Consider the following 57,671-nt stretch of genomic DNA (forward strand, 5'->3'; position numbering starts at 1 on the left):
AGAACAAGATGTTCTGCATTTCTTATTAAAAGGAAGTCAACCCATCATTCTCGTAATAGCGAGAAGGATGTATAAAACGATTCCTACACATCTACAAACAGCCTTGAAGCAAAACCGTCTGTTAATTATCTCTATCAGTAATTCTACTCGACAATCAAAGGCAACAGCATTGGAAAGGAATAAATATATTTGTCACCTTGCAGAAAAGATTTTATTTGCTGGCGTAACAGAGCAAAGCAGCCTTTACGCACTTCAAAATACAGAAAATAATAAAGCGAAACTCATTACGCTATAGATTCTGTCTGCCAAAGAGAAAATGTCTATCAGTAAACATTGATTACATAAAATAGAATTCTTCCGTTAAAAGCTTAGACTTTCTTCGTATAGATTTAACCCAATGAGAGTATAAACATAAGTTCCTGTCACTACTGTCACTACCTAAAGAGCCACAAGTTATTCATTATCAAAGCCTTTACAAACAATGTTAAAATGACAGGAAATAAATTTTAAACTTAATAGTATGATTAAAGATAAAAGTGAGTTCTGAATAAAGTTTTGAGTGAGTTCTGATTTTATCCATTAATCGCAAAGTACACTTTAAGTACCCCTAAAAAGAAAAATCCCTTGCAAATCATCGATTCACAAGGGATTTGTTGTACCCAGACCCGGGCTCGAACCGGGATGGGTTGCCCCACTGGTGTTTGAGACCAGCGCGTCTACCTATTCCGCCATCTGGGCATGGCTGTTGTTTGAACAACGAGTGCAAAGGTAGAGAGAAAATCTGGATTTGGCAAATTTTTGAGGAATTATTTAATGACAATACTTTGAATAATGCATATTTGTAGTATTTTACAATAAAAGATTTGGAGGTATGAGTTATAAAAGGTATCTTTGGAGAAACAAATTCGGTTAGCTTAAATAGATAATGACTACGAAACAGAACAACTATTGCGTAATTCTTGCCGGTGGCAAGGGACGAAGACTATGGCCCTGCAGTAGAGATAAGTATCCAAAGCAATTTATAGACTTCTTTGGTGTGGGTCGTACTCAGCTTCAACAAACATTTGACCGCTTTGCAAATATTCTTCCAAAAGAGAACATTTATATTAATACCAGCTGCGATTATCTTGACCTTGTCAGAGAGCAGTTGCCTGAAGTGGCAGCCGATCATATCATGGCTGAACCAATCCACAGAAACACTGCACCAAGTGTTGCATGGGCAGTGCATCGTATTATGATGTTCGACCCTAAAGCTAACATTATAATATCTCCTTCTGATCATAACATTGTTAATGACGAGGCTTTCTTCCGTAATATCAAAGAGGGATTATCGTTCGTTGAGAAGAATGATGCTATACTGACTATGGGAGTTAGCCCTACCCGACCAGAACCTGGATACGGATATATACAGAAGGGCGTCTACACTGGTAATGGTGATATATATAAGGTACAAGCCTTTACTGAAAAGCCAGACCGAGAATTTGCACAAATGTTCATGGATAGTAAGGAGTGGTGTTGGAATACAGGACTCTTCCTCTCTAACGTCAATTACCTTCGTCAAAGCCTCTATGGCTTCCTTCCTTCTGTTTTACGTGAAGGTGAAATGGGCAGTAAGATAACAACGATAGAAGACGAAGAAGCTTTCATACATGATAATTTCCCACGCTATCCTAACATTTCATTAGATTATGGCATCTTAGAGAAGTCGGAGAATGTTTATGTGATGAGGTGCGACTTTGGTTGGGCAGACCTTGGAACGTGGCATGGAGTCTATGAGTCACTAAGCAAGCGAGATGGCGACAATGTTGTCATAGACTCTGATGTTATCCTTGAAGATGCAGCTAATAATATTATAAAGCTCTCCAAAGGCAAATTAGGTGTCATCAACGGACTTGATGGCTATATCATTGCAGAAAAGGACAATGTATTACTTATCTGTAAGAAAGAAGATTCTTCTGCATTGGTAAGGAAATATGTGAATGAAGTACAGATAAAGAAGGGAGAAGAGTTTGTATAAATAAAAACCTCCCCCAACCCCTCCTAAGGAGGGGAGTAGCAAGTTTGGGTAAAGGTGGGTAGTTATTCATCATTCAGCAACAAGTGTTGTTGAATAATACTGATTTTCTTTATACACCGCACTGTCTACAACATACATTCCAAAATAACCTTTATGCAGATAGATATCACAAGCGGTCTTATCTTTCCAGTCATAATCGAACCCACTACTAATCACGACATTTCGATTCATGTTGGGAAGATAAAAGCTATAACAAAAAACACTATTGCTCCTTGACACTCTTCTAACTTTCCCTGTGAATATAGCCCTCTGATTTATCGTTTCCTTTTCTCCGTAAGAAGAGTTGGGATAAAGAATGGTAAAGAACAAAATTCCTAAGATAAAATAAGAAGGGAGCAAATTGAAGACCATTAACAAGAAGAAGTTAAAAATCCGATTCGAATCATTTCTCAAACTTTTTTTTGATATAAATACTATAACACTTAGAATTACATTCAAAACAAACCAAATTGTTATATAATTTATCTCCCCACTATCAAAAGGAAGCATAGTGTTGTCGTAAAGTTTATTACCTTTCTTAATAAGGAGAAAAGCTACAACAAGGATAGCAGTGAACAAGAGACAACCCAATACTATTCCCGTCCACATGCTTACACGTTCTTTCCTACCAAAGAAGGTAAATCTCTCCCAGCGGAGCTTGTCATTAATCAACCAATCTGACCAATTATCATCTTTCGTTTCCTTCATAGAGTTTCTTTATAAGCAAAAACGGAGATATATTCCTTATGATATATCTCCGCTCTGTTCGTTTTCTGTGTCAGCAGCTATCACTTAATCCAATTCCTGGAAAGCCTTGAAAATCTTTTCAGCAATCTCCTTCTGCTCCTCAGCATCAACCGGTACGTGATGTTTGAAATCAACATCAGCCTCACTGTTCATTGGCAAGAGATGAATATGTGCATGGTTAACCTCTAATCCCAAGACGACCTGAGCTACCTTCTTACATGGAAAGACTGCCTTTATTGCACGTGCAACCTTCTTTGCAAAAACCTCAAAGGCTGCAAGTTCCTCATCTTCCATATCAAAGATGTAGTCAACTTCCTTACGAGGAATGACAAGTGTATGTCCCTTTGTTACTGGATCAATGTCGAGAAAAGCATAGAACTGTTCGTTCTCTGCACACTTGTAGCTGGGTATCTCACCCGCTGCAATCTTACTGAATATTGTCATACAAACCTCCTTGTTTTATAGTTATGCATCAATTGAAATCTTATCAATGCGCAGAGTGATAGTACCACGAGGGATAGTGATTTCAACCTCATCGCCCACCTTCTTATTCAACAAGCCCTGTGCAATAGGAGTCTTGATTGAAATCTTATTCTGCTTCAGGTTAGCCTCTGTCTCACTAACAATCGTATACTTCATCTTAGCATTTGTCTTTACGTTTGTCATCTCAACAGTAGACATAATCTGTACAGCATCAGTGCTCAAACGTGACACATCAACAATCTTTGCTTGTGCCACGGTCATCTTCAATTCAGCAATACGTGCTTCAAGATGACGCTGTGCCTCCTTAGCAGCATCATACTCAGAATTCTCACTCAAGTCGCCCTTATCGGCAGCTTCGGCAATAGCAGCAGATGCCTTGGGACGTTCAACAGATTCTAAATACTGCAAATCGGCTACGAGTTTGTCGTAACCTTCCTGTGACATATAAGCCATAATATCTTGTTTTAAAAATTAATCGTTTTTCAATAGACATAAAAAAGATAGAATTCCAACATCAATCTCACTGAATGTCGGAATCCCATATCCTTAAACGTCTTAATCCTCTTATTTTTTGCAAAGATAGGCTTAAAAAATGACATAACAAAGTTTTAACGGATAAAAATGCTTTTTTATAAGCTATATTTCAACTTTTCTTTCAGACTTTAGTCTTTCTTTCAGGTTATATTCAACTTTCTTTATATAAATCCTCTTTACATTACATCCGCTATTGCCAAACAAGTAATGAACTGGTTATGTCAACTATCTCGACTCTGGAGAAACCATTAACCCAAACTGGTCATTAAAGGTTAAACTATCATTTTGTCATATAAATTACTTGATATAAATCAATAACACATCATATACTAAAAAAAGACATTGAAAAAGTTGCAAATATAAAAAATACTCTTTATCTTTGCAACGTGTTTTTCATAGTATTAGATTTAAGGTTAACAAAGGTTGGACTACAGCGGTAGTCCTTTTTTTATGTCTTTAAGTCTGGTACCACAAACATTTTATCGGTAAATACTGGCTTACAGAACTTATCAATATTAACCGATAAGCATACTCCCAACAAGCTACATATTCTTATCTTATTATAAGAATAACAACCAGTAAAACCCTATTCAACCATACCCAACAACACTTTTAACATCCAACACATCTCGTGCTGGTGCTTAGCACCTATTGTGCGGAGGGTAAGCACCAATGGTGCAGAGCTCTTAACACATTGTAAGATGTAGCCAAGCTGAGAACAACTTATTGTTAGCTAAGAGCTATGATATTAACTCTTTAGAAGATAACAAAAACATATATAGGCTGCTACAGACACCAATGAGCATCTGTAACAGCCTATATTCATTATTTAGTTGTACTTTCCTTTAAGGTATCATCTACCCTTCACCATTTCCAAGAAGTATTCATGCACACGCATATCACTATCCAATTCTGGATGAAAGGCAGTAACAAGTTGGTTTCCTTGGCGAGCAGCTACGATATGACCTTCAACCTCTGAAAGGGTTTCTACCTCATCAGCAGACTCCTTTATATAAGGTGCACGGATGAAAGTCATTGGGATATCGCCATCAACCCCCTTAAAAGGAGCCTCCGTATGGAAACTACCCAACTGACGACCATAGGCGTTACGAGCAGCTGTCATACGCATTGTGCCCAATCGGGGAGGAACTGGAGCAGACGGACTATTCCCCTCTACCTCACGAGCAAGGAGTATTAAACCCGCACAAGTACCAAAGACCGGCAATCCTGCTTCGATAGCTTCACGGATAGGATCAAGCAAACTGAGGTCACGAAGGAGCTTTCCTTGCGTGGTACTCTCACCACCTGGGATTATCAAACCATCTTTCTCCTGTTGCCAATCCTCCAATCGGCGCACCTCAAAGCAATCAATCCCCAGTTTACGGAGCATCATTTCATGCTCTAAGAATGCTCCCTGCAGGGCAAGAACGGCAATTCTCATTGTCCACGCTCAGCCATGAGCACTTCAATTTCATGCTCGTTGATACCAACCATAGCCTCACCCAAGTCTTCTGACAATGCTGCCAACTCCTTAGGGTTATTATAGTTTGTAACTGCCTTAACGATAGCTGCAGCACGCTTAGCTGGGTCACCACTCTTGAAGATACCAGAACCAACAAACACACCCTCAGCACCTAACTGCATCATCAACGCAGCATCAGCAGGAGTTGCCACACCACCCGCAGCGAAATTCACTACAGGAAGCTTACCATTCTCATGTACATACTTCACGAGGTCGTATGGAGCCTGCAACTGCTTAGCAGCCTCAAAGAGTTCGTCCTCACGCTTACTAACGAGTTCACGAATCTGACTCTGCATCAAACGCATATGGCTAACAGCCTGCACAACATCACCTGTACCAGGCTCACCCTTCGTACGAATCATCGTTGCACCCTCTGCAATACGGCGCAATGCTTCGCTCAAATTACGTGCACCACAAACGAATGGCACTTCAAATTGTGTTTTGTCAATATGATAGATATTATCAGCAGGAGATAGAACTTCACTTTCATCAATGTAATCAATCTCAATCGCCTGCAAAATCTGAGCTTCAGCGATATGACCAATACGGCACTTTGCCATTACAGGAATCGTCACAGCCTCCTGAATGCCTTTAATCATCTTTGGGTCACTCATGCGCGAAACGCCACCAGCAGCACGAATATCAGCTGGGATACGTTCCAATGCCATTACAGCACAAGCACCTGCAGCCTCAGCGATACGCGCCTGCTCTGGTGTTGTTACGTCCATGATTACACCGCCCTTTAACATCTGAGCGAGGTTGCGGTTTAGTTCTTGTCTATTTGCCATATTACTTTAATTTTTTAGATTTCTACCATGTTTCACTCACGAATGAGTGTACATGAAGATGTTATATGTGTTAGTTTATATTAGAAATTCCTTTTAAAACGATGAGAAAAGCGTAAGAACAAAAGCGTTTAATATTGCCCCCTACTTTATCCCATTAGGCTCTCCCCTACCTGATGTTGCAACCATGGGGAATTATAGAGTTGTCCCCTACTTTATCCCGTTAGGCTCTCCCCTCCTTTGGAGGGGCTGGGGGAGGTCCCCCTACGACCTTCGCCACTCACTCGGAGTCTGTCCCATCTGCTTCTTAAAGAACTTAGAGAACTGAGCTTGTGAGGCAAAACCATGCTCATATCCAATCTCTTGAATGGTCTTCTGTGTCGTTCGAAGCTGACAGGCAAGTGCCTCTGCCAATGTATGATCAATGATACATTTGGGAGATTTACCAGATATTCTATGCGCCACCTGCGACAGATAACGTGGAGAAACATTCAGACAGTCAGCATAAAAGGCAACATCACGATTCGTATGATAATGCAACTGAACAGCTTCTAAGAATTCATTATACAGCTGACTACTCCGTCCACTGATATCACTCTTCCTTGCTACAAGCGTTCTGACATACTCCCGAGCATGTTGTAACGCTTCATTCATCGGCTCTTCTTGGCTAAGATAGACCGCAAGCGCTGATGAAAAGCTATTGGCAAGACCATGCTGTAAAGGATCGTCCAACACAAATGAGCGTACAGTTCGACGTCCTTCTCCTATCAACGAAGAACAATCAAAGATTCTTTCAGCCTCTCCTTCACGCAGAATGACAAGCGAACAAAGTGGCAGCAAACGACAACGTATCTGTGTTATCACGTCATCTGTCATCAATCTGTCACCATTACTTGCCGTCACAATTGGGTCATATATAATATGGTGAGGACGATACTTCAACAGTGCATCCACCACGACAGCCAAGGTCTCTATGGTTCTAATCATTCCCACCTTTACCGTGTCAGGCTGCATATCATTGATAATCGCCTCAATCTGTCCTCTAACAATCTCCGCAGGAAGGTCATAGAACGCCTGAATGCCCAAGGTATTCTGCACCGTGACAGACGTTACAGCCGACACAGCATAGCCTCCTAAGGTTGCTATCGTTCTGATATCAGCCTGCACACCAGAGCCACCAGTGCTATCTGAACCTGTTATTGTGAGAATTGTCTTCAACAGTTTAGGTTTATTGTTTTGCATACAAAGTAAATTGAAAATATTGAAACCTGCAAGAGTTATTCCTAAATTGACAAGAAAAACTACATTTCTGACTTTTATTAGGCTTATCTGTCTGATTAACCTTATTAGCCTCACAGCAATCAAAAAGCTTATAGACTCACCTACATCAAAGGAATCTATCTACCCTATTATCACCCACTTTCAATGAAAACCTTTTCATTTTAAGACTTCGAAAACATGTAGACAAGGAATTGAAAAATCATTACATAATTTCAATTAAAACATCTATAACTAACGGCAAAAACACATATAAGAAGCAGGTTTGCAACCAACAGTAAGTCAATTAGTTATAAAACGGTGTAAGAAAAGGTGCTTAATTGGACTTCAAAAGGGCGTTAATAAGGGTCTTAAAGGGCACCTTTTGCAAGCCAAAAGGGCGTCTTTTAGAAGCCCAAAGAGCATGTATTGGTTTTGAACTACACGAAAATAGTTTACAAACTTCAAGTAATAAGGGAATAAGTTGTTTGTGAAGACAGATAGACTTCGTACCTAATGACATTTATCATGTAGTTTATTCCCCTTTATAAAACCATCTTATTGGAGCTAATTATACCGGTGTTGGGTGATGGTTGTTGGGTGTTGAGGGATGGTTATTGGGTGTTGAGCCTTTATAAAACAATCTTATTGGAGGAAATCATACCATGTATGTGGATGAATCTCATTCTATAAACAATCTACGTATTTAACGGAAGAACCTTCACAATACCTACTATTCGGTATTGACACGTTTATAAAAATAACATAACTTTGCAAAGTTATTTACAAACCATATAATAACATAATGAAGAAATATTTACTTATCTTGACCGCCATGTTATGCTCTCTTGTATCCATGGCACAAAACACCGACGCAATGCTCTTCGGTGATGTGAAGGCAAAAGAAGGTGGAAAACACCTTTCTCATGCTGTAATCCAAGTAAAAGGTACAAACCTTAAAACTCAATGCGATGCTTCGGGTCACTTTAAATTAAGTAATCTTCCTGTAGGAAAGCAAGTTATCATAGCTACACTCGCTGGTTATCAGCAGCAGGAAAAAGAGGTAGACATGGTTAATAATAAAGGTTCTGAAGTCTACTTTGAACTGGAAAAAGACCCATTAGAGTTAAGCCAGGTCGTTGTAACTGGTACTCGTACCAGCCACTTTGTAAAGGATGTACCTATCCGTACAGAGGTTCTTACATCACAAGCTATCACCAAGAAGAATGCCCAGAACTTATACGAAGCACTTGAAGGTGTACCAGGCATCCGCGTAGAACAGCAGTGCCAGTTCTGTAATTTCTCTGAAGTACGTATGCAAGGCTTGGGTGCTGAGCACACACAGGTACTTATTGATGGTGAGCCTATCTACTCTGGTCTTGCTGGTGTTTACGGTTTGCAGCAGATTGGAACCAATGACATCGACCGCCTTGAGGTGGTTAAGGGTGCAGGTTCTGCCCTCTATGGAAGTAGTGCCGTTGCTGGTGCTATCAATATTATCTCAAAGGAACCAACCTTTGAGCCATCTGTTAATGGTGACATTCAGTTCGGAAACTTTGGCTTCAAGAGCTATAAGGGTTCTGGTTCTATGCGTTATAACAACATTGGTCTGAGTGTATTCGCACAGCGTACACAGATGGATGCTATCGACCGCACACAGAATGGTCTTACACGTAAGGAAGTAAAGAACAAGGATGGTATCTCTGACCGTGTAGATGAGACGGTGAACAACCTTGGATTCAGTCTTTACTTCTACCAGCCTTTTGCTAAGAACGATAAACTCGTACTGCGTGGTAAGGCAATTGATGAGCATCGTTTCGGTGGTGTCATGACAAATGATCAATACCTGAACCCATACACTGACGGTACAGAAGACATCCGCACCAACCGTCTTTCAGCTGACCTTGCTTACACCTTGCCTATCGGTAAGCACTCAGAATTAAACCTCACAACAGCTTATGTATATCATAAGCGTCAGGCAACAAACGATACCTTCCTCCATGACTACATGGATTCTCACAAGGATCCAGCACATCCAGACCAAGATGGTGCGGAACCTGACGTTTCTATGATGCGTCCATACATTGCTAAGGAGAATACGGTGACACCATCGCTCACCTTCACTTCAATCCTTGGCAACCATACATTGCTTGGTGGTGTACAGGGTTATTTCACTCGTTTGCGTGAGACTGGACTCTATGTCATCTCTGCTGAGGACGAGAAGACAAGTCCTTACTATGGCGTTCCATACACTTCTATTGGTAAGAAGCATGCCAACGAACTTGGCTTCTTCGTACAGGATGAGTGGAACGTTACACCAAAGTTGACCGTTGTACCAGGTATCCGCATTGATTCTCATAGCTCTGGCGAAGAATACGCTACCAGCGTAAAGGTTTCAGACAGCGCCTTCCCAACAACAAAGTTCAGCAAAACAACAGTCAATCCACGTATTGCTATCAAATATGAATTGACTCCTTCACTCGTACTTCGTGCTAATGTAGGTACAGGTTTCCGTGCACCTTACGGATTCTCTGAGGACCTCCACCTCTGTAGTGGTTCACCACGTGTGTGGAAATCATCTAACCTCAAGGGTGAGCGTGCTATCAGCTACAACCTCTCAGCAGACTATTATGCTAAGAAGTATCAGTTCAGCATCAACATCTTCCGCACCAACTTGAAGGATAAGATTCAGTTCTCTCCTGCAGACGATGAGGTTAAGAAGTTCGGTTACTCTTACCAGTGGGAGAATGTTGACGATGCCTACGTACAAGGTGTAGAATTAGGTGCAAAGGCAAACCTCTTCCGCAACTTCAATGCTGGTATTAACTGGACCTTCAATCAAGGTAAGTTTAAGCACGAGCGTGCAGACTGGTCAGACCCTAACGATGAGACTGTAAAAGAGTTCCCACAGCGTTTGCAGTATGCTAAAGACAGTCGTAACATCTCTCGTTTCCCAGCAATGACTGGCGATATCGACCTCGATTATACCCCTGGCACTTGGACTTTCTCTCTCACAAGCTCATTGCAGGGAAGAATGTACATCGACTACAACTCTGAGGACGATGGTGCAACATCAAAGATTAAGAAGACTAACACCTTCATGATCTTCAACTGCCGTGCCGCAAAACGTTTCGGTACATGTACTGTTTATGCAGGTGCTAAGAACATCTTCAGCTATATTCAGGACGAGAAACACACAGACGACGCAGCCTTCATGTATGCTCCAGTATACGGTGCAACATGGTATGTAGGTCTCAGCGTTAAACTATAAGATACTCTCTGAATTATTTAATGGGTGGTTCAACATCCCATCCTTGACGTTCCTTTTTCTTTCTGGTAAGCGACACCAGCACTCTTCTCGGAACACAATGCTGTATGACATTATCAGAAGAAGCGAACGAACCATGCGGCTCCCGAATCTTTTATAAAGGTTTGGGAGCTGTTTTTCGTATTCATACAACATTCGTGGAATAGCATTTGAGGATATCTACCCCAAGAATAGTATATTGTATGAATGTCATGATAAGATAAATAGAATCAAGATATAAGATGATTGAATTGTATTCTTAAGATGTTAGAAGGCTTGTATATTCGTATTTTTTAACTCAAATCGCTCATTAGAGCCTAACCATATTTTGTTTTATTATCCAGCAGATTGTATGGTTTTGAGCGCAGGCGTAGCGAGTTACGTCAAGTTACAAAGACAGACAAGATGCCGATAAGAAAAGAAAAGATGTTAGGAAACAATACCATAGTAACAAAAACTACATATTTTATGGTCTTATAATGCATTTGGATTTAACTAAATATTATAATCGAATGAACTTTTTAGAACAAGATTAGAATCACCTTTTCCTACTATTTTTTTTGTTCTTTCCAATGCAAATCATTACATTTGCATATTAAAAGTAATCAAGGAAGACGTTACAACTTATTTCACAACAATTATTAAACGAATTTGAAAGGATAAAGCTATGGGATTAAAAGATATTTTCAAACGCCAACTGAGAACCGTCATAGAATGGAAAGAACAGAAGCCTAACCTATTATTTCATCAACTGGAAACCACAACAGATGAAATAAAGGACGCAAGTAAACTTATTGTAGCTCCAGGACAAGGCTGTATCATCGTATATGACGGAAAGGTAAAAGGGGTCCTTACTGAACCAAACATCTATGAAATGGAAACCTCAAATCATCCCTTTATCACATCACTACTCAACCTTGCACAGCAAACAGAGAGTGAACACAAGATGCGTTTCTATTTCTTTCGTACTACCAAAATGGTTAACATTCTATGGGGTACACCTTCACCAATAAAATACTTTGAACCAGAATATAAGCTCCCTATAACCCTTGGTGCCTGTGGTAACTTCTCTATTGTTATTTCCGACCCAGAGAAGATGTTCGTAACATTACTTGGACCTATCAGCGACTATTATAGTCAAGACGTACAAGAGCTTGTATCTTCACGCATCATGACACCACTGACCACTTTCCTTGCAGAGAAGGCTTATACCTATCGAGAAGTTGACACACATCTTATGGAGATGTCAGAAGACTTAAAGAACAAAACTGCAGAGGAACTGGAACGCTTAGGTTTAACGCTTACAGACTTCCGAATCAATTCTGTGACATTCGATGAAGACACCAGAGAGCGTATTGGTCGAATAGCTAACATGACAACAGAGAAACAAGCTGCAGCTGAAGTCGATCTTGATTATGTTAGTATGCAGAAACTTGACGCACTTCGTGATGCTGCACGCAATGAAGGAGGACTTGCTGGTGCAGGACTACAAATGGGTGCAGGACTACAGTTGGCACAGGATATCTTCAAGACACAAGGTAAAGAGAATAGCAGAGAAGGCGAAATAACAGACCGACTTAGAAAACTGAAAATCCTCTTTAACGAGCAACTCATCACAGAAGAAGAATACGAAAAGAAAAAGAACGAAATACTATCTAAATTATGAAAAAGGTAATTATTCCAGCATTAACCATACTCATCGTAAATATCATAGTAGGGCTTTTGCTGTCTTCATATCCATTGGCAAACATGCTGTTCACCAGCATTGCTATCCTTGTCAACACGCTCCTGACGGTCATACTCTTCCTGTTCTGCGCAGAAAGCACACACAGACTGAGTTTAGGATTTATCTTCACTCTCATTGGTATCATAGAGTACTTCAGCGGATTGATAGCTCCTGGACGCCTGACGGACAACTGGTGGGTAATCATGTTTGTTGTTTTGACAGCCATCCAAGCCATACTTGTCTTTCTATCACTATACTATAAAAAGAAATAATAACCCCCGCAAAATATCAAATGGGAACAAGAATAAAACCTATAAAATGTCCGAACTGCGGTAGCGAGAAGCACACTCAGAAAGATGATAAGTGCTATCTTTGTCAAAGCTGTGGAACAGAATTCTATATAGACGACGATGATATCAACATCAATATCAACCATCACTTCGACTATATACCCACATCTAATGACACTACAGAGACAGGTAAGAAAATAGGAATCTATTTTTTTATAGCTATAGCTATAGCCTGCGCCTTCATTTTATTACCCATTATCTTTTCATCAACAGAAAAAACTTCTTCAAAACTATTCCAAAAAGACTCTATTGACGTTAATGACGATATCTATATGGCTGTCACAATGAGCCATAAGGGCAATCCTTGTCTCTTTTATATTGTCAATAGAGACTTCTCAAGTGACAGAGATAATGATACGAAACATGTTGACGGTGTCTATTATGGATTCCGAGATATAAAAACAGGAAAAACTCTTGCAGAACAGTTATTAGTCTCCGAAAAGGCGAAAAACAGCTACAACATATCCTTATACAATGATAATATAAGATACTTCAATCAGGCCCATCGCTGGTTCTTAATAAATTCAGAACGTTACATCTTTGAAATAGACCCAGAACAGCTCACGATGAGGGATGTTTCAAAGTCACTCTTCAAAAATAAAAATGCTATGAGCACTGGTATTTCCAATGCTCAGCTACTTTATAACGAATATGGGGAGGGCATTAAGATCGTCAACAATCTGGCTGAAATGTATTACTATTTTCCAGGAACAGATAGACTATATACAGAAGACGCCTTTAATTATGCAAAGGATTTACCACCTTCAGAACTTAATGGTGAATTGAGAGACAGCATTTACTATTGTTTTGAGAAGAAAAATGCCAATTCTTCAACTGACAAAGGTGGCAAATACCGGCTTTTGAAAATTCACTTTAAATACCACCTTGGAGACCCTCAGAATGGATATAACTTCGACGATGTAACTAACACATTTTGGGTAAATGATGGGCGACTCGTTAGTGACAGACCTATTACTGACTGGTTTACAGCCTTTAATGCTAAAATCATCTACCAAGATGCTAACTACATATTAATATCCTATAACCCCAACTTATCAGAAACGTCCATGCCTGTATTTCAGTTGAGGTCAACCAAGGGCAATATCTTATGGACACAAGCTTCAGAAGAACCAATATACGATGTGGATTTTTGTACACGCAGCAATGGGCAGATATGGTTCGAAGGTGAAGTAAGATACCCCGATAACCCAACACAATATAAAGTTTATAGCTTAAACATAGACAATGGTAAACTAACTTGTCACTTCACACTGCCCGAAGTTCACAAAATTCCCGCAAAGTAGAAGACAACAACTGTGGAGCATAACTTTCTAAAGTCTATCATACTTCCTCATCTCGTAGGATGCAAAAGATCTTTTCCCATTATAAGTACCTATTAAGGTATTTAAGAAAAAGAAATGTATACATCAAACATACAATTTTTAAGAAGAAAATAAGATATGAGAACGAAATATATAATGATGTTATTGCTATGCTTTTTCTCACTTCAAACAAATGCACAAACAGAGAAGTACGTTGAAAAATATGACAATGGACAGATAAAAAAAATCTATTATAGGAACAAGATTTGGGGATATCGAGAAGGCTCTTGCATCAATTATGCACAAGATGGAACGCTTTATTCTGAGTTAAACTATCAAGAAGGAAATCTACATGGAACGCTTAAGTTTTACAATAAATTTGGTAAGATAGAGGCTATCATTAACTATGATAGCGGTAGACTTGAAGGAAAATCAACAATGTACCACCCTATCCAAAGTGCGGATGAAACACCCACCATTTACTTTACTCAAATCTATCATGACGATAAATTGGATGGAATGACATACGAATATGATAAGAATGGTAAGAATATCATACGACGTGCGAGATACAGTCATGGTATATGTATGGCTGATACTACTATTACAAACAATGGGGTCATCTATAAATATAGAAGTTATGATAGTGATTATGAAGACCCTATGATTTCTCGTTTTGTACCATTTAAGAAAGCATCAGCAACACCAAACAAATCTAAGACCAAATCGCAGAAGAGAACTGCTATTACGCGTGCTACTCATTCCTCTTCTTCAAATAGCACTAAGACCACCGTAAGTAGTAATACATTGCCTACTCAACAAACAAAGAAGCAAGCAACTACACAAGAAAGAAAATCCCGTCTAAAAGTAAATAAAGATGGAGCTATAGAATTTGAGTAAGCTTTTCTTCTATTCATTAAGCTAATATAATGACCCAAAAGTATTCGTTAGAAGAACTATTATCATAAATACTGTAATCTTAAACAGCAAAAATAAACAAGTGGTTTAAGTGAAAAATATTTACATTTTAAGGGTATTTGTTTCTTAAATATAGGTATAATAAAGATTCTTAACAAGTTGCTTATAACTAACAAGTAATCAAACACTTATAAAATCAGGAAGTAAGAGGTGCTTAATTGGACTTCAAAAGGGCGTTAGTAAGACCTCAAAAGGGCATCTTTTGCAAGCCAATTGGGCGTCTTTTCGAAGCCAAAAGAGCAGCTATTAAAAATCATGATGTGAAAAATTACGACAAAAACAATAGGCTATTTGCCCTATTCTTCTACTGATTTAAGTAATCAGCAGGTAAGGTCTTTATTTTGTCAGCTTAATAATCTTACAGCCATGTGCAGGGATGACTGCCTCAATTTTATCGCTTACAGTACCCTCATCAGCATGCTTCCAAAGATCACGTGCAGACCAAGTACCAGTAATACCAACCTTTGTCAAGTCGATAGAACGAGTTGCAGACGCCTGATCACGATTGAAGAGACCGATAACCCAAGAGCCATCCTTCATCTGAGCGTACCATACCTCACCATCAGTGTTCCAAAGATTACGCTCCAATGGCTGACCAACGAAACCATCCTTATGCAAAGCAAGCATCTCGTCGTTCTGGAAGAACTTCAAGTCGTCGCCAGTTGGCATATCTGTGATAGAGATAGGTCCACCTGCCATCAAAGGAAGAGAGATTACAGACATCTTCTCATTATCATCAGCATAGCTTCCGATACGAATGAAGTCGCCATCAAGACGAATCTTCTTACGACCAGAAATCTTTGACCAATTGATGAAACCATCAAAGGCATTCTCAGAGTTTGGCCATCCACCACGAAGACTACCACGGTTGTTATCAGAGAAACGATACCAAGAACCCTCAAGAGCATCGGCATCAATACGTACCATATTACCCGCATATCTCTCGATGAGAGCATTGTTACGCAAGTGAGGCATTACAAGTGAAACATATACACCATACTTCTGTGCATACTTGTTAATCCACTGCATATCCTTTACATAACGCTCACGGCCATACCCCTTATCGATAACGTCAGTATAGTTCATACCATCTTCATACCAAGAAAGGAAGTCCATACATACGAACTTTACGCCTAAATCAGAATAGTGCTTGAAGAATCCTTCAAAATACTGCTCTACACCAGGGTGATCTATTACTACCCAACCAAACTGATCCTTTGAACCAGGATGCTTAATGTCTTTATCTTTTGCTGGATCGTAAGCCAGACTGCTCACCTTAATACCATCTGTTCCTGGGATAACGGCATTAGGATTGGTATAATGATACCAGAATGGACTATCGTAAACACCAAGTTTCAAGCCCTTCGCCTTCAACTTAGCAACAATAGTTGTCAAAGGAACTTCTGGAGAACTCTCATCTTTTGCAGTGCGGCTATAACGTGTCATGTAGCCATCGTCACCACTCATTGAAGCGAAACCATCGGTAACAATCTGCACATAAACAAATGTAATGCCCTGTCACTCTTATAACACAAGTATAACTCTCCCCAAAAGTTTGTAAATAAGAAGATAACTTCGTCACACTTATCATTAACCCAATCAAAAGCTGCGTATCAACGAGAATTGATTCTGTCAGATTCATATTCCCCGCTACTACGCTCACCGTATTTAATTGCTGCCAAATATATTTCAAACAGCAATGCTCACCGTATCCCATAGCCATATGATGTATATCCAACAGAAATAGAAAAGACTATCTTGACATCTATATTTTCTTTTTCAGAATATATTTTATATTATTTCTATAACTTAACAAAAAAAATAGGTAAAAAAATAATCCTATCTTTGCAACTAAGATAACACATCTGAAGTAATTTTCAAAGAAGAAAGTCACTGTGATATTATAGAAACGGACGACAACCTTAATGGGTTAATTAAGGAAAAACTTCGTCATCCCTACAAGCAATTTATACGAGAATTATTCACCGAAATTATTTAAATCAAGATAACAATGAATAAAATGCAAATTAATAGAGTTTATCAGAGACCAGAAATTAAGGTTATCTATGTCAGTATTGACAGTTCAATATTGGAGACCTCCTACCCTGGAGACCACCAAAAAGGCGAACACAAAACAGGTCCATTGGAAGAATCAAGCACTGGTGCCAAACGTTCCTTTTTCTTCAGAATCTCTGAAGAAAGTACGCCAACAAAATGGGAAGAGTAAAAAGCAAAATAGAGACAAAAAGAAATATAAAACACTAAAATGAATATCAGATTATATTATCAATGGACTATGGCAGCTCTGCTGCTAACAGCTGTAGGCTGCTCAAACGACGATATACAGACAGCGAACATCACAAATACTGATAAAGAAACTACAGAAATAGCACTGACAAGTTTCGTCACGGGAGAGGAAAGTACAACACGCACATCACTTAATTATAATACAAGAGACTTCTACTGGGAGACAGGCGACAAAATCTTTGTAAAAGACGATGCAAATACTTTCAAACAAAGCAGCAATACAGTATCGGCAACGAATGTGCTAACATTCAATTTCAATATGCCTGGTACATACACTAACAATAAGTACAGAGTTTATTATCCTGGAGCAAACGGCACTGGAAACAATGTGACAATTGCTTCCGAACAGGAGCAAAACGGTCCTGACAACACCCTACATTTCGGAGTCTCGGGCGATTGTGGATCGGATGAAGCTATACGACAGCCTAACGGACAGTACAAGTTCAAGCTAAAGCATGCAGCAGCCTATCTTTGCTTCAATCCTAATTACGATCACGCATTGACCAATGTCTATGTGACGAAGATTGAGGTGACTGCTGACAAGAACATTGCGGGAGCCTACACACTAAACACGAATGGAGAGCTCACTGGCTCGGGTAACACTAAAACGATTAAGCTGACTCCCAAGGCTTCGGGCAGTAATGACAGCTTCATCATGCAAAACAATGCTTCAGGAACAAGCTGTGAGACTGGACAAATGTATATGGTTATCATGCCTGGCAGATACAAGCTCACCGTGAAATATTATGTTAAGGACAAAGATACAAATGTATCAGGTGCCATCACAAAGACTTTCGGCGAGTTCACGTATGCTCCGAACGGCTACTATGACATGCCTGCCACGCTGTCCATCAGAAGCTATGGGGACGATTACTATATGTGGGATGCCAAACAAGAGTACTGGTACGGATACAAGGCCGACCAGCCGAAGATAGAAAATGTGCCGGGTACCAACTTCCCAACCAGTTCTGACGCTGACCGATGGTACAACGCAGCCACATTCCCAACAGCAGCCAGCAATAAGGCAAAGGACTGTCCTAACATCAACGAACTATTTTGGTACTGCAAGAAAGGTGACCCACACTGGGACAACACAACACTTTGGTCAGTGTGGGGACATCTGTACACTGGCGGTATATGGCTCAAGAAAGCGAGTGTGATTGCTCAAGAGAATAGTAAGACCACTGCTTACCTCAAGACTGCTTCTCCTGATGATGGACAGAACCGTGCCAATAAAAAAGTTTTTGAGACTCCGCCATCCCAAGCTGTAACACAGGGAACTCCAAGCAAGCTCAACGACTATTTCTTCCTACCTGCTATGGGACGCTATGCGGGAGGTAAACTCTTTTATTTCAGAACCTGTGGAGACTACTGGACAAGTACGCCTTACCCTTACAATTCTAAGATTAGCTATAATCTTCACTTTGACAATGGCACGCTGACGGTAAGTAACACCAGCAACTGGGAAAACGGATACAAACTGTGGAAGACTGAATAAACTTCCCCAAGATCTATACTAACAACAGGTGTGCAGAACATGGAGTTATTTCCTGTCTGCACACCTGTTTACTTTCTTGTTTAGCGAATGTGGAATAAAGAGTATAAAAGCCTCCAAAAAAACTTCGCGAACAATTTTAATTTTCTTCGCAAACAATTCTATATATGCTTTTAATATTTGTATAATAACCTTCTTGAGGAGTTTAATAAGCAACTGGAAGCTAAAGGAGTAATTATCAAGCATGGTTCCATTGTTGATACCAGTATAACCAATACTCCATTTCGTCCTCTTGGAGGTAAAATTTATGAGGTCATTGAGGACAGAAAAGAGAATGAGAACAATGAAGCTTCTAAGAAAGTGATGGTCAAAGAAGCTAACAAGCCTAATGTAGACACAGAAGCTCGTTGGGTAAAGAAAATGAGAAAAATCCATTTCGGTTACAAGCGTCACACGGTAACAGATGAAAATGGAATAGTATCACCCAAGAGGTCTTGCTGTGTACGATTGAAGTAGTTGAAAGAACCGAAGAGGTTACCATTGAACAATGCCCAATCAAGTCCGACGTTCCAGTTCTTACCCTTCTCCCAGTGCAAGTCAGGGTTTGGATTCTTACCAGGACCCCATACTTGATAAGACTTACCATTATAGACATAGTAACCAAAGCCCGTCATTGTGTCAAGTGACTTATATGATTCGAAGTCCTGATTACCTGTCACACCGAAGTCAGCACGGAGTTTCAAGTCGGTCAACCAGCTCTTTGTTCCTGCCATAAAGGCCTCGTCAGAGATACGCCAACCTGCAGACACAGCTGGGAAGTTACCCCACTTGTAATGCTCACCGAACTTTGTTGAACCCTCATGACGCAAAGAAGCTGTCAACATATAGCGTCCCTTCCAGTCATAGCTTACACGTCCGAAGAATGCAATCAGCTTGTAACCATTCTTATAAGAACCCATACCAAGCTCGTCTTTCTTCTTCATGAACTTACCTGTTCCTAAGTTGTTGTCCTCAAGAGCATCGTTAGGGAAGTCCTTGTTCTCTGCATTAAAACCTGAGTAGAGAGCCTCTTGATAAGAGTAACCAAACATAGCCTTAACGTTGTGATTACCAAAAGAGTTGCTATAGTTGTTAATCCACTCCAAACTATGGAGAGACTCCTTTTTATAATTCTGTGAAGCTTCACCATCACGACCTGCATTAATAGTACGGGTGTTGGTTGATGGGCTAAACCACTGGTTATAGTTATCATACTGATGGTCAGCGAATGTCAACTGTGTCGTCAACACCTGCTTTCCAGGATTGTCAATAATAATGGGAAGAGATTCAACTTAACAGTACCATCCCAGTCTATCAACTTTGTTGTACCAGTATCTTTACGTCTCTTCTCCTGCTCAATAGGGTTCCACTCAGCAGGCTGTCCCTTAAAGTTATAGTACAGCGTAGGATTCTGTGGGTCCCAAATAGGAGTCGTAGGGTTAGCCTCTAAAGCATTACGGAACACATCCCAAGTTGCGTTCTTACGATAGGCAACACGTGGAGCGATATTCAAACCGAAGGTTATCAGGCCGCTGTTGGTTGTATGGTTCAAGCTGATACGAGCACCATACTCCTGACGACCAGAGTACTTATCAATACCCTTTGCATCACGATAGTCTACCGATGCACGGTAATTAGACTTGATATTACCACCACTAAGTGTCAATGTATGAACAGTGCGAACACCAACACGGCTCACTCCCTTCATCCAGTCTGTTGAACCACCAAGGTCATAACCAGTACCAGAAGCCAATCGGTTGGCACGATACTCATCAGGTGAGAGCATATCAAGATCCTTCTTAATGACATCTAAAGCGATAGATCCATTATAAGAGGTGTGGAGGTTTCCGTCGCGTGCACCCTTCTTAGTTGTCACAAGGATAACACCATTAGAGCCACGTGTACCATAGATAGCAGAAGCTGCACCATCCTTAAGGACGTCGTAGCTTTCGATATCATTTGGGTTAATATTAGTAAGGTTACCACCTGGTACACCATCGATGACAATCAATGGACCAAGTCCTGCAGCACGAGATGAGACACCACGCACCTGGATACTTGCTTGATTGTTAGGGTCACCAGCACCAGTATTGGTAATACTAACACCAGCCACCTTACCTTGAATCATCATAGATGGGTCTACACTTGCTACCTGTGTGAAGTTCTTAGAAGATACGTGAGAGACAGCTGAGGTCAACTCCTTCTTATCCATCGTACCGTAACCAACAACAACGATCTCATCAAGGTTAGCAGCGTCTTCCTGCAACTTGATTTTGAAATCGGTCTGATTGTTCACAGGTAACTCCTGAGTCTTATAACCGATATAAGTCACACGGAGTCGTGATTTTGGACTTGCAACAGACAGTGCGAAGTTTCCATCGATATCTGTCACCACACCATTCTTGGTTCCCTGCTCCATAATGGTTGCGCCGATGACGGGGTCACCATGCTGGTCAGTTACCGAACCTTTTACATTGATTTGTTGAGCTGCTACGTTCAAGGTGCAGATGAGTCCCACCAATACGGCAAGAATCTTACGCCATGAACTGCTCTCAGTTTGCAATGGTTTCATGATTGTTGATTTGATTTATGTTTTTAAAATTATTTCCTGTCTTTGTAAACGGGAACCCTTTTTAAAAAGGTGTATGCAAAGATACACGAAATTAGGGCTTTATAATAGATAATAACAAGAAGTGTAATAATTTTACAAATACTCTTTACTGATTATCAACAACTTACGACATATAATATACAAATAAATATAATAACAAATATAAGCTTTGAAAACAAGTATTAACATCTAACAAAATTTTAATCTGTATAGAAAACCTCATATCTCGTTCTTTTAACATCAGTTCACAACAAGCTCTAAACGACTTGGATAACAAGCAGAAAGACTGATTTTCACATTGCTTTACCCCCTCTTTGAGCACCTTAATTATCGATGAAATGGGCAAAAATTGAGGTTTCAACTACTTTAAGCCATACTGACTAAGGATAGAATTTAGGACTAAGAGAATTAAGAAAAAGATTGGTTTAAATCATTTTAAATCGAAGAATATACTCAAAAAGACTTATCTGTGCTATCTTAAAGATTTTTCTGACTCATCCGAAATATGGAGTGATAAACTAAAACGCTTATATAAATAAGGCACACAGAGCTACGGAGAGGACGGAGATAAAGGCAATATCACGGAGGTGCCGATGGCACAAAGAATGACGGAGGTGTAGCGTACAGATTTCTGATAAATCTTTTGGTATGAACGCTTTGTATATAAATTGCTAACAGAATTAGCAAACTATCTCCGTCGCTCCACGCACCGACGGTGCCTCCGTGACTACCAGTGCTTGCTTTGATATCCCTCCGTACTCTCCGTCCCTCTGTGTGACATTTCGTCAGAGACCTAAGCTAAGATGCATTATGATCACTCCAAAATTCTGAAGACCCTTTGTTTTTCTGTAAATCATATGTATTAGAACGTACGAGAAAATCATCTAAGAACATTGAAATATATTGACAAAACAGCGCGAGAAATTCACCCTAAAAGGGCATTATAAGGACTAACAAGAAACCCGATGTAACTAACAAGGAATCAAAGACTTACAAAACCACAATTCAAAAGGTGCTTAATTGGACTTCAAAAGGGCGTTAGTTGGACCTCAAAAGGGCATCTTTTGCAAGTCAATTGGGCGTCTTTTCGAAGCAAAAAGAGCATCTTTTAAAATCGAAGGTGTGAAAAATAATTACAAAAGTAGAGCTAAACCAACAAAAAGCCCCTTCCCAAATGGGAAGGGGTATAACTATTGTGATATTTCAATAAAGAAAATACGAAAGATTTACAGAGGCTTTTTATATATTTACTTCCCCTTCCCTCCTTGCGATTCAAACATAGACCTCTCGATTTCAAAGACTCGTTTTACATCAAAGTAAATATCAGAAGAAGTGTAATTCTCATTCGTTTCGCCCAAAACAAGACGGTCACAACTACCGACCACCATCTGACTATTCACCTTAGGAATTCCAAAGAAGAAGTAAACAAGATTATATTCATCACCCACTGATGTCACGGAGAAAGGGTGTTCCTTACTACCATCACCGGTCATGAAGATTGTATCGAGAATGCGTGATAAACGAACAGAATAGACCTTAAGGCTATCGCTCAACATCCATGATTTATCGGGTTCGGTGGTTGAAAGTTTTCTGAAATGATAAATCTTAGACACAATAGCATTCGTATTAAGCGGATTGCTGGCAAGAACCTTATCCGCAAGCGTAGCAGCAACATCAAACTTACCTTCATTCCTTGCCTTCGACATATCAAGTTCCATGAACATATCTCTACCATTATTAAGGTAAGTTCGTCCATAAACAGCCAAGATTTTGTCCTCAGCAGTCAATGTGGTATCAGCGTCAACATTGATAAGAATATCAACTAACTGCTGAACATGCTGTGGATTAGCATTCACTTCTGCCTTTATTTTATCCCAATTTACAGACATAAATGTCTTATCCGTCTGTGCTGATACTGCTAACGGTAGCAGTAACAACATGAAAGCAAACAACTTTCTCATAGTCTTTTTGAATTTGTTTTTTTATATTTGTTAAGTCTTTGGGTGTTATTGTATTTCTTCTTTATATAGTTGTCTTAGAATCTCGAGTAATCTTAGGGGTCATAGTTTTCTTAGTTTTCCTTATCTTTATAAGGCTGAGAGCGCTCTCATCTCTCAGCCCAGTCGCTTCTATCTAAGTTTCTATACCCTATTGCCTCGGCGATATGCTGTACTTGTACAGCCTCAGACTCTTCCAAGTCGGCTATCGAACGCGCTACTTTTAGGATCCTGTTATAGGCGCGAGCAGACAGTTTCAAACGCTCCATAGCATCACGGAGTAACTTAATAGAGGCTTCATCGGGCTCGGCAAACTCATGAATCATACGCTCAGACATCTGCGCATTACAATGAATATTACGATAACTGCTAAAGCGATCGGTCTGAATAGCACGTGCACGGATAACACGTTCACGAATAGCAGCACTCGGCTCGCCCGGTGTTGCTTGTGATATATCTTTGAAGGGGAGAGGTGCAATCTCACACTGAATGTCGATTCTGTCCATTAATGGACCTGAAATCTTAGCAAGATACTTCTGAATCTGCCCCGGAGTACAAACACAATGATGCGTAGGGTCAGCAAAATAGCCACACGGACAGGGATTCATACTTGCTACAAACATGAAACTACAAGGATAAGTAACTGTATATTTGGCACGTGAAATCGTTATATGACGATCCTCTAAAGGCTGTCGAAGTACCTCTAAAGTGTGTTTATTAAACTCAGGTAACTCATCGCAGAATAACACTCCATTATGTGCAAGGGTTATTTCACCCGGCATTGGATTGGCTCCACCACCCACGAGTGCAACCTCAGAGATAGTATGGTGAGGGCTACGGAAAGGACGTTGCGTAATCAGTCCTGTGTCACGACGTAACTTACCAGCTATCGAGTGAATCTGAGTTGTTTCTAAACTCTCTGAAAGAGACAAAGGAGGGAGGATAGAAGGAAGGCGCTTTGCCATCATACTCTTTCCACTTCCAGGTGGTCCAACCATGATAAGATTATGTCCACCAGCCGCTGCAACCTCTAATGCTCGCTTCACATTCTCTTGTCCACGGACATCAGCAAAGTCGAGATCGAAAGCATATTGATGCTCGTAAAACTCTTTCCGTGTATCTACAAAACAAGGTTCTGGATTCGATGTACCATTGAGAAAGTCAATTACTTGCAAGATATTATCCATTCCATAGACCTCTAACGTGTCTACCACAGCCGCTTCGTGCTCATTAGCTTTCGGCACAATGATACCTTTAAACTTCTCGGCACGTGCCTTGATAGCTATGGGTAGTATGCCTTTAACAGGCTGTAAAGTACCGTCAAGGCTCAATTCTCCCACAAGCATAAACTCTCGCAAACGGTCACAACTCATCTTCTCATTGGCAGATAAGATGGCTATTGCCAATGGGAGATCAAAACTGGAGCCTACCTTTTTGAGGTCGGCTGGAGCAAGGTTGGCGGTGATATCGGCTACAGGAAACTTGTAACCAGTATTAAGAAGTGCTGCAGCTATACGGTCATGGCTTTCCTTTACCGCTCCGTCTGCAAGACCGGTAAGATGGAACAACACGCCCCGTGTGATACTAACTTCGACTGTCACGGTGGTGACTTCCATTCCGTTAACAGCTGCACAGAATGTTTTTACAAGCACACTATTAGTTTTTATTCGGCGCCATAACGCTGACGGATGGTGTTAGCAGTGATGTTTCTTTCAACAACTTTCCCATTGCGAATGACGATATTATCTGGTATAGTATTAAGACCAAAGGTTTTGAGTAGTGGTGTATTCAGTAGTTTTCCATCACAAACATTGGAAAACTCAATCCCATCACGCTCTAAAGTCTGCTTTACCTCCTTAGGATTGGCATCTACACAAATGCCCAAAGCAGCTATCTTTCCTGCTTTCACTGCATCATTTAGCGCACGTTGGACATCAAGGCTCTCGTAACTCCAAGCCGCCCAAGCATTGATAATGACAACATCCTTTCCTTGAAACGACGCATTATTAATAGTCTTTCCATTGACATCTTTAGCTGAAAACTTAGGCAACCTACTACCGATAGGCAGAGAGCCCAACTCGGATAGATGTCGTTGTAGACGACCCAAAGTGGCATTATCGGGCTGTTCTTTTATCAATAAAGGTAAAAGTTTTACAGCCTGCTTATAGTCAGGAGACTCTGTTTGAACAAGATAACGATTGAGTAGATACACACTCACAGCAGACTCTGGATGGTCCTTGATAAATGCGATTGCATACTTCAACTCCTCTGGAGGAGAAACACTGGCTATCTGCTTACGGAACTTAGTCATGAGTTCATTATCCTTCGTACCCTCTACTTCCATCTCTTTCAAGTGGGAAGCATCCGCTTTCACCTCAACCGCTTCACCTGACTCGGCAAAGATAGGCTGTGTGGAATAATTAGGGAAGATAATAATTAATGTAGAAGGTTTACTACAAGGCTTCTCATAAGAAAAGCGTCCCGCCTCAATCTTGATGGTATCCAAACCCGCAATACCACCATCGGGACTATACACATAAAGCTCGCCTTGGTTCATATGCAAGAAGCGTCCTTCCATCTTGAAGTAACCGCTACGGGTACCACAAGAAACTAACAGCAGGGAGAACAAAAGTATGTATGCTATTCGCTTCATGCGCATAGGATTTAAGAAGAAGTGCCGCGAGCGGGACTCGAACCCGCACAGCCATTACTGGCCAAGGGATTTTAAGTCCCTCGTGTCTACCAATTCCACCATTGCGGCAAACCGTTTGCAAAGATAAGGCTAAATCTTCGAACTGGCAAAGGTTTTGCAAGTTTTTTTATTTATTAGTCTTATTACGCCTATTGAACCAACTAATCCAATCAGGCTAATTACCTTAATTTACGCCCAAAACACCATATGGGTCCGTACTGCTTGCACGATAGCGTATCAGTTTCTTACCACTATCACCCGAAACAATGTTTCCGCCAGTGTTAAGGTTATACTTACGATGACAGTTACTACAAGTACCAAAGCCATCACTACTTATCTTCAACTCGTAAGAACGCAAAGGAAGTGTATTCGTATTGAAGCAATTAGGACATTGCAAGTCGTAAGCATAGAAAGGAGAAGGGTTGTCCAAGTTGCCATAACCCACAATAAGTCCATTGTTCAAGCCCACATGTTTCCAACTCTCCAACCTAAGATCAATCCCATCAAACCACACAGGTGCACTTGATTTCAGTCCTTGATTGTTCTCAAAAAAGAAACAATAACGACCACTAACAACGTTAGTTCTTATCGTACAATACACACCCGGCGACAACGGATTCATCGCTGAGGCAAGGATTGGGTCTTGATGTGTCTCGTTGTGAAAGGTAAAGAAGTTACGATGACTACTATACTCATAGTCAACTACATCACCACAAGATGACAATAGTACTACAAGCATTAACAAAACAGACTGAACTACTTTCTTCATACCTTACTTCTTTATCTTTACAACCCATCAAGTCCTCCTCCCTTAGGAAGGAGATAAACGTCTTATTCGAATGGAATCATTGCCAACGCATCGGCAATCTTCTCAATACCTTCCTGTAAAGGCTTTGACACCATACCCTTTGCAAAGAAAGGAATATCAGCATCTATCGTGAGTTTCATCTTTGAAGAAGACTCTGTTACAGGCAGTATCTGAATCCAGAAATTGAATGATAAGGGTGAGTTATCACTCTCAAACTTAATCGTCTTAGGCTCTTCACGCTCAATAATACGCATAGAAATCTGACCAACAGGGTCGACATTCACAGACAAGGAGTCCTGATCAAAGGTGAGATTCTGCAATCTTTCTTTCACCTTATCCATCTCATCATTACCTGTAGAACCTTCTGGGAGACGCTCCTTCAGACGCTGTACATTATTCAAGTCGCTCAGCGTGTTGTATACACTCTGCTGAGAATGAGGAATCTGCTTTACGCTACTTTCAAACTTTGTCATTGATAATCTTTATTGGGGGAGTTTAAGAGAGAAGAACTGGAAGAAAGCCGAACTGCTTGGAACAGAAGACTATAACCACATGTAGGGACGCACGAAGAATGCGCCCTCTACATAAAATTATATTCAATCAATCCCTAAGAAAGAAAGGTCTTTACTTCCAGCGGAATGATTAGAGATTACTTTCTCCAGTTTGCTGGGTCCTTGCGCCAATCATGCAACATAGAAACCTCAGACTCCTTGATATAACCAGTCTCAAGCGCTTTCTCTACAACATGCTCATAATCGGTGAGTGTAACAAGTTTTACATTAGCCTCACGGAATGCCTCCTCAGCAACTGGGAAACCATAGGTATAAGATGCAACCATACCCACAACCTCAAAACCAGCCTCACGAAGTGCGGCAACAGCCTTCAAAGAAGAGCCACCAGTTGAGATAAGGTCTTCTACAACAACAACCTTAGAACCTGCAGGGAGTTCGCCTTCAATCTGATTCTTCATACCATGGTCCTTTGGTTTCGGACGAACGTATGCGTATGGCAATGCCAACTCATCAGCAACGAGCATACCTTGTGCGATAGCACCCGTAGCAACACCAGCCACAGCCGTAGCCTCAGGGAAGTTCTCAAGGATAGCATGAACTAACTCGAGCTTCACAAACGAACGTACATCGTGGAACGATAACGTCTTGCGGTTATCACAATAGAATGGTGACTTCCAACCACTTGCCCATGTAAATGGGTCGTTAGGTTGCAACTTAATAGCTTTAATTCCGAGCAGTTTGCCTGCAAAGACTTTCTTTAAATCTTCCATCTTGATAGTTTATGGTTATATACTAACTGCAAACTTACACATTTTTTCTGAGATTAAAGGATAAAAAGACTATAAAAGAAGATAACAAGAACAGATGATACTCCTATCAAATAAAAGAGTGGTTTTATTTGCTTTGAGTAGTGTAACCCTTCCTAACAATCATCTAACGCAACTTTTCCGACGACAAATTGCATTGGTGTTAAGCCTCCGCACCAATGGTGCGGACCATCAACACAACATGTGCGGAGCATCAACACAACAATAGAAAAGGGAGAAAATTATCCGTATCTGCCACCAAAACAGATACTGTTAACTACTAATTACTTACGAAGATGACTCCTATTTATAGACTAACAATAATAATACAAGGAATAATGAGACAGCTTAATCATTATTCGCAAAGCCAAGTGAGAGGACACTTATCTTGACATTCGTGCCTTTAAGAAGCTCTTTGGCGGCTGCAACGAGTGTGGCACCTGACGTGATTACGTCATCAACAAGTAAGATGTGTTGATTGTTTAAGGGGGAAGCATCGAAGAGGTGAAAGGCTTTCTCTACGTTTTCATTTCGTTCCCAACGTCCTTTTTGTGTCTGACTGCCATGAAAACTGATACGTTCTAAGACCTTATCTAAGATGGGTAAACCTGTTTCTGCACTGATACCACGCACTATCTCCACACTTTGATTATACCCTCTTTCTCGCTCACGCTGGCGAGCAAGTGGCACAGGAACTACGGCTGTGATTCCATCAAAGAAACCATCTTGTGCAAACTCTGCAGCAACAATACGTCCAAGACGCTCACCTATCTCAGGATGACTGCCATACTTAAGTTGGTAAAGCAAACGACTGGTGTCAGAATGGGCTTTATAAAAGAAGAAGGCTGTACCCTTCTCTATGGGAATCCTACCCCAAAAGAGGCGCACAAGTTTATTGTCATAACTCGACTTAGAATAGCCCGTGCGAGGGAGACAATGATTACAACAAGCACACATTACCTCCTCCGTAACGGTCAGACGCCCACCGCAAATCGTACATGAACGAGGAGCAAGGGTGTCTATCAGGCGAGCCAATAAACTAATCGTCTGTGTCATCGTCTACGAAGTCTACATCATCATCCACAGCAACGACCCCTTCATCTATACATCTGCGGATTAAATCCATCGTAAAACCACGTCCCATGGCAAACTTTATCAGCTTCATGGAACGCTCATAATCGCTCTCTGCCTTAATAGTGCGATACTTACTCGCCAACAATGGGCGCAAAACCTCAAGATATTCTTCATCTTCAATAGCATCAAGGATAGGCGAAGAGATAGCACTATCGACCTTCTTCATCCACAACGCCTGCTCAATCTTTCGTCTACCCCACTTGTTATAGCGGATTTTATCATGCACAAAAGACTCAGTATAACGACTGTCATCAACGTAATGCAGCGTTATCAACTTCTCCATAATACGTGCTTGCGCATCTTCTGCCAGTCCCCATTTGCGCATCTTCTCTAACATCTCGCCAGAACAATGTTCGCCTTTCGCACATAAATCGGCAAGTTTCTTCAGGGCTTGTGGCTCTAAGATGGGTCGTTTCTGTATCATGGTCGGATGGCTTTAGTGAAACGGAGCTTACCAAACTGGTCTTCTCGCAGTTCTATCTGCTTATAACCTAACGTGTTTAACATCTCCTTCACGTCATTAATATACAATGGATTGGTCTCAAAATAAAGTACCCCATCAGCCGACAGAGCCTGCACACCATACTCAGCGATTGCCCGATAGAAGCGTAGTGGGTCATCATCAGGAACAAAAAGGGCTGTTTCCGGCTCATATGCAAGTACATTTCCCTCCATCTCTGTTCGTTCTTTGTCGCAGATATAAGGTGGATTACTCACAATAACATCAAACTTCTGCTGCATAGCTGATGCTGAAGGATGAAGTACATCCTCCATCTTTAGTTCAACACGAACCTGCCATTGGTGTACATTCTCACGTGCGACAAGTAGTGCATCACCCGATATATCCCACGCTGTAACCGCCGAGTTGCGTAGGTCGGCAGCCAACGTAACAGCAATACAGCCACTACCTGTTCCAACATCCAATACCTGTAGAGGCATAGGAGGTTGCAAGGCACAATAAGGTCGGTTGTAATCCTCCTCTATCCAACGGCACAGCACCTCAGTCTCTGGGCGTGGAATCAATACACCCGGAGCCACATGAAATGTGCGCCCACAAAAGGTTTCACGTCCTAAAACATATTGTACAGGTTCCGAACGCTCCAAACGAAGGATGATTTTCTCTAATTCCTCCTCCGCTTCTCGTGATAATTCATTAACTTTGCCCATATAAATATCGGTCAGCGTAATGCCAAACTGCACCTCTAACACAAGCCGAACGATAGCTTGTGCCTCACCATCATCATACAAGGGAGTGAGTCTGTGCCATAAATCTTGGTATGTCATAGCTGCAAAGATAGGAATTTTAATGAAATGAAACAAGAAGAAACTGACGAAAAATACATGCGTCGTTGCCTCCAATTAGCTCGTAATGGACAACTGCTTGCCAAGCCTAACCCAATGGTTGGTGCGGTTATTGTGAGCAAGGAGGGTAGGATTATCGGTGAGGGTTACCACGTACGCTGTGGCAAAGGACACGCAGAGGTGAACGCTTTTGCATCTGTAAGTAAAGAGGACGAGGCTTTGCTACGTGAAGCAACGGTGTATGTCAGTCTTGAGCCTTGCTCTCATTATGGGAAAACACCTCCTTGTGCCGACTTGATTATCAGTAAGGGTGTGCGCCGTGTCGTCTGTGGTTGCATCGATCCTTTTGCCGAAGTGCAAGGACGTGGAGTAAAGAAGATTCGCGAAGCTGGGATAGAAGTGACCGTGGGTGTATTGGAGAAAGAGTGTTTAGAACTGAATAAACGGTTTATTACTTATAATACACATAAACGACCTTATGTGATATTGAAGTGGGCAGAAGCGAGTAGCCCCTCCCCCTTACCCCTCCCCCAAAGGGAGGGGAGTAATCACCGAGATTCCCCTAATAACTCAGAAAAAGTCATTGCCAATATAACTATTGAGAATAGAAACAATAGAATATATTGTAACTATAAACCTTCTGTGGCTTACATTGGCAACTTGCCGGGTAAAGATTATCAGCCATTGATTATCTCTACTCCCTTTACAAAGATGTTAGTACATAAGATGAGGGCGGAGAATGATGCGATTCTCGTTGGGAAAACAACGGAAGAATTAGAACAACCACAGCTGACGGTAAGGGAATGGAGCGGTCCAAATCCAGAGAAGTTGGTGCTGACAAGTCAACCGACAAAAGCTGGAGAATACGCAACACCGGCTGAAGTGCTGTCGCATCTCTATGCTGAAAAGCAGCAAAGTCTCATCGTGGAAGGTGGTGCAAAGACTTTACAGAGTTTTTTGGATGCAGGACTATGGGACGAGATACGCATAGAATCGGCTCCTTTCACGGTTAACAAAGGTATCGAAGCGCCAAAACTTCCAGATAACCTACGTGTTATAAAGGTAGAGAAGTATGTTAACACGATTGTAACCTACGAGCGAGCGTAGGATGAAATGACATCCATTCGATACAACAAAACGGCTAAAAACAATTTATCTTCATGAAAAAAAGAAATTCTTTTCATGAAGATAAATATTTATTTTCACGACAAAAAATATTTCTTTTCATGAAAATAATTCGACAATAAGACTGAGTTGGAAGTGCAATAGTCTTTTTAATTGCACTTGTGTGTCATAATATTTAATACCATATCATCGGTAATACACATCGCTTCCTTACCTATACTTGTTAGGTTACGGATAGACTTATCAACATCTTCATCAATGATTCCCTCTGCAGACGTTACGTGCTTTCCCTCCATGGAAAGCGTTGCAGAAAGGATAGCAGTTGACACTCCCGATGAGATCTTCAGTGAACAACTTGGCTTCGCACCATCACAAATCATACCCGTAAGGTTGGCTATCATGTTCTTTACTGAATGACAAACATTGATATAATTGCCTCCCATCAGATAAGTAATACCACAACTGGAACCAATACTTGCTACTACACAACCGCAAAGGGCAGAGAGTGCACCAAGACTCTGCTTGATATAGATAGCGGTTAGATGACTCAAGGTGAGTGCTCGGATAAGTTCTTCACGTGTATTCTCATTCTCCTTCGCAAAGACTGCAACAGGATTGGTTGCACAGATGCCCTGATTTCCAGAACCACTATTACTCATCACTGGTATCAAAGCACCACCCATACGGGCATCACAGGCTGAAGCGGTCTTCGCAATAACGTGCGAGAAGATACTATTACCAAAGATTCCGCGACTCAAAGGACGGTCCATTATCTTACCCAAACAATGTCCATAATTTCCCTTCAAAGCCTCAGCTGCAGCACGAAGATTATAACGTTTTGCCTCAAGAATAAACTCAATCTCATCGACAGGAGTGGTTGTAGCAAACTCCCATACCGTATTGAGGTTCAGACAAAGGGGTGCTTTTTCGACAGCAGCTGTGCTGGGTTGCATCTTATCGAGCAGAACAGTACCGTCCTTCTCTTCAAAGACAATATTCGTATGAGTGCCAATGATAATGGCTGTCGCACGATGTCCCTCAGCCTCACAAGTAATTTCTATATATAGTTTCTCGGTGATACCGTCCTTCAGTTTGACATCAATTCGATTCTCACTGATAAATGTCTTGCCAACTTCCAATGTATCAGGTGTGAGGTCCTTGATAACCTCCAACTGATATTCTGACTTACCCACCAAAGCACCGATGGCAATGGCAATAGGCAGACCGATCATTCCCGTTCCAGGAATACCGACTCCCATCGCATTCTTCAGAATATTAGCAGAGAGCAACACGCTAATATGTTCTGGTCTCTGACCTAACAACTCTGTAGCACGTGCAGTACACAATGCCACAGCCATTGGCTCTGTACAACCCACAGCAGGTACTACCTGCTGGTGTATCAACTCGATAATCTGTTCTCTAATGTTCTTCTCAAGCATAATGATGTGATTTAGGTTTAGCTTGATATTATTATGATATTAAATAATTCTCCTTCGTTTCTACCCTCTCAAACATCAATCTATTTGAGAGAGCTTGTTGTCTAACTCTTGTCGCATAGCCTCCATCTTTTGACGTCGGTCGATAGAGAATGTAGAGTCATTCGCCTCCACATAATCAAATAAAGCGTATGCTTTTTCCAACAGTATTTGGCGCAAAGGTTGCCCCTTATAGCTTCCTTCGGCATAAAGTAACTCTGCAACCATATTGATTTTGTCTATCCGTTCTTCCTCTTTCCACTGCTCCTTGGCATATGTCAACAGCTCATCAACGGAGAGATTACGTAAATCATCATACTCTCCAACATACTGTCTGTAAAGGTCTTTCAAGTCCTTATCTCGCTTCAACTCATCATCTTTCTTTGTTAGAAAGCGCGAAATTGCAGCATTGAATTCCTCTATCAAGCGAATAAAATAATCTCGTTGTAACATAGTAGATTTCCTTTTATGACACAAAAGTAAATAAAAAATTGATATAAATCCACTTTTCAGTGTGTAATTAAACAAAAAATATTTTAGAATTGAGCTTATAAAGAATTAGCCCAATTAGCCTAATAAGGCCAATTGGGCTAATAGAATAGATACTTTCAGGACTGTGAAAGACTTTTCCACAGCTTCTTGTAAAATTCATGTTTGGTCATTGTTTGGACATTACCAAGGATAATCAACTTCATTCTGGCACGTGTTATGGCAACGTTCATACGACGTAAATCACGTAAAAAACCTATCTGACCATCATCATTGGAACGCACAAGAGAAATGAGTATCACGTCGCGTTCTTGTCCTTGGAAGCCATCAACGGTGTTCACACTGATAAGACTTCGATAGGGCTTGAAGAATGCTCGCTTCTTTATCAGGCTACGAAGATACTGCACTTGAGCACGATAAGGAGAGATAACGCCCACATCTATCCGCTCATCTAACACACGCTGCTTCCCTATCTTAGTAAAGTAATCGACTAAAGTCTTGAGTGTTAGCTCTGCTTCTCCTTTATTTATACGCCCAAAAGAAGAACCAACAAACTGCTCATGAAAGGCGTTTTCCTTGTCATTATCCAACTGGGAAGGAGCAGAATTAGCCTCACTTTCCGTCAAATCATACGATGCTACGACAGCCTCATCGGACGTATCAATCCATACCATTGGATTGTCATAATCGAGGATGCCACGATATTTAATCTGCGGAGCGGTCTCCACCTGTCCACCATAGAACCAATCGGATGAGAAGCGCATAATCTCTTCGTTCATTCGATACTGCACCTTCAACAGCGTTACAACCTCTGGTTTATTCTCTACGATACGTTCCATCAGGGTCTTTCCTAAGCCTCCACGCAGGGCAGCAATGCTTTTCACAGTCGGTGGAAGTTGACAATGATCACCCGCAAAGATGACTCTTGACGCTCTACGAATGGCTATCCAGCAGGCTGCTTCAAGGGCTTGTGCAGCCTCATCGATGAATAAAGTCGTAAAATTCTGACCTTCCATTATCCTACTGTTTGCACCAACGAGGGTGGAAGCAACGACACGTGCCTCGCCGAATAACGCTGCATTGATACGTATCTCAAGCTCTGTGGCACGGCTTTTCAGCCTATCCATCTTCTGATGATAGCTTTCAGAACCTTTCTTTCTGTTGTTTCTCAGTTCACGAATAGCCTTCCGAATCGACCACAACTGAGGGTAATCAGGATGCGCTTCAAACTTTCGTTCGTATGTAAACCCCAGCATCTTATCATTCACTCGGGTAGGATTACCAATGCGAAGAACATTGATACCACGGTCAACAAGCTTCTCACAAATCCAGTCAACAGCCATATTACTCTGCGCACAGACCATTACCTGACTCTCTCGCATCAGTGTTTCGTTGATTGCTTCGACCAATGTTGTTGTCTTACCTGTTCCCGGTGGACCATGAACTACCGCCACATCCTTTGCCCATAACACCTCGTTGACAGCCTTTTCTTGCGTTGGATTCAGCCAAGGTAATCGAATAGGAGCAAAGGAGAACCTCTCTGCCTTTTGTCGTGAATAGAACAAGTCGCGAAGATAAGCCAGCCTATTTCCCTTTGCTTTCATGGTACGGTCTAACGCATCGAACATCATTTGATAACTCATTTCATCAAAACCTAACTGGCAACCAACCTGTTCTGAAGCTGATTGTAGGTCTAACAAGGGTGCGGAATCGGGGACAGCAACAACCATTCTGTCGCCTTCTACATACGATACCGTACCTGTAAAGCCATAGTATTTCAGCTGAACAGCCTTATTAGGAGAGCCTTCCTCTTTCGCAATAAACTTAAAGAAAAGGAGCGGACGACCACATTCAAAGTTATGTTCAATATCCCCATCCTGTGTACGAAATACCTCAATGCACAGTTGGTTGAGTCCATTATAAAACCGTTTACCCACTCTTAATGGGAACCAAGCGTCACCTCGCTTCACTTTCCGCTGCATACCAGCAGTCTCAGTCTGCTTTCTAAAGGCTTCTTTCTCGGCATAATACTCCATTTGAAGCAGCAAACGCTGACGTTGTAAGAGTTGTATTGGACTTTCCTGAAGCATATCTTTTTATAGTTGACAAGTTAACGAGTAGACGAGTTAACAAGTTGCTTGTAAATAATTAAAACGATATTATATATAAATAAAAGCACAGTTTACGCACTAAGTATAAAAGAAAGTAGGTCACTAAAAAAAGAACATTGTACGACTATTCTGCTTCTTCTGTGCCAAAGCATTTTCCATTTGCTTTGTAGCAGCCTTAAAGAAGAACGCAATTAGATGTTCATTCGTCCCTTCCATTCGTATGGTTCGCAAAGCAGCGATATACTCCTGACGATCTTCTTTCTGTATAATCAATTCTGGATAATCATGACGTAGCAAGATGAAGTTGGATAACAACCTGCCTGTTCTCCCATTCCCATCACGGAAAGGATGTAGGTATTCAAAGAAACCATGGAACCGAGCAGAAAGAATCATAGGGTGAAGTTCTCCACGTTTCATCATATCAGCTGTTGAAGACATCAGTCGTGGTACCTGTGCCACCAATCCCTCATGTTCGCCAAAAACCGTATCACCAGCCGCCATATCCACCGTTGTAAACTCCCCAGGTACGGCATCTGCCTGCTTATAAGTGAGCGTACGAAGTGTTACCAACCTATTGATAGTCTTCAATAGTTCGACATCAAAAGGGTGATCTAAATGATTATGCATCCATTCATATGCTGCAAAGTGGTCTGCCATCTCCTGACATTCCAGCAAAGACTTGCCAACTGGATGATAGCCTAACTGCTCTTCAAACAGACAACGTGTATCATCCACCGAGAAAGAAGACCCCTCTATACCACAGCTATGGCAGGAAAAAAGGATTTCAGAATACTCTCTAAACGCCTTCTTCCCCATTGGCAGCACTATCTTTTCTTGATACTCTGCTACCAATTCATCATATCTTTTTATCTCTGTTTCAAACACTTTACAAATATAATACTTTTTATCTAATATCCATTCTACAACGAATAAAAAACAGAAAGGGCTTAACAACTGAAGTCATCAACAATCTCAGCAGCTTTTCCTATTTGTAAACCTGGGGGCGCACAAGAAGATAAGAACAAGACAACTCTGAGGTTTTCATAATGCAATGGCAAAGAAAGAACAAGGTCTAACTTTCCATCTCCATCCAAATCGCCAGCAAACAGAAGACGGAAATAAGCCCCATCCACCTCCGCTTCTCTGCAGATTCGCTCTCCATTCAGTAACAGGGTATAGTTCTTATAGACATCCTCACCTTGTGCCTTTGCCTCTAACTTATAATGTTTTCCTGCAAAAGTAAAGCTACTTGTAGTGCCCGGCGCAAGAAAAGTAGTATCAGAAATCTCTACATCAGCAGTCTTTACCTTCCCCAGATTGATAGGCAACTGATTGACGAATAAGATTGTATTTCGTTTCCCCGACAAGTGAGGTGTCATTCCTCCCACACATGCATCTTCCTTTTTCTGAATACTATAACACGCCTTTCCTACATAATAATCTTTCCCATCCTTATATAGTTCAACCCAATTCTTATTTATCAATGTATCGGGGTTACAAAAACGATAAGCAAAAGGAACCAGAATCTTATATGTTAGTGGTGTCTTCTTCGCAACCTTAACACTATCAACCTTCTTTACAGGCACACTATCTTCCTGTTGTACAGACGACTCCTGCGCCTGACTAACGGGCTTCTTATCGGTACAAGAAAGAAGTATCATACAAAGACTCAACAAAAAGACAAGAAACTTAACTTTCTTCATAATCACATGTTTAACACCTTTCAGCAAACATTATTATCATATATCACACGCTGCAAAAATAACACTTTTCCCTCTATATTCCAACCTCGAACGCTATAAAAGACACAATAGTATTAACTATATATGGGTATTTTGCACCATAACCCCACTTATTTACCTTTTTTATCCTAACTTCTTACGCCACTTCCACGAATATTTACTATTTTTGTCATCAATAATTAACAATAAGAACTAAGACTCTTAAGCTTATGAAAACAAACAAAGTGCAAATTGAGCACAAACTCCCTTCAGAGTGTACAACCATCATCATTGGTCAAGAACAGACAGCTGATGGTTCTATGATAGTAGCGCGTTCAGAGGACTGGGACGCTATGGAAGCTAAGAACTACGAGATATTTGAGGGTACAGACAATGGTCCACGTGAGTTCGTTGCAAAGGATAGCCCTTTCCGTTGCGAACTCCCAGAGAAGGCTTTGGGCTATTCTGCCCTTTCTCCGTATAATCTTCACGGTCATTGGGGCAGTGCTGGTTTCAACACAGCAGGTGTGGGAATGAGTGCTACGGAGAGTATCTTCAGTAGTGACGAGGTGTTGAAACATGACCCATTGGTCGAGAATGGTGTGGCAGAGAACTCTGTCTTCAACATTACCCTACCTTACGTCCGTACCGCCCGCGAAGGTGTTGAGCGATTGGGTATGCTCATCGAGAAATATGGTATTGCTGAAGGTTTCGGCATTGGCTTTGTAGATAGCAAGGAAATATGGTACTTGGAGACAGCTTGCGGCCATCGTTGGTTGGCTTGCCGTATGCCAAAAGATCAGTATTTCGTAACTGGTAACCAGAGCCGTTTCCGTACATACGACCCTAATGATAAAGAGAATTACCTCACATCAGCCGACTTAATTGAGTTTGCTGAGAAGCATGGACTTTACAATCCAGCACAGGGTGCCTTTGATTTCCATGAGGCTTACGCACGTGATATCAAACTCGACACCACCTATAACTACCCACGTGTATGGGGATTGCAGCAGTTCTTCTCTCCAGAAATCAAGAATGACGTAACAAAGAACACCTTCCCTGTCTTAACTAAGGCTGCTCATAAGGTCACACTGACCGAACTTCGCACCGCATTCCGCTTCCACTACGATAATACGGAGCACGACCCATATCTCAATAGTAATCCAAAGGAACCTTACCGTCCTGTTTCTATCTTCCGTACCACACAGACCCACCTCCTGCAGGTACGTCCAGAACTGCCACAGGCTATCGGTTGTGTGAATTATGTTGCTATGGGTATGGCAGACCTCGGTGTGTTCCTCCCACTCTATCAGGGTATCACTTCCTATCCAGAGGCTTACACAAAGGGGAATGGTGAGTCAAGTGCTGACTCAGCTTATTGGAAGTTCCGCAAGATAATGGTATTGGGTATGACCAACTATAACAAGTATGCTCCTACCATCAAAGAGGCGTATGCAAAGTTTGAAGCTGAAACCGACCAGCGTCAACGTGAGATGGAAGAAGAATATCTACGCATCTACAAGACGCAACCTCTCCATGCACAAGACTTGTTACAGGCGTTCTCTGATAAGATTCTTAACAGTGCACTCGACCTTGCCGATCGTCTACAAGAGAAGCTCTTTACACTGATGACACAAGACATTCAGCAGGAGTATCTCTTCCACGGAGCATAAAAGCAAGGAGAATCCTACTTTTATAACAATAAGACTGGCTGTATCAACTGGCAAACAATGCCACTTGATACAGCCTTTTTCTTAGGGAAAAGATACTAAAAACGTTTTCATTTTAATAGCTCGAAAAAATGTAAAAGAGGGTTTGAAAAAACATTACAAAAACACCAACAAGCCCTCTATAAATAACAACAAAAACACCTATAAAAAGCAGATTTGTAACCAACAGGAAATCAATCAGTTATAAAGTAGTACAAAAAAGGTGCTTAATTGGACTTCAAAAGGGCGTTAGTAAGCGTCTTAAAGGGCACCTTTAGCAATTCAATTAGGCGTCTTTTAGAAGCCAAAAGAGCATGTATAGGTTTTGAGTCGCACGAAAATAGTTTACAAATCCCAGTAATATGAGAATGAATTGTTTGTAGAAGACGAATAGACATCATATCAATTAGCATTTAATCTTATATTCTATTCGCTTTTGTAAGACCATCTATTTGGGAGTAATCACACCATGTTAGAGTATGAGCCCTTATTCTATTTCCAATCTATACATTTAACAGAAGAACTCTTTTTTAGCAGCAAATCACATGCTGTAACAACAGTAAAAAGGTAAAAAAACTGTCGTTTCAACATATATATAACTTTTTTTTTCTATCTTTGCAAACAAGAGTTATTACCTATTCGCTTGTTAGAAGCAAAGCAAAACCTAAAAACTCGCTCTGATAGTTCAATGGATAGAACGTAGGTTTCCTAAACCTTTGATCCGGGTTCGATTCCCGGTCGGAGTACTAAATATCACTTCTTATCCTCTCCCTTGTAAGAGAGAAGAGTCTGATTATCATTTTTATATAGATTTACTACTAACAACCTAAAGGAAATATATACCCCATAGTATTTTTCAATCCGCTCTCAAGCAACAGAGAGACTAAAGAAGAGACTTTATGATTGGTGCTATTATAGGAGATATTGTTGGCTCACGCTTCGAATTCGGAGCAGCTCCACAGAAAGGATTTGAGCTTTTTACATCTGATTGTTCTTACACAGATGATACGATTTGCACCATCGCTATTGCCGATGCGGTGCTGAATGAACGTGACTATCAGGAGAGTCTGCTCGATTGGTGTCAGCGTTATCCAGACCCGATGGGCGGATATGGTAGGCGATTCTATCAATGGATTAACTCCGACAATCCCCAGCCCACGGATTCATTTGGTAATGGTTCTGCCATGCGTGTCAGCCCTATTGGGTGGCTATTCGACGAGTGGGAGGATGTAATTGAGGAAGCTAAGAAGAGTGCTATCGTAAGTCATAACCACCCCGAAGGCATTAAGGGCGCACAATGTATTGCTGAAGCTATCTGTTGGCTACGCTTGATGCGCTTTTCTAAGTCGGATGTCGAGCGCAAAGTTGAGAAGTTCTTTGGCTACGAGTTACCACCTATGCGGTATATTAAGAAGATTGGTTCTGAAGGACACTTTGATGGAACCTGTCAGGAAACCGTACCGATGGCACTGCGCTGTTTCATGGATGCCAATAGTTTCGAGGAGACCATCCGCCTCGCTGTACTATGTGATGGCGATACAGACACGAAGGCGTGCATCGCTGGTTCGGTTGCCGAAGCCTATTTTCCTGTGCCAGAATGGATAATCGAAAAGGCAATCAGCTACTTGCCAGATGATATGCTCATTATTCTCGAACAGTTTTATGAGCGTATACAAGATAGCTGTGGGACTAAAAAAGGATAGCTTTAAGCCTTTTAGAATTATGCATTATCAAATCTAACAACGCTGTTTTGAAGACTGTAAAACAGCATTGTTGCAAGTTATTTTCATGAAAATAATTCATCGTTGATGCTCTTTCATGAACGTCCCTAACTGCTTTCGATACAGAATACCAGTATCCTCGCCTATTTTAAGGATAGCTTTTATCGCCTTTGCATTGAAGTCGGTGACACCATAAGAACCTAAATCGGGATTAATATAGAGGTCGGCTTTCGTGCGATTGACATTATATTTCTTTATATCAGGACGTTCTGCCAACCAATCTAAGATACCTCCCAGTCCCTTCAGAAAGCCAAAGGGCGAACGATAGTCATCACGTTTGCGCTGTTGAAGGTCGACGGCAATAACGATATCTGCCCCCATCTTTCGTACAACATCCACTGGAAGATTATTACCCATACCACCATCCACCAGCATCAGCGTGTCTATCTGCACTGGTTTGAACGCACCAGGAATAGCCATACTGGCACGCATATTACGCGCTAAAGAACCAGTATCAAGGACTATTTCTTGTTGACGACGGATGTCAAAGGCTACACACGAGAAGGGAATAGCCTGCTTGACGGTACCACGTTGTACGGGAGAACGACTGATGAGTGAGTCAAGGAAATTATAGATATGGTCACCATGCAACATCCAAAACCCTGTATTTTTATCAGCATCAGCCTTTTTACGAACAGGAAAGCCGAAGAGAAAGATTACACCATCTTCCTCTTTATAGACCTTTCCAACAAGTGTTGTGTCTCTATCTGCCAAAAGTGCCAACCAATTCTGCGAGCGGAAGAGTTTTTCGAGGTCATCTGCACGATAGCCCTGCGCGTATAATCCGCCAATAATCGCACCTATACTTGTTCCAGCAATATAGTCAACAGGAATCTTTTCTCGCTCCAACTCTTTTAGTATTCCTATGGCTGCAGCACCTTTCGCACCACCGCCACCAAGCACAAGTCCCACCTTTGGGCGGGTCTTCCCACCTTCGTTCTGTTGCTGTGCCTTCACAGATAAACCACAGCATATCAGCATCAGAAATACAAGTAAGTATTTTTTCATAGCGACAAAAGTAATGTTTTTCTAAGAGAAAAGCGTGTTTTTTCCTTTTATTGTTGCTTTTCATTTCTCCAACAATCTTCATATTTCCTCAAAAGCAAGTAACTTGTCCACTCGTCAACTTGTCTACTCGTCAACTCCAAAACTAACAACTTGTTCACTCGTAAACTTGTTTACTCGTCAACTATTCCCTACCTTTGCACCATGAAGTTCCATCCTATCCTATCAGAACAGCCCCCATCCACTCGGTTTAATAATCCTTTCGATTACGAACCAGACGCTCTTTGCCGTGCAGCAGTCAAGCAGTTGCAGGCAGATCTCCCTATTGAACCAATCGAAGGAAAGATGTATGGCGTTCTGATTGTTGAGCGAAACGGAGAGATTGGTTATCTGCAAGCCTACTCTGGACAAATAGCTGATGAGGGAGAAGACTTTGTTCCAGCTGTTTTCAACTATCTTCAGCCCGATGGTTACTTCAAGACTCATGAGGCAGAGATTACCCAATTGAATCAAAAGATAGCCCAACTAAAAGCCTCAACAGCCTATCGACAGGCACTGGATAACCTAAAAAAGATTCAGCAAGAGGCTGAAAAGGCTATCGAAGAAGCACGGAAAGTGATGCAAGGTGCCAAGTTCTTACGTGACAAACGACGTAAGGAGACTTTTATTTCAGAAGCAGAACGCAACGAGATGACACGCCAGAGCCAGTTTCTTAAAGCTGAATTGCAACGTAAGAAAAAGGCTTATGCTGAACAGATTACCGCTGCACAGACTATTATAGACTCCTATCAAGAACAGATAACAGCTTGGAAGCGAGAGCGGAAAATGAAGTCTGACCGGCTACAACGTTGGCTTTTCTCTCAGTTCTCACTACTCAATGCATGCGAAGAACGTAAGAACTTACTCGATATCTTCCGTGATTATTATCTGCAGAACAGTCCTGCACGTACGAAGGCTGCCCATATAACAAGTGTAAATACTGCTGAACGTGCTGCCAAGGAGAGTCTCGCAGCTTCACTACTTCCGCCTTCTGGCGCAGGTGAATGCTGTGAACCAAAGCTCTTACAATATGCCTTTCTTCATGGTTATAAGCCTATTAGCATGGCAATGTTTTGGTGGGGACCATCGCCAAAGACCGAGATAAGACAGCATGGAAACTACTATCCTGCTTGCAATGGAAAGTGTAAACCTATCTTGGAGTGGATGTTGGAAGGGATAGACGTTGACGATAAGGAGTGCGATAGGACAAATAATGAAACAGAAACTGTGCCTTCTGAAGGGCTAAAAATACTCTATGAAGACGATTATCTTGCAGTAGTTGTCAAACCGTCGGACATGCTTTCTGTTCCAGGAAAAGGTTGTCAACCATCCGTTTACAGTATTCTAAGCGAACGATGGAAGGGTAAGAGCGATGCCTTCATGGTACATCGATTAGACATGGCAACAAGTGGTTTGCTTGTTGTGGCACGTACTTCTGAGGTTCATAAGGCTTTGCAAGCACAGTTTATTGAGCGAACTGTCAAGAAGAAGTATGTTGCTTTACTTCCTCTCTCTATCCTTGAAAAACAGTTACCAGCAGAGGGACGGATAGAACTTCCACTTTCTCTCGATCCAGACGACCGTCCTCGACAGCGTGTTGATAGGACTAATGGGAAGCCAGCTATCACAGAGTATCGTCTTATCGGTAAGACAACATACGGAAAAGAAACATTGAAAGCAGTGAAGATTGAACTCTATCCGCTGACAGGTCGTACCCACCAGCTGCGCGTTCATTGTGCTCATCCAGACGGATTGGGTACTCCTATCATTGGCGATAACCTCTACGGACAACGAGCTGAACGCCTTTGGTTACACGCAGCTCACCTTGAGTTCACCCATCCCATAACCCAAGAGCGGATGAGTTTTGATACTCCTTTATAGGTATCGAAGCTATCTACTCTTCGTTTTCCGGTTCTTCCGTATTGCTTTTGCAGAAAAATCGAAGTTACTCATTAAATAAAGACATAGCTAATACAGTCAGCTATCTGTCCTTTTATCATCCTCTGACATTAAAAATCATTTCTTTTTAGACTTCGAAAATCTGCAGACAAGGGTTTGAAAAATTATTACATAATTTCAAATAAGACATCAATAAATAACGGCAAAACCACATATAAAAAGCGAGTCTGTAATCAACAGCAAATCAATTAGTTATAAAATAGCAAAGTAAAAGGTGCTTAATTGGACTTCAAAAGGGCGTTAGTAAGGGGCTTAAAGAGCATCTTTTGCAAGTCAATTGGGCATCTTTTAGGAGCCAAAAGAGCATGTATTCAAAATTATTATGTGAAAAATTATGACAGAATAATAAGTTATTAGCCTAATTAGCCCAATTGGACCAAATAGCCTAATTAGGCTAATAGGAATAAATTGTTTGTAGAAGGCAGATAAACATCGCACCTAATTACATTTATCATGTAGTTTATCCGCCGTTCTAAAACCATCTAATTGGGGGGTAATTATACCGGTGTTGGGTGATGGTTGTTGGGTGTTGAGCCTTTATAAAACAATCTTATTGGAGGTAATCATACCATATATGTAGATTAATCTCATATTATTAACAATTTGGGTTTAATGGAAGCCCTCGTTTTCCTCTATTCTTTCAACCCTTGGAATACTATTTCCTACCTTTTTAGCATGTGACTTTAATGTGAGTGGTACGTTCTCTATCAAGACATTACTCGTATTCAGACCTAAAGAACGTGTCATACTCAATTTCAAATGGTCAATCCATTCATAGGCATCCATGATAAGTCGCTCCTTAAAAGAGAAAGAAGCGAAGGTTGAATAAATCCTATTAATAAGCACAAATACGAAGTTTCCCATCACATTATGCTTAGCTAATGACGGATAAGATGACGCAAGAGAGAACTCATTCTTAGCCACCATATCCTCGATTATCTGCCTAAAATAACGATTGACAAGTGGGTGGATGCGGAATCCTAACCGTAGATTGATACGATAAAGAGTATCGGGAACGAGCGTGGTAACGTCATATTCCAGCGTTGAAGGACTGTCTTGATAGTCTATATGCAGCAAGAAATAATGATCAGCACGCATTGGATGCTTGTTAATAATTGAATAGAGAATCTTCTGTTCGATGTCGTATTTACCCCCAAGTTTGGTGAGATAGACAATATTTGTCGCATACTTAGGGATTGACTCATCGTTCTTAATATCGGAAATAATACTGAACGATTCACGAACATCACGTATCTGTATCTGCGAATTACGAATGGTTGTGGCATTATACCACACATACATGATTGCTATCATCACACTGGCAAGAAGCATGGTTACCCAACCTCCATTCATAAACTTTGCCATGTTTGCGACGAAGAAGATACTCTCCAAACCGACAAAGACGATAAGGAACAGAAGTGTTAGCCAACGATTTACTCGACGAATAGTAAGATAAGCACTCAAGAGGAAGGTAGTCATGAGCATGGTTATCGTGATTGACAAGCCGTAAGCAGCCTCCATTCGTTCCGAACTCTGGAAGAAAAGTATCACAATCACACATAAGATAAAGAGCGACATATTGACAAATGGGATATAAAGTTGTCCCTTAACATCGGTCGGATACTTAATCTTCTGACGTGGCCAAAACTTTAAGTTCATTGCTTCACTGAAGATAGTAAACGAGCCACTAATCAATGCTTGACTTGCAATAATTGCTGCTATCGTTGCCATAACGATACCGAAAAAGAGCATGCCGTGGGGCATAATGGCATAAAAAGGATTCAACCCAGAGGTAAGATTATCAACATGTGCAATTATCCAAGCCCCTTGACCAAGATAATTAAGGATAAGCATAATCTTAACAAATGCCCAACTCGTTCGGATGTTGTTAATTCCACAATGTCCTAAGTCGGAATATAAGGCCTCAGCACCTGTCGTACAGAGGAACACTGCACCCAAGATTAAGAACCACTCTGGGTTACTCGTCAGCAAGCGGATGGAATGTAAGGGATTGAAAGCTTGCAGAATAGGAATATAATCACCAATATGCATAGCTCCTAACACACCCAACATTGAAAACCATAAGAGCATTAAAGGACCAAACAACTTGCCAATCATATTCGTTCCAAATTGCTGAATGAAGAACAAAACAGTAACAATACAAAGGGCAATAGGCACAACTGGGGTCTCTGGTTCATAGACCTTCAATCCTTCTATAGCAGAGAGAACCGTAATAGAAGGCGTTATAACACCATCAGCTATCAGCGTACTGGCACCAATTATCGCTAAGAAATAAAACCATTTACGACTATGTCGACGTATTAAAGCATACAAAGCGAGTATTCCACCCTCTCCTTTATTATCCGCACGAAGGGCAATTAAGACATACTTAACAGTCGTTTGAAGGGTTAATGTCCATATAATACACGACACTGCACCGATGATATATTCAGCATTAACAGGGTTTCCAGCCCTAACAATAGCCTTCATCACATACAAAGGAGATGTACCTATATCTCCGAAAACAATACCTAAGGTTACAATAACGCCCATTAAACTTAGTTTATGGCGTACAGAATTACTACAATTGTTATCCCGTGTCATTCTTATTATATCTTAAAACGGATGCAAAGGTAAACAAAATCATGATAACTGCATAACCCTCTTAAGGCTTTTATCTATATTTCTTTTGTCGTTTCTCTTATTTACTGTAACTTTGCAGTAGATAATAAATAATCAAACAGATATGGAAGAAAAGAAATTTAAGCGCACCACTGTTACCGCAGCATTGCCTTATGCGAATGGAGGTGTACATATAGGACACCTTGCTGGTGTATATGTTCCTGCCGATATCTACGTTCGTTATCTCCGATTGAAGAAGCGTGAAGTTGCTTTCATTGGTGGTAGTGACGAGCATGGTGTGCCTATCACCATCCGTGCTAAGAAGGAAGGTATCACCCCACAGGACGTATGTGACCGTTATCATAAGTTGATAAAGGACTCTTTTGAAGAGTTTGGTATCTCCTTCGACATCTATAGTCGCACAACAAGTGAGACTCACCACAAGTTTGCTTCAGACTTCTTCCGTAAGCTATATGATGATGGTAAGCTCGTCGAGAAGGAGAGTGAGCAGTACTATGATGAAGAAGCTCACCAGTTCCTTGCCGACCGTTATATCATGGGTGAGTGTCCTCACTGTGGCAATCCAAATGCTTATGGCGACCAATGCGAGAAGTGTGGTAGTGACCTTAGCCCTATGGAACTGAAGAATCCTCACTCAACCATCTCTGGTTCACAGCCTATCATCAAGCGTACTAAGAACTGGTACCTGCCTTTGAATGACTATCAAGAGTGGCTGAAGCAGTGGATTTTGGAGGATCATAAGGAGTGGAGACCAAACGTTTATGGTCAGTGTAAGAGCTGGTTAGACATGGATCTCCAGCCACGTGCTATGACCCGCGACCTTGATTGGGGTATTCCTGTACCAGTAGAGGGAGCTGAGGGCAAGGTGCTTTACGTATGGTTTGATGCGCCTATCGGCTATATTTCAAACACAAAGGAGCTTTGCGAAAAGGATCCAGAGCACTTCGGCAACTGGCAGAAGTGGTGGCAAGACCCAGAGACACGTATTGTTCACTTCATTGGAAAGGACAACATCGTGTTCCACTGTCTTATCTTCCCAACTATGTTGAAGGCGCATGGCGACTATATTTTGCCTGATAACGTACCATCAAACGAGTTCCTTAACCTTGAAGATGATAAGATTTCTACAAGTAAGAACTGGGCAGTATGGCTCCACGAGTACCTCCGCGACTTTGAAGGAAAGCAGGATGTACTACGCTATGTACTGACTGCTAACGCACCAGAAACCAAAGATAACAACTTCACTTGGAAAGACTTCCAAGAGCGTAACAACTCTGAACTCGTTGCTGTATATGGTAACTTCGTTAACCGTGCACTGCAATTGACCAAGAAGTATTGGAATGGTGTGGTTCCTGCTTGTGGTGAATTGGAAGAGGTTGACCGCCAGACTATCCAAGAGTTCAAGGATGTTAAGGCAAAGGTAGAGGCTTATCTCGATATCTTTAAGTTCCGTGAGGCACAGAAAGAGGCTATGAACCTCGCCCGCATCGGTAACAAATACATAGCAGAGACAGAGCCTTGGAAGCTTTGGAAGACCGACCCTAAGCGCGTGGAGACCATTCTCTACTTCTCGCTTCAGCTCGTTGCCAACCTCAGTATTGCCTTCGAACCATTCTTGCCATTCAGCAGTAAGAAACTTCGTGAGATGATTAACATGACGGAGTATGACTGGAGTGAACTTGGTTCTACCGACCTTCTCCCAGCTGGTAAGCAGTTGGCAGAGCCTGAGTTGCTCTTCGAGAAGATTGAGGATGAGGCTATCGAGGCTCAGTTGCGTAAGTTGGAAGAGACTAAGAAGGCTAACGAAGCCGCTTCCTACAAGGCTGAACCAATCAAGAAGGATATTCCTTTCGAAGACTTCGAGAAACTCGACATCCGTGTTGGACATATCATCAAGTGCGAGAAGGTGAAGAAGAGTAAGAAGCTCTTGCAGTTCACTATCGACGATGGTTCGGGTGTTGAGCGCACCATTCTCAGTGGTATTGCAGCCTACTACGAGCCAGAGCAGCTCACTGGTAAGGACGTTCTCTTCGTTGCTAACTTTGCTCCTCGCAAGATGATGGGCATCGAGAGTCAGGGAATGATACTCTCTGCCGTTAATTTCGATGGCTCACTCTCTGTAACAACAACTATGGGTGAGGTGAAACCAGGTAGTCAAGTGGGATAAGATAAGCCTAATCGGCTTTTTTCAAATAACCTTAAAAGGCAATTATAATGTGTGAATCTCCACACTTTATAATTGCCTTTTTTATTAAGTTTCAATACCTTAGAATAATACGCTAAGTTCGTTGACTCTTTTTGTTTACATCATGGTTTGAAGAAAAGAAATCTCTCACTTTCAAACTAAACTCTGCTCTCCTTCTCACCTTTACATCTCATAGACAGTAATTGAAAGTCCAAAGACACATACATATTACATATTAGAAATACTCCTTTACGGCAAACTCAAACTGTTCCATGAATATTTGCTTAAAGGCATAAAGGCTATTTTGCTCATAAAAGATAAGCATAGCTTTCTTGTAGTCTATTGAGTCTACAGAACGAAAACTAAGTGGACAATAGTCATTAGCAATAAGTATTGCATTACTCGTAATACGTGCTGTGCGCTTATTCCCATCTGAGAAGGGTTGAATATAAGACAGAAGTACGAGTGTGAGTAGGGCTTTCTCAAAGATATTAGACTTACTATTGATTAGTTCACAGGCTTCTCTCATAGCCTCACGGATTTGGAATTCATTATCTAAAGGGTGGTAATTAGTACCTGTAATGCCCACACGATGACGACGAAGACCTTTATCTATAGAGAGATCCTTTGTTAGTAATTGGTGAATATCCTCTATATGACTAACCGTTAGTTCCTGTAGATAGTCTGGGTTGTCAAGGACAAAGCTCAAAGCATCCTTATGATTGAGTAGCATCACAGCCTCTTCTTTCGACTTACCTTCAGCTGTCTTGCTCTCACGGAGCAAACGTTCTGTTTCAAGCAAAGTATATGTGTTACCTTCTATTTGCGAAGACTTCCAACTAAGATCAATTCCTAACCGCTCCATCTCCTTACGATACTCATTATCAGTCAACTCATTGACATGCTGCCGAAATTCATCTTGTAATGCATCAAGGTGAGCTTGCTCTTTGTCTGAGAAAAGTCTTGTTTCTGTGAGTAGACCATTAATTAACTCAAAATTGTAACTTCTTTGCACCTGTCGCTTATCCACTTCAAGCGCGAAATAAGTATCAAGATTGAGTGGCATCAGCAACTGGGCTTGGGGAGAAAGCCTATAACGAGTAGCACGTGCTTTTCCTTCTGCCACGATGTCTCCTGCCTTAATGCCAGCTGTTATCATACGTTTCAAAGTCGCATCACTACCTTTGAAAGCCGTTCCTGTAGAAATATCACCACGAGAAGAGAGTGGATGATAATGCAGATATTGCAATATATCTCTTGATTCATTCATGACTTACAAACCTTAATCGGTGCAAATATAGCAATAAAAAGCGAATTATCGGTTCATCGCGAGCCTAAAAACGAGTAGAAAGAATGGTATTTTGAGCCGATTCTTACGCTCTATATGTTTTAAAGGCAAGCACTCGATAACTCTACACAGCCCTTAAAAGCTACATGTTCAACTCATTTTATTTACCAAAAGCAATATAAGGGACCTCCTCAAATAGTAAGAACAAAACGACAACACACAAACTCTTTTATTCGTAATCCCTTTGTTTAAGATAACTATTCAAACCTTAGTTCGTCGAAATCTTCTATTTCCGAGAGTTTCATTAATGGCTTTTTCTTCAACTTAACGACAGTCCTCTTGAACACTTCATCTATTTCAGAGTCATCATCAGAATCAGCATTAAAGTTGTAAGCATTAATATTCTCATCATCATATTCGACGCCTGTAAGAAAGTTAATGCTCGTTTTGGATAAGACTACTGGTCCACGATCATGAGACGCTTCATAGCCTATAAGCATAAAATCTGAGTTCTGATAACGGAAACAATACTCCCAATAACCATATCTACCATGGTAATAATGTAAATATAGCTTACTATCCTTTATAATTACACCCAACTCTGGAGAAAAATAATTACCTCCATCCTCATTCTCTGATGAGAAGCAGTTGTAATTCTTCGACGCAAGTTTATAACCATCTTTCTCAGTAAACAGTATGATAATACCCCTACGATTACGGTCTACAACTTTATCAAAACTGTTTTTTACGAAGCCATCCTTACGTGTTGCCTTGATGATTAACACACAGTCTTCAAGCCCATCTTTGTTCAAGTCGCCCGATATCTTCTCAAATAGTTTATAACCTTTGGGAATGAAATCAGTTATTCGCTGCTTGTCAGCAATATCATACTGACGCATATCTCCTTGTTTTTCCACCTTTGATATACGCTTCATTGACTGGCTTACTGCGGCTTGATGGTTGGCAGTATCGCCTTTTGACCGTGCCTTATCACGGCAACCTGACAGTATAAAGATCGTTAATATCAGCCCTACTACAGTCGTCTTGTTCATTTGATTCAAAACTTATATCTTATCTATTAATCATCTGTATTCAGTCTCTCTATTTCAAGTTCATCAAAATCATCTATCTCCGAGAGTTTCTTTAATGGTTCTTTCTTCAGCTTTATAACTTTCCGTACAAACTTTTCTTCCGCATCATCATCATACTTATTGACATTATCATCATCATACCTAACCCCTGTAAGGAAGTTAATACTCACTTTTCCAAGCACTGTTGGACCCTGACTACCAAATGATTCATAACCTATCAACATAAAGTCAGAGTCTTGATAACGGAAGCAATACTCCCAATAGCCATACCGACCATGAGCATAATGTACAAAAAGCTTACTATTCCTAATATCTATACTCAGGTAAGGAGCAAAATAAACTCCACCATCCTCATTCTCTGACGAGAAGCAGTTGTAATTCTTTACAGCAACTTTATAGCCTTTCTCTTCAGAGAACAGCACAATAATACCCCTACGATTTCGGTCTATCAATTTACCTTCATAATCTCTTTCAAAGCCATCCTTGCGTGTTGCCTTGATGATTAACACGCAGTCGTCAAGCCCATCTTTGTTCAAGTCGCCCGATATCTTCTCAAATAGTTTATAACCTTTGGGAATAAAATCAGTTATTCGCTGCTTGTCAGCAACATCATACTGACGCATATCTCCTTGTTTTTCCACCTTTGATATACGCTTCATTGACTGGCTTACTGCGGCTTGATGGTCAACAGTATCGGCTTTTGACCGCACCTTATCACGGCAACCTGTCAATGCCATTGCCATACAGAGCAAACAAAGAATTATCTTACTGACTTGTTTCATGTCGTATATAGTATTGCTTTCTTCTGCAAATATAGATAAAAAAAAGGATAACAAGCGACAAAAAAACACCTTTTATTATCACCAAAGTGTATGTGTTTACTAATCAAAAAGAAGGTAGATCAATAGCACAACAATCCTCTCCTACGAATTATTTTCATGACAAGAAGAATTTATTTTCATAAAGATAAATATTTATTTTCACGACAAAAAATATTTATTTTCATGAAAATAATTCGGCAACCATAGTTCTTACTTGTTTATATCGGTACTTTTAATTACTTTTGCAACCGTAGGAAATGATAGAATCGATAGTTAATTATAAAACAAAAGAGGGTTAGGAATATGAGAAGAAAGGTTTTCTACTTTTTATTATTTACGCTGTTTGCTGTTAATTGCATGGCTTTCAACCTTTCTGCCGACACCACAAAGACAAGTAAAAAGGCTGATAATCCACTGATAGAGGACGGATATGACGTCGATGCTGATACGGTTATGGGATATTATGGGAAGCCAATTCAACACCTGACAAGCTTTACGAATAACACCATAACGCTTAGTTGTCCTACACCAAACCGCTGGAAGGGCTTTTATACATGGAAGGGCTTTAAGATATCTAACTTCTATGTGAAGACGGGTGAAGCATCTTTCAAGGGAATGAATGCCGCTATTTTGTCTCCGATAACGATGACGACAAGCATAGACAGCATCACAGATTCGATCTTTACCGACCGTCTTCTTGCCATTGAATACAAGGGAAACAGATGGGTTTATAGCAATGTTATCCGTAACACGGAGGCGGATGTAATGCTAAGTTTTGAGGAGATTACGACAGGAAAAGAGGGTATAGAACTGAGTTATGAGGGTGGACAAGGATACAAATATGACTATCAACTCCTTATCAATATGTCTGATGGACAACCCTGTTTGACGAACATCTACGTTGAAGAACACAATTCTACTGCAAAGTATCAAGCCACACATCAATTCGATTTTACGGCATTTGACGACGAAGGTGACTTCTCTCTTTATCGTTACCGACGCCATTTTCCAATGCTCTTACGGATGGGAAACTATGAAGCCTTTGGTGAATAGTAACCTATGTTATCCTCCCCATAAATCGTAATCACATAAAGTATCAGCACCTAAAACCGCCAACGCAACTGAATATCAAGTCCACTTAGCGTTGAGGAATTGACTTGCTGAAGTCCTGAGGATATGTGGTCACGGTCGAAATAATGCGTGGTTGAACTGCGAAGAATTATCATAAGACGGCTCGATAGGTCTGCCCGAGCAAACAGACTATAGTGCATACCCTTACCAAAGAAGGCAGGAAAACTAAAAGAATAGAGTGGACCACGTTCATAAATATAGATACGTGAAGCGAAATCTGTCGTTTGGAAATAACCAATCATACCATTCAGCGTGAGCCACGAAAGCGGTTTCCAAGCCCCAGACTCACTCACCATATAACCGAAACTACGCTTGAGATAATTGCTTGCAACGACATCCAACTGGCTTTTACAGCTCCAAGATTCTACCGAATAAGCCAAAGAAAGACGACCACGTTGCGTCACTTCGTTGACAAGAGTGGTCTTATCTCGATTGTCTTTCTCACGTATTCTAAAGCGATAGCGAGCCAAAAGCACCCAACGTTGACGACTATAAGTTAGCATCAGTAGGTTATCCCATGCCTTACTAACTGTATGTGCGCCAAAACGAGGGTGTGAGAAATAAGCGAAATCACTATAAGCCATGAACGACAAACCCCGTTTTACATTCCAATTCGCACCAATGAGTAATCCACTTTCATTCTGAACCGCCCCATTATCACCAAAACTACGTGCGAAGAGTGCTGTGTATTGGTAGCCATAATAACGCTGAACGGCAAGTAAAGAGAGCTTAGAAGTAGGCTGATAGGAAAGGTTATTCACCATAGCAATGCTTCCTTTGCTATCCATTGCCGTCTCACCTGCCAACGACCAACGTGGATGCTGATAGCTATAGTCTGCACTTACGTTCCAAAAGTTAGTCCCTGAAGGAGCATAATGACGGTAATATAAGGACGTATTGGGCGTTAACTCCTTGTTGAAACAAGAATAAACGCCCGATAATCCCACACGAAAAGCACCCGATGACCAGCCTAAGTGGGTTCCTGCAGTAAACTGTGTGGCAACATCTTTACTGTTTATCTCACGCACAGTACGGTGATAACCAGTCTTGAGAATTGTCTTAATGGTTCCACTATCCGTTAGTGTAGCATCTATACTGCGGTAAGAAAGAAAAGTGGTTAGGTCAAGATGCTTTGCAATTCCCACCGTTGCAGCCGCTCCCTGCAGATAATTAGCAGCCGAACGAGAGGAATGTGCGCGAATACCTGTTGATTGTCTGCCTAACATTGAGAGCATGGCAAGTTTCCCAAAGCCAAAAGAATTGTTGATAATGAGTCCTTGTCCGAAGTTCACTTTATATCGTCCTACAGCCAAAGTCTTCAAGCGTCCCATCTTTCTTAACAGCAAGTAAAAACTGTAATGGTCATAACCAAGACGATTACCATACGCAAAGAAGGGTTCACCAGCATCTTGTGCGCCTAACAATCCAGCCTGAACATAATCGCCATAACGGAAGGAATAACGGAAAGAATGGGCATAAGGATAGCCAAGATAGCCTTTCTGGTCGCCTTCACGCTGATAAAAAGGAATATGACCGGTCAATAAGATGGTATGCTTTCCACCTTTTATAATTGATTTAAGTGTGGGAAACTGGTGTTGTTCTTCTACTGGAGAGACATAGACAAAATAAGGAAGAAGCTGGCGACGGAGGGCATCTAAGGATTCAATCATAGCCAACTCGCCCAATGACTGCATACCATGATATTGATAAACATAGGCTTGTATGTCCTCAATTTGTTCTGCTGTAAGAAACGGGATACGTGCAAGTTCGTCCCTACTTACCGTATTGAGGTTGAGTGGATGTTCTGAAAGGTCGGCTAATAGTTCAAAAGTTTCCTCCTTTGCATCCACGTTTTCTTCGTTACTTGCATAGAGTTCTTCAAACAATTCTTCCCAATCATAGCTCTGTTGTGCTGTAGAAGTGAGGCTAAAAAGCCCTAAAAGGCAGGTCAATAGTAGATTTCTCATTTAGTTAGACTTTCAAAGTATTAAGACAACAAATATAGTCTTTGTTACTGAGAAAAGCAAACAAAATGATGAGAAAAGTATAAAGAAAAAGGTTCTTCCTTTAAATACGTAGCTTGTTAATAGAATGAGATTAATCAACATACATGGTATGATTACTCCCAATTAGGTGGCTTTAGAATGGGGGATAAACTATGCGATAAATGTAATTAGGTATGATATCTATCTGTCTTCTACAAACAACTTATTCCTATTAGCCTAATTAGGCTATTTGGTCCAATTGGGCTAATTAGGCTAATAACTTATTATTCTGTCATAATTTTTCACATCATAATTTTGAATACATGCTCTTTTGGCTTCTAAAAGACGCCCAATTGGCTTGCAAAAGGTGCCCTTTAAGACCCTTACTAACGCCCTTTTGAAGTCCAATTAAGCACCTTTTACTTTACTACTTTATAACTAATTGATTTACTGTTGGTTGCAAACTTGCCTTTTATGTGTGTTTTTATCCTTATTTATAGATGTTTTATTTGAAATTATGTAATGATTTTTCAAAGCCTTATCAGCAGATTTTCGAAGGCTTAAAATAAATGTTTTTCAATATCAGAATTTGGGTTAAAGCAATACGAAAAGCGTCTACATATTTAACGGAAGAACCAAAGAAAAGCCCTCTCATCCTTCTCTTAGACCACGATTTATGGCAAAAGAGAAGCGATGAGAGGGTTATGACTTATGCTAATAAGCGCAAAGAGCGATAAAAGCAACGGCTGTCTTACTGGATTCTCACGCTCTTTCCGTCCTTATAACAAGCGATAGTGCGACTGCCGTTAGTATAGATATCCTCACTACCAGGCATATCCAAGGTGAAACCTGCAGCCTTTACCTGCGCCACAAGATTATCATACGCAGGCTGATTGAACACTGCAATGATAATCGCTCCATCCTTAAATGCTACGTAACTTGACACACCTTTGCGCATTGGCTTTGGATAATCCTCATACTTATCAGCGGTAAGAAGCTTTGCAAGCGCACAATTCTTATAGTACATCTTAGAGAACTTATCGAGTCGATAAACCTCATAATTTGTCTTCAATTTATAACCATATTTCTTCGTAATAGCCTCTACCTTGTCTGGATTCTGATACATATCCAAAGCGTCTGCAATACTGATTACCTCCTTCAAAGGCTCAACTGCGACAACTGGTTCTTGAGCAACTGGTGTCGTAACTGGTGCTGCTGCCTTCTGTTGTGTACCACAACTATTCAAGATTAAAGCAAGTACAAGGACGATAGGAGCTATCCATACATTCTTTTTCATAAGTTCTTTCTATTTATTTTAATGTTTTATTTATTACGTATTGGGATGCGAAAGCTATTGAAACATTGACTAAAACCAAGACTAACTATCAATGATTGCACGGATAGAAGCCTTCACTTCCGATGCAGACACAGCTTGTAAAGTACCCTTCTTTACCTCCAACAAGCTATCAGCAAAGCGTACAGCGAGTTCTAAGTCATGCGTTGATAGGAGGATAAGTTTATCCCTTTCATGTGCCATTCGCTGTAAAGACTGAAAGGTTTCAGCCTTAGAAGGAAAATCGAGGAAGGCTGTTGGCTCATCAAGTAAGATGATAGGGGTTTCTTGAGCCAGTGCTTTCGCAATCATTACCTTCTGCCTTTCGCCATCAGAAAGAGTCTGAATCATTCTCCCTCTGAGGTTTTCAATCCCCATCGTAGCGATTGCATCATCGACAACCTTACGGTCTTCCGCACGCAATCGACCAAAGAAACCTGTATAAGGCGACCTTCCCAAGCCTATTATCTCCTCTATCGTGAGGTTCTGCACATCTGGTTTTTGTGTCAAAACAATACTCACCTGCCGTGCAAGTTCCCGCTGAGAGAAAGAGCCGATATCACGATTACCCAACAAAAGGCTACCTTTCAACTTCGGAAGAAAGCCTGTGAGGGTCTTTAAAAGGGTTGATTTACCAATTCCATTCTCTCCTATCAAGCATGCTAACTGCCCACTCCGTAACTCTAAGTTGATGTCAGAGATAACAGGATGGGACAGCGAATAGCCTACTGATAACTGAGATAAGTTGATAACCATTGCGACACTAAGGACCTATCAGACGAAGAACATGACTAATATCTGTGCAATAATAACCCTGGCAAACATGCCCAAAGGATAAACCGAAGCATAACTAATGTTGCTCGTTTCACCCTTTACCGTATCGTTGGCGTAGCCCAATGCCATTGGATTAGCCATCGAACCGCAAAGGATACCACAGATAGTGCCGAAGTCAAACTTCTTCAATCGCAGGGCTATTAACCCAACAATGACAACCGGAACAACGGTAAGTG

Annotated in this window: 44 protein-coding genes, 3 tRNA genes and 3 pseudogenes (2 of these 50 running past the window's edge); 17 read left to right on the plus strand and 33 right to left on the minus strand. The window is 41.0% G+C overall.

Going from position 1 to position 57,671, the window contains the following annotated elements; all coding sequences use genetic code 11:
* Positions 1–295, plus strand: the 3' portion of a protein-coding gene (locus FIU21_RS10980; RefSeq protein WP_004360962.1) for a DNA-processing protein DprA. 170 nt of this gene lie to the left of the window's left edge; only the last 295 of its 465 coding nucleotides appear in the window; its start codon lies beyond the left edge, outside the window; its stop codon occupies positions 293–295.
* Between the two features lie 361 nt (positions 296–656).
* On the opposite strand, the gene FIU21_RS10985 is transcribed toward FIU21_RS10980, so the two are convergent.
* Positions 657–738, minus strand: a tRNA-Leu gene (locus tag FIU21_RS10985).
* 187 nt (positions 739–925) lie between these two features.
* Here FIU21_RS10985 and FIU21_RS10990 point away from each other — a divergent pair.
* Positions 926–2,017 carry a mannose-1-phosphate guanylyltransferase gene (locus tag FIU21_RS10990; protein ID WP_004360963.1) on the plus strand — a complete coding sequence of 364 codons (1,092 nt, stop codon included), beginning with the start codon at positions 926–928 and terminating at the stop codon, positions 2,015–2,017.
* Between the two features lie 69 nt (positions 2,018–2,086).
* Here FIU21_RS10990 and FIU21_RS10995 read toward each other — a convergent pair whose 3' ends face one another.
* The 6 genes from FIU21_RS10995 to FIU21_RS11020 form a co-directional block, all read right to left on the minus strand.
* A complete protein-coding gene (locus tag FIU21_RS10995) occupies positions 2,087–2,764 on the minus strand; it encodes a hypothetical protein (RefSeq protein ID WP_004360964.1) in 678 nt (225 codons plus the stop codon).
* An 84-nt stretch (positions 2,765–2,848) separates the two neighbouring features.
* Positions 2,849–3,247 (minus strand): HIT family protein, encoded by a 399-nt coding sequence (locus tag FIU21_RS11000; RefSeq protein ID WP_004360965.1) that lies wholly within the window; start codon positions 3,245–3,247, stop codon positions 2,849–2,851.
* A gap of 21 nt (positions 3,248–3,268) precedes the next feature.
* Positions 3,269–3,739, minus strand: a complete 471-nt coding sequence (greA, locus tag FIU21_RS11005; protein WP_004360966.1) for a transcription elongation factor GreA — start codon at positions 3,737–3,739, stop codon at positions 3,269–3,271.
* A gap of 934 nt (positions 3,740–4,673) precedes the next feature.
* Positions 4,674–5,261: a pyridoxal 5'-phosphate synthase glutaminase subunit PdxT gene (pdxT, locus tag FIU21_RS11010; protein ID WP_004360967.1), complete on the minus strand. Its 588-nt coding sequence runs from the start codon at positions 5,259–5,261 to the stop codon at positions 4,674–4,676.
* The gene (gene pdxS / locus FIU21_RS11015; protein WP_004360968.1) at positions 5,258–6,130 is read right to left on the minus strand and encodes a pyridoxal 5'-phosphate synthase lyase subunit PdxS; all 873 of its coding nucleotides are present in this window, start codon (positions 6,128–6,130) and stop codon (positions 5,258–5,260) included. The genes pdxT and pdxS overlap by 4 nt, the downstream gene beginning before the upstream one ends.
* Positions 6,131–6,391: 261 nt before the next feature.
* The gene (locus FIU21_RS11020; RefSeq protein WP_004360969.1) at positions 6,392–7,369 is read right to left on the minus strand and encodes a bifunctional hydroxymethylpyrimidine kinase/phosphomethylpyrimidine kinase; all 978 of its coding nucleotides are present in this window, start codon (positions 7,367–7,369) and stop codon (positions 6,392–6,394) included.
* Between the two features lie 820 nt (positions 7,370–8,189).
* Between FIU21_RS11020 and FIU21_RS11025 the strand changes: the two genes are divergently transcribed.
* From FIU21_RS11025 to FIU21_RS11045, 5 genes are all read left to right on the plus strand, one after another.
* Positions 8,190–10,655 carry a TonB-dependent receptor gene (locus FIU21_RS11025; protein ID WP_036886687.1) on the plus strand — a complete coding sequence of 822 codons (2,466 nt, stop codon included), beginning with the start codon at positions 8,190–8,192 and terminating at the stop codon, positions 10,653–10,655.
* Between the two features lie 703 nt (positions 10,656–11,358).
* Positions 11,359–12,357: an SPFH domain-containing protein gene (locus FIU21_RS11030; RefSeq protein WP_004360971.1), complete on the plus strand. Its 999-nt coding sequence runs from the start codon at positions 11,359–11,361 to the stop codon at positions 12,355–12,357.
* Positions 12,354–12,689, plus strand: coding sequence for a transporter (locus FIU21_RS11035; protein WP_081445996.1), 336 nt, complete (start codon positions 12,354–12,356; stop codon positions 12,687–12,689). The genes FIU21_RS11030 and FIU21_RS11035 overlap by 4 nt, the downstream gene beginning before the upstream one ends.
* A 20-nt stretch (positions 12,690–12,709) precedes the next feature.
* Positions 12,710–14,071, plus strand: coding sequence for a hypothetical protein (locus FIU21_RS11040; RefSeq protein ID WP_004360972.1), 1,362 nt, complete (start codon positions 12,710–12,712; stop codon positions 14,069–14,071).
* 156 nt (positions 14,072–14,227) lie between these two features.
* On the plus strand, positions 14,228–14,989 hold the full coding sequence (locus FIU21_RS11045; RefSeq protein ID WP_004360973.1) for a toxin-antitoxin system YwqK family antitoxin: 762 nt from the start codon (positions 14,228–14,230) through the stop codon (positions 14,987–14,989).
* 414 nt (positions 14,990–15,403) lie between these two features.
* On the opposite strand, the pseudogene FIU21_RS11050 reads toward FIU21_RS11045, so the two are convergent.
* Positions 15,404–16,567 (minus strand): annotated as a pseudogene (locus tag FIU21_RS11050) (alpha-galactosidase); the annotation flags it as partial.
* A 520-nt stretch (positions 16,568–17,087) separates the two neighbouring features.
* Here FIU21_RS11050 and FIU21_RS11055 point away from each other — a divergent pair.
* The 3 genes and pseudogenes from FIU21_RS11055 to FIU21_RS13490 form a co-directional block, all read left to right on the plus strand.
* Positions 17,088–17,294 carry a hypothetical protein gene (locus FIU21_RS11055; RefSeq protein WP_231291367.1) on the plus strand — a complete coding sequence of 69 codons (207 nt, stop codon included), beginning with the start codon at positions 17,088–17,090 and terminating at the stop codon, positions 17,292–17,294.
* A 39-nt stretch (positions 17,295–17,333) separates the two neighbouring features.
* Positions 17,334–18,872, plus strand: a complete 1,539-nt coding sequence (locus FIU21_RS11060) for a hypothetical protein (RefSeq protein ID WP_004360976.1) — start codon at positions 17,334–17,336, stop codon at positions 18,870–18,872.
* Between the two features lie 177 nt (positions 18,873–19,049).
* A pseudogene (locus FIU21_RS13490) lies at positions 19,050–19,349 on the plus strand (IS5 family transposase); the annotation flags it as partial.
* On the opposite strand, the pseudogene FIU21_RS11065 reads toward FIU21_RS13490, so the two are convergent.
* From FIU21_RS11065 to prmC, 11 genes and pseudogenes are all read right to left on the minus strand, one after another.
* Positions 19,349–21,480 (minus strand): annotated as a pseudogene (locus tag FIU21_RS11065) (SusC/RagA family TonB-linked outer membrane protein); the annotation flags it as partial. The pseudogenes FIU21_RS13490 and FIU21_RS11065 sit on opposite strands and share 1 nt — an antisense overlap.
* 1,286 nt (positions 21,481–22,766) lie before the next feature.
* A complete protein-coding gene (locus FIU21_RS11070) occupies positions 22,767–23,480 on the minus strand; it encodes a DUF4919 domain-containing protein (protein ID WP_004360978.1) in 714 nt (237 codons plus the stop codon).
* Between the two features lie 146 nt (positions 23,481–23,626).
* Positions 23,627–25,168 carry a YifB family Mg chelatase-like AAA ATPase gene (locus tag FIU21_RS11075; RefSeq protein ID WP_004360979.1) on the minus strand — a complete coding sequence of 514 codons (1,542 nt, stop codon included), beginning with the start codon at positions 25,166–25,168 and terminating at the stop codon, positions 23,627–23,629.
* Positions 25,169–25,179: 11 nt separating this feature from the next.
* Positions 25,180–26,175 (minus strand): TlpA disulfide reductase family protein, encoded by a 996-nt coding sequence (locus tag FIU21_RS11080; protein ID WP_036886700.1) that lies wholly within the window; start codon positions 26,173–26,175, stop codon positions 25,180–25,182.
* A gap of 16 nt (positions 26,176–26,191) precedes the next feature.
* Positions 26,192–26,277, minus strand: a tRNA-Leu gene (locus FIU21_RS11085).
* A gap of 115 nt (positions 26,278–26,392) precedes the next feature.
* Positions 26,393–26,977 (minus strand): hypothetical protein, encoded by a 585-nt coding sequence (locus tag FIU21_RS11090; RefSeq protein ID WP_004360981.1) that lies wholly within the window; start codon positions 26,975–26,977, stop codon positions 26,393–26,395.
* Positions 26,978–27,039: 62 nt separating this feature from the next.
* Positions 27,040–27,489, minus strand: a complete 450-nt coding sequence (locus FIU21_RS11095; protein WP_172891394.1) for an SRPBCC family protein — start codon at positions 27,487–27,489, stop codon at positions 27,040–27,042.
* 176 nt (positions 27,490–27,665) lie between these two features.
* Complete coding sequence (gene pyrE / locus FIU21_RS11100; RefSeq protein WP_004360983.1) at positions 27,666–28,298, minus strand: orotate phosphoribosyltransferase; 633 nt, start codon at positions 28,296–28,298, stop codon at positions 27,666–27,668.
* Between the two features lie 384 nt (positions 28,299–28,682).
* On the minus strand, positions 28,683–29,390 hold the full coding sequence (locus tag FIU21_RS11105) for a ComF family protein (protein WP_004360984.1): 708 nt from the start codon (positions 29,388–29,390) through the stop codon (positions 28,683–28,685).
* Entirely contained in the window at positions 29,374–29,892 is a 519-nt protein-coding gene (locus tag FIU21_RS11110) for a regulatory protein RecX (protein WP_004360985.1), read from the minus strand. Before FIU21_RS11110 ends, FIU21_RS11105 begins: the two co-directional genes overlap by 17 nt.
* Positions 29,889–30,752: a peptide chain release factor N(5)-glutamine methyltransferase gene (gene prmC / locus FIU21_RS11115; RefSeq protein ID WP_036886702.1), complete on the minus strand. Its 864-nt coding sequence runs from the start codon at positions 30,750–30,752 to the stop codon at positions 29,889–29,891. Before prmC ends, FIU21_RS11110 begins: the two co-directional genes overlap by 4 nt.
* Before the next feature lie 27 nt (positions 30,753–30,779).
* Here prmC and ribD point away from each other — a divergent pair, with 27 nt between their 5' ends.
* Complete coding sequence (ribD, locus tag FIU21_RS11120; RefSeq protein ID WP_004360987.1) at positions 30,780–31,877, plus strand: bifunctional diaminohydroxyphosphoribosylaminopyrimidine deaminase/5-amino-6-(5-phosphoribosylamino)uracil reductase RibD; 1,098 nt, start codon at positions 30,780–30,782, stop codon at positions 31,875–31,877.
* A gap of 167 nt (positions 31,878–32,044) precedes the next feature.
* Here ribD and FIU21_RS11125 read toward each other — a convergent pair whose 3' ends face one another.
* From FIU21_RS11125 to FIU21_RS11145, 5 genes are all read right to left on the minus strand, one after another.
* Positions 32,045–33,334, minus strand: coding sequence for an L-cysteine desulfidase family protein (locus tag FIU21_RS11125; RefSeq protein ID WP_004360988.1), 1,290 nt, complete (start codon positions 33,332–33,334; stop codon positions 32,045–32,047).
* 75 nt (positions 33,335–33,409) lie between these two features.
* On the minus strand, positions 33,410–33,823 hold the full coding sequence (locus FIU21_RS11130; RefSeq protein ID WP_004360989.1) for a hypothetical protein: 414 nt from the start codon (positions 33,821–33,823) through the stop codon (positions 33,410–33,412).
* Between the two features lie 155 nt (positions 33,824–33,978).
* Positions 33,979–35,949 carry an AAA domain-containing protein gene (locus FIU21_RS11135; RefSeq protein ID WP_036886704.1) on the minus strand — a complete coding sequence of 657 codons (1,971 nt, stop codon included), beginning with the start codon at positions 35,947–35,949 and terminating at the stop codon, positions 33,979–33,981.
* A 123-nt stretch (positions 35,950–36,072) separates the two neighbouring features.
* Positions 36,073–36,822 (minus strand): Fic family protein, encoded by a 750-nt coding sequence (locus tag FIU21_RS11140; protein ID WP_172891395.1) that lies wholly within the window; start codon positions 36,820–36,822, stop codon positions 36,073–36,075.
* Between the two features lie 95 nt (positions 36,823–36,917).
* Entirely contained in the window at positions 36,918–37,673 is a 756-nt protein-coding gene (locus FIU21_RS11145) for a hypothetical protein (protein ID WP_004360992.1), read from the minus strand.
* A gap of 248 nt (positions 37,674–37,921) precedes the next feature.
* Here FIU21_RS11145 and FIU21_RS11150 point away from each other — a divergent pair, with 248 nt between their 5' ends.
* From FIU21_RS11150 to FIU21_RS11160, 3 genes are all read left to right on the plus strand, one after another.
* Positions 37,922–39,364: a C69 family dipeptidase gene (locus FIU21_RS11150; protein ID WP_004360993.1), complete on the plus strand. Its 1,443-nt coding sequence runs from the start codon at positions 37,922–37,924 to the stop codon at positions 39,362–39,364.
* 710 nt (positions 39,365–40,074) lie between these two features.
* Positions 40,075–40,146 (plus strand) — tRNA-Arg (locus tag FIU21_RS11155).
* Positions 40,147–40,299: 153 nt separating this feature from the next.
* Positions 40,300–41,103 (plus strand): ADP-ribosylglycohydrolase family protein, encoded by an 804-nt coding sequence (locus FIU21_RS11160; protein WP_004360994.1) that lies wholly within the window; start codon positions 40,300–40,302, stop codon positions 41,101–41,103.
* A gap of 96 nt (positions 41,104–41,199) precedes the next feature.
* Here FIU21_RS11160 and FIU21_RS11165 read toward each other — a convergent pair whose 3' ends face one another.
* Positions 41,200–42,189 (minus strand): patatin-like phospholipase family protein, encoded by a 990-nt coding sequence (locus FIU21_RS11165; protein WP_004360996.1) that lies wholly within the window; start codon positions 42,187–42,189, stop codon positions 41,200–41,202.
* A 201-nt stretch (positions 42,190–42,390) separates the two neighbouring features.
* Between FIU21_RS11165 and FIU21_RS11170 the strand changes: the two genes are divergently transcribed.
* On the plus strand, positions 42,391–44,106 hold the full coding sequence (locus tag FIU21_RS11170) for an RluA family pseudouridine synthase (protein ID WP_004360998.1): 1,716 nt from the start codon (positions 42,391–42,393) through the stop codon (positions 44,104–44,106).
* 687 nt (positions 44,107–44,793) lie between these two features.
* Here FIU21_RS11170 and FIU21_RS11175 read toward each other — a convergent pair.
* A complete protein-coding gene (locus tag FIU21_RS11175) occupies positions 44,794–46,788 on the minus strand; it encodes a KUP/HAK/KT family potassium transporter (RefSeq protein ID WP_004361000.1) in 1,995 nt (664 codons plus the stop codon).
* Between the two features lie 142 nt (positions 46,789–46,930).
* On the opposite strand from FIU21_RS11175, the gene metG reads away from it, so the two are divergent.
* Complete coding sequence (gene metG / locus FIU21_RS11180) at positions 46,931–48,994, plus strand: methionine--tRNA ligase (RefSeq protein WP_004361002.1); 2,064 nt, start codon at positions 46,931–46,933, stop codon at positions 48,992–48,994.
* 253 nt (positions 48,995–49,247) lie between these two features.
* Here metG and FIU21_RS11185 read toward each other — a convergent pair whose 3' ends face one another.
* The 3 genes from FIU21_RS11185 to FIU21_RS11195 form a co-directional block, all read right to left on the minus strand.
* Positions 49,248–50,282 (minus strand): Fic family protein, encoded by a 1,035-nt coding sequence (locus tag FIU21_RS11185; RefSeq protein WP_004361004.1) that lies wholly within the window; start codon positions 50,280–50,282, stop codon positions 49,248–49,250.
* A 275-nt stretch (positions 50,283–50,557) separates the two neighbouring features.
* Positions 50,558–51,352, minus strand: a complete 795-nt coding sequence (locus FIU21_RS11190; RefSeq protein WP_316908332.1) for a hypothetical protein — start codon at positions 51,350–51,352, stop codon at positions 50,558–50,560.
* Positions 51,353–51,378: 26 nt separating this feature from the next.
* Complete coding sequence (locus tag FIU21_RS11195; protein WP_036886706.1) at positions 51,379–52,173, minus strand: hypothetical protein; 795 nt, start codon at positions 52,171–52,173, stop codon at positions 51,379–51,381.
* Positions 52,174–52,515: 342 nt separating this feature from the next.
* On the opposite strand from FIU21_RS11195, the gene FIU21_RS11200 reads away from it, so the two are divergent.
* Positions 52,516–53,265 carry a hypothetical protein gene (locus FIU21_RS11200; RefSeq protein ID WP_004361010.1) on the plus strand — a complete coding sequence of 250 codons (750 nt, stop codon included), beginning with the start codon at positions 52,516–52,518 and terminating at the stop codon, positions 53,263–53,265.
* Between the two features lie 50 nt (positions 53,266–53,315).
* Here the strand turns inward: FIU21_RS11200 and FIU21_RS11205 are convergent, their stop codons facing one another.
* The 4 genes from FIU21_RS11205 to FIU21_RS11220 form a co-directional block, all read right to left on the minus strand.
* On the minus strand, positions 53,316–55,310 hold the full coding sequence (locus tag FIU21_RS11205; protein ID WP_004361011.1) for a helix-hairpin-helix domain-containing protein: 1,995 nt from the start codon (positions 55,308–55,310) through the stop codon (positions 53,316–53,318).
* A 769-nt stretch (positions 55,311–56,079) separates the two neighbouring features.
* Entirely contained in the window at positions 56,080–56,625 is a 546-nt protein-coding gene (locus FIU21_RS11210; protein ID WP_004361013.1) for a hypothetical protein, read from the minus strand.
* 81 nt (positions 56,626–56,706) lie between these two features.
* Positions 56,707–57,417, minus strand: coding sequence for an ABC transporter ATP-binding protein (locus tag FIU21_RS11215; RefSeq protein WP_004361015.1), 711 nt, complete (start codon positions 57,415–57,417; stop codon positions 56,707–56,709).
* An 18-nt stretch (positions 57,418–57,435) separates the two neighbouring features.
* Positions 57,436–57,671: the end of a putative transporter gene (locus tag FIU21_RS11220; RefSeq protein WP_004361017.1), read on the minus strand. Its footprint extends 1,426 nt past the window's final position; the window shows 236 of its 1,662 coding nt (coding positions 1,427–1,662); the start codon falls outside the window, past its right edge; its stop codon occupies positions 57,436–57,438.

It is taken from the genome of Prevotella melaninogenica (assembly GCF_013267595.1).
GTDB lineage: Bacteria > Bacteroidota > Bacteroidia > Bacteroidales > Bacteroidaceae > Prevotella > Prevotella melaninogenica_D.

What these genes read in the sequence shown, in the direction of transcription:
- FIU21_RS11105 (WP_004360984.1), bottom strand. Translation starts at nt 29,390, where the DNA reads ATGACACAGACGATTAGTTTATTGGCTCGCCTGATAGACACCCTTGCT.
- FIU21_RS11070 (WP_004360978.1), bottom strand. Translation starts at nt 23,480, where the DNA reads ATGAGAAAGTTGTTTGCTTTCATGTTGTTACTGCTACCGTTAGCAGTA.
- FIU21_RS11185 (WP_004361004.1), bottom strand. Translation starts at nt 50,282, where the DNA reads ATGAATGAATCAAGAGATATATTGCAATATCTGCATTATCATCCACTC.
- FIU21_RS11025 (WP_036886687.1), top strand. Translation starts at nt 8,190, where the DNA reads ATGAAGAAATATTTACTTATCTTGACCGCCATGTTATGCTCTCTTGTA.
- FIU21_RS11000 (WP_004360965.1), bottom strand. Translation starts at nt 3,247, where the DNA reads ATGACAATATTCAGTAAGATTGCAGCGGGTGAGATACCCAGCTACAAG.
- pdxS (WP_004360968.1), bottom strand. Translation starts at nt 6,130, where the DNA reads ATGGCAAATAGACAAGAACTAAACCGCAACCTCGCTCAGATGTTAAAG.
- FIU21_RS11055 (WP_231291367.1), top strand. Translation starts at nt 17,088, where the DNA reads ATGCAAATTAATAGAGTTTATCAGAGACCAGAAATTAAGGTTATCTAT.
- FIU21_RS11125 (WP_004360988.1), bottom strand. Translation starts at nt 33,334, where the DNA reads ATGCTTGAGAAGAACATTAGAGAACAGATTATCGAGTTGATACACCAG.
- FIU21_RS11060 (WP_004360976.1), top strand. Translation starts at nt 17,334, where the DNA reads ATGAATATCAGATTATATTATCAATGGACTATGGCAGCTCTGCTGCTA.
- FIU21_RS11200 (WP_004361010.1), top strand. Translation starts at nt 52,516, where the DNA reads ATGAGAAGAAAGGTTTTCTACTTTTTATTATTTACGCTGTTTGCTGTT.
- FIU21_RS11090 (WP_004360981.1), bottom strand. Translation starts at nt 26,977, where the DNA reads ATGAAGAAAGTAGTTCAGTCTGTTTTGTTAATGCTTGTAGTACTATTG.
- prmC (WP_036886702.1), bottom strand. Translation starts at nt 30,752, where the DNA reads ATGACATACCAAGATTTATGGCACAGACTCACTCCCTTGTATGATGAT.
- FIU21_RS10995 (WP_004360964.1), bottom strand. Translation starts at nt 2,764, where the DNA reads ATGAAGGAAACGAAAGATGATAATTGGTCAGATTGGTTGATTAATGAC.
- FIU21_RS11080 (WP_036886700.1), bottom strand. Translation starts at nt 26,175, where the DNA reads ATGCGCATGAAGCGAATAGCATACATACTTTTGTTCTCCCTGCTGTTA.
- FIU21_RS11035 (WP_081445996.1), top strand. Translation starts at nt 12,354, where the DNA reads ATGAAAAAGGTAATTATTCCAGCATTAACCATACTCATCGTAAATATC.
- FIU21_RS11190 (WP_316908332.1), bottom strand. Translation starts at nt 51,352, where the DNA reads ATGAACAAGACGACTGTAGTAGGGCTGATATTAACGATCTTTATACTG.
- FIU21_RS11210 (WP_004361013.1), bottom strand. Translation starts at nt 56,625, where the DNA reads ATGAAAAAGAATGTATGGATAGCTCCTATCGTCCTTGTACTTGCTTTA.
- FIU21_RS11205 (WP_004361011.1), bottom strand. Translation starts at nt 55,310, where the DNA reads ATGAGAAATCTACTATTGACCTGCCTTTTAGGGCTTTTTAGCCTCACT.
- FIU21_RS11165 (WP_004360996.1), bottom strand. Translation starts at nt 42,189, where the DNA reads ATGAAAAAATACTTACTTGTATTTCTGATGCTGATATGCTGTGGTTTA.
- FIU21_RS11215 (WP_004361015.1), bottom strand. Translation starts at nt 57,417, where the DNA reads ATGGTTATCAACTTATCTCAGTTATCAGTAGGCTATTCGCTGTCCCAT.
- FIU21_RS11095 (WP_172891394.1), bottom strand. Translation starts at nt 27,489, where the DNA reads ATGACAAAGTTTGAAAGTAGCGTAAAGCAGATTCCTCATTCTCAGCAG.
- FIU21_RS11045 (WP_004360973.1), top strand. Translation starts at nt 14,228, where the DNA reads ATGAGAACGAAATATATAATGATGTTATTGCTATGCTTTTTCTCACTT.
- FIU21_RS11020 (WP_004360969.1), bottom strand. Translation starts at nt 7,369, where the DNA reads ATGCAAAACAATAAACCTAAACTGTTGAAGACAATTCTCACAATAACA.
- pyrE (WP_004360983.1), bottom strand. Translation starts at nt 28,298, where the DNA reads ATGGAAGATTTAAAGAAAGTCTTTGCAGGCAAACTGCTCGGAATTAAA.
- ribD (WP_004360987.1), top strand. Translation starts at nt 30,780, where the DNA reads ATGAAACAAGAAGAAACTGACGAAAAATACATGCGTCGTTGCCTCCAA.
- FIU21_RS11175 (WP_004361000.1), bottom strand. Translation starts at nt 46,788, where the DNA reads ATGACACGGGATAACAATTGTAGTAATTCTGTACGCCATAAACTAAGT.
- FIU21_RS11150 (WP_004360993.1), top strand. Translation starts at nt 37,922, where the DNA reads ATGAAAACAAACAAAGTGCAAATTGAGCACAAACTCCCTTCAGAGTGT.
- FIU21_RS11135 (WP_036886704.1), bottom strand. Translation starts at nt 35,949, where the DNA reads ATGCTTCAGGAAAGTCCAATACAACTCTTACAACGTCAGCGTTTGCTG.
- FIU21_RS11130 (WP_004360989.1), bottom strand. Translation starts at nt 33,823, where the DNA reads ATGTTACAACGAGATTATTTTATTCGCTTGATAGAGGAATTCAATGCT.
- FIU21_RS11160 (WP_004360994.1), top strand. Translation starts at nt 40,300, where the DNA reads ATGATTGGTGCTATTATAGGAGATATTGTTGGCTCACGCTTCGAATTC.
- greA (WP_004360966.1), bottom strand. Translation starts at nt 3,739, where the DNA reads ATGGCTTATATGTCACAGGAAGGTTACGACAAACTCGTAGCCGATTTG.
- FIU21_RS11040 (WP_004360972.1), top strand. Translation starts at nt 12,710, where the DNA reads ATGGGAACAAGAATAAAACCTATAAAATGTCCGAACTGCGGTAGCGAG.
- FIU21_RS11030 (WP_004360971.1), top strand. Translation starts at nt 11,359, where the DNA reads ATGGGATTAAAAGATATTTTCAAACGCCAACTGAGAACCGTCATAGAA.
- FIU21_RS11145 (WP_004360992.1), bottom strand. Translation starts at nt 37,673, where the DNA reads ATGAAGAAAGTTAAGTTTCTTGTCTTTTTGTTGAGTCTTTGTATGATA.
- FIU21_RS11195 (WP_036886706.1), bottom strand. Translation starts at nt 52,173, where the DNA reads ATGAAACAAGTCAGTAAGATAATTCTTTGTTTGCTCTGTATGGCAATG.
- metG (WP_004361002.1), top strand. Translation starts at nt 46,931, where the DNA reads ATGGAAGAAAAGAAATTTAAGCGCACCACTGTTACCGCAGCATTGCCT.
- FIU21_RS11110 (WP_004360985.1), bottom strand. Translation starts at nt 29,892, where the DNA reads ATGATACAGAAACGACCCATCTTAGAGCCACAAGCCCTGAAGAAACTT.
- pdxT (WP_004360967.1), bottom strand. Translation starts at nt 5,261, where the DNA reads ATGAGAATTGCCGTTCTTGCCCTGCAGGGAGCATTCTTAGAGCATGAA.
- FIU21_RS11170 (WP_004360998.1), top strand. Translation starts at nt 42,391, where the DNA reads ATGAAGTTCCATCCTATCCTATCAGAACAGCCCCCATCCACTCGGTTT.
- FIU21_RS10990 (WP_004360963.1), top strand. Translation starts at nt 926, where the DNA reads ATGACTACGAAACAGAACAACTATTGCGTAATTCTTGCCGGTGGCAAG.